Here is a 57,671-nt window from a genome sequence, read left to right on the forward strand (position 1 = left end):
AAGAAGCCCGCAGCGATATTTTTGATTACATCGAAATGTCTTATAACAGTAAGCGACGGCATGGTTCGAGCAATCAGATGTCACCGACAGAATATGAAAACCAGTATTATCAACGGCTCGGAAGTGTCTAGATTATCCGTGGCGATTCACGTTACCAGTAAAAAAGACACTATGATTTGGTCAATTAGGAATTGTCCAATGGCAGCTTGATTTACTACTATGATTAGTAGTCCTGCCGGATTTGTGTGATTCTTCACACAACAAGTTCGCTTTTATGCAGCCTATTTGCTGGGGCTATGTAGTTTATGAGCACGCATCTAATATAAATCAGACATTTTACCAGCAACCTGAAGTGCCTAGACACGTTTCGAAAGATACCGAATGGACTTTCCATATTGGGAGAAAGCGGTCAACATTGAAGCCAAGAGGTTTAACTAGCTCACCATCGGAGTCAATTGAAGTTTAGCCAGTGAGGGCTGCAATGTGCCAAAGGCAGACGTTCTTATATTCTAAAATCACAATACAGCCCCCTTATTACTGTACGCTGTACATCGTGACTCTGCTAAATGGATCTCTTAAGGAAAATGGTTGATTCAACGTATATCAGTAGTGCATTTCTCTTTTTATATGAAGAACTGCATCAGGTATAAGCCAGGAGGCAGGTACCGTCATCATAGCCAAGTATCTAAGCTAATTTTGAGGTTTTATGTTTGACTGGGAAGATTTACGCTATTTTTCAACCTTTGCCAGAACAGGCTCGCTGGCCTCTGCAGCTAAAAAACTGGGCGTGGATCATGCCACGGTGGCAAGGCGGATCGCGTCACTTGAAGCATCGTTTAATCTGAAGCTCGTTGACCGCAGGCCCCGATCTTATATCCTGACAGAAGATGGACGCCAGGTGGCCCGCTACGGCGAGCAAATGAGCGCGTCAGCCTATTCATTAGAGCGCTTTTCCGGGGCTGAACAAAATGTAGTGGAAGGTGATGTCATCATCGCTGCGCCCCATGTTTTCATTGGCAATCTCATTGCGCCGCATATCGGCAGTTTTTACAAACGGTATCCGCGTCTTCGTCTGAGCCTGACGGGAACCAAGGAACGACTTTCTCTCACCCGGCGTGAAGCCGATATTACCATTGGCATGGTACGGCCAGTCGAAGCGGCAGTGGTAGCAAGACTACTTGGCCGGGTAAAGTTTATGCTCTACGGCAGTGCCGAATATCTCGCATCAGGATGCGAGCTGAGCTTTATCGCTTACGATGAATCAGTAGCAGACACCCCGCAGCAGGCCTGGCTGAAAAAACAATGCGCCGGGCGACCTGTAGTTTTCTTCAGTAATGATCTCAGAATACAGGCTATTACGGCAGCAGGTCACGCCGGTATCGCCCTGCTGCCCGATTATCTGGCAAAGGAATACCACCTTGTACCTGTTGAACCCGGCGGTCCCGCTCTTACTCTGGATATCTGGCTGAGCGTTCACGAAGATGTGCGTCATGCAAGGCATATCAGCGCCGTGGTGGATTTCCTCATCAACTGTATTGAGCCTGCTTACGGCTTGTGAATATTTGCATAACTGAACTGAGCCTTTACGGAATATTGCACAACTATCCATCTGTCTATAATCGCGTCACCCTGATGGCGGATGAGAAAGATATCATTCGTTTTCTGTCTCACCCGATATGATTATTTATGTGTAACCCCGTAAAGGAAATCTTTTATGACCAGTAATATGTGTGAAAAAGTAGTTGTCATCACCGGTGCCAGCAGCGGTATCGGCGAAGCCACAGCTCGCCTTTTGAGCGCAGCAGGGGCCAGCGTAGTGCTGGGAGCACGCCGCCTGGACAAACTTACTGTTCTGGCTGATGAAATTAAGGCTACTGGTGGAAAAGCTGAAGTCGTACAGACAGATGTATCAAAACGTCAGGATGTAGAAGCCCTGGTGGCAAAAGCAGTTGATGTATATGGCCGAATAGATGTTTTGATTAATAACGCAGGTATTATGCCCAACTCCCGCCTGGATCAGTTGCAGGTCGATGACTGGGATCGTGCTATTGATATCAATCTGAAAGGCACACTTTACGGTATTGCTGCCGCGCTTCCCTTTATGAAAGAACAGAAAAGTGGTCACATCATTAATGTCGCCTCTACCGCAGGGCATCGTGTTCGTCCGACAACCGCCGTTTACTCAGCGACCAAATTTGCTGTGCGGGTTATTTCTGAAGGCCTGCGCATGGAGATGACCCCATACAACATTCGCAGCACCATTATTTCTCCGGGCCCCGTTGATACCGATTTGCCATCCAGCGTAACTGATACCGCAGTTGCCGAGCAGGTCAGAAAGATACATGAAATGGCTATTCCTGTTGAAACCCTCGCTGAAACAATCGCTTTTGCAATCAACCAGCCGGAAGCAGTCGATATTAATGAGATAGTTGTCCGCCCGACGGCCATGGAATGATCCTTTTGCATTGGCCATGTTTTCCTGCTCAGGGTATTAAGGGCTTAAACATTTAGCCCAGAAAAGGTCCGCTTTTCGCTCATAGCGGACCTTATAACCAACTGTTTGGTCCGCTCAGTGCCAGAAGCAGAAGTAAGAAATAATCAATAAGAGCAGATTTTGCAAATCTAAGGTAATTTAAAAAAATCAGACGCGGGCTGTAATGGTTCATGCACTCTCTGACAGTGCCAGACAGTGCTACATACATCAAGGATTTGAGACTTCACAAACACAGGTTAGAACCCTTTATTGCGGCTCCGATCGTTATTTAGGCAACGACCATAAAGTCCCCCACCTTTACTGGAAGAAAAGGACTTTTTAATGAGATTATTTGGGCGTCGGTACAAATAGTGATGCCAATGGGAGCCTCGCTCCCCCTTCGCCATAGGCAAGTCTTTCGTGGAGCCCAGGCTCTGAATCGCCTCTTTTTGCTGAGTAGCAAGGGTAACGCTGACCTGAACCGGAAAATTGTGATGGCGAGCCTAGAGCGAGGTCGCCGAGGCCTTATCTTTTGCATCCTCTGCTATCTTCGCGAGAGTGGTTGCAGCGTATTTTGCAATGAGGAGGGTCTCCGCTGCAGCGTGCGCTTCCTCCAGTACGAAATTGGAGGCACGCTCCACTGGGCATGTAGGATGATCCCGTGAGATGGGGGCAGCGAGAATAGTTCCCTCGGTTAGAGCAAGCTGAACGTCGAGCACCGTGACATGGTCGAGCGCCCGGGTAAGTCTCCAGCCTCCGCCCCTGCCGCCTTCGGACTCTACGATCCCATGATTACGCAACTTCCCAAGCGTGCGCCGCACAACGACAGGATTTGTGTTGAGCATCTGTGCAATTCGCTCTGACGTTTCCCTACCTCCCAATAGCCCCATGTGAACAAGGACATGCAGCATTCTGGCAAGACGACTATCGGTCTTCATCACGCACTCTTCCGCAACAATATGAGTTACACTATCTTGACTTTTAGCCTTTAGTGTAACATATACTGTTACACTAAAGAAAGAGCGCATATGCTACGCCGTAAATTTCTGATTTTTCACCGGGCGTGATTGCCTTTCTTTCAATTGCCCTGCCAACCAGTCAAGAGGCATCCATGATAGAGACCAGCATTCAGACCCGAACGATTAACATGAGCATCCTCGATGCCGGACAAGGCCCGTTAATTCTGCTTTGCCACGGCTTCCCTGAGACCAAATACTCCTGGCGACACCAGATTGATGCACTTGTTCAAGCCGGATACCGTGCTGTTGCGCCAGATATGAGAGGTTACGGTAATACGGATGCTCCAGAGCATGCGGATCAATACACAGTCTTTCACGCCGTTGGCGACTTGGTGGCACTCCTTGATGCGATAGGAGAGAAACAGGCTGTAGTTGTCGGCCATGATTGGGGTGCGACAATTGCGTGGCAAGCCGCGCTCCTGCGCCCCGATCGGTTCCGTGCTGTCGTCGCGCTCAGCGTGCCAATGATGGGACAGCCACCCGTGCCACCCTCTAAGGTTTTCCCGCAGACCGAAGAGGAGCTTTTCTACGCACTTTACTTCCAAGAACCAAATGTCGCAGAGGCGGAGTTCAGCCGGGACGTGAGCCTGACTCTCCACAAGATCATCTTCGCCGCAAGTGGCGAAGCCGGGCGGCGCGAGCCGGGCGATGGGACACCTAATCCATTCGGCATGGTCATGAAGAGCAACGGCTTGCTGGCAAACCTCCCGACACCGTCCGGGTTGCCGGAATGGCTACCCAACCGTGATTTCGATAAACTGGTCGCGGCGTTCGAATCTTCAGGCTTCACTGGCGGATTGAACTACTATCGCAATCTTGATCGCAACTGGGAACTGCAACAAACTCAAGCCGGTCAGAGCGTTACGGTGCCAGCCCTGTTCATGATCGGCGAGCGCGATACCGGACTTACCATCCCTGGTATGGATCAAATAATTGCTGACATGCCGAACCTGGTTTCCGACTTGCGCGGCTCCTACGTCATTCAGGAGGCAGGCCATTGGCTTCAGCAAGAGCGGCCAACCAAGATATCAGAGTTGACCATTAAGTTTTTGAGGGAGCTTTAAAACTCCTGGTGCGCATTTCCTACAGGCTGACTTCGGACGAACTCAACGGCCGATTGTCTGTTTTGAATTCTGACGTCCGCCTCTCGCTCAAAGCGGACTTCGCGCCGTTTCTTGCGGTCTGCTTCGTGCCAGGAGCGGACATTCGCACCATCAGTTCCCGCACCAGATTAAGCCGACTCAGCAATGCCGACGCTGCAGATACTGACAGACGTTATACCGTTTAAAGCGACGTTTCAGGTGTATCACCATGAGAGCTACAATTACCGCACTGCAATTATCGCGGCCCCCGGAAGACAACTGATGAATCGCCCGGGATGAATTCCATGAATGATGATAAAAACTGGCCGGAGAATATAGCCATGGAAAGCCAGGCAAGGTTGCGTCCCCGGACGCGAGTGTGACTCTGCCCGTCTGTCATATGATTCACAAGCGGCACCGACAGACCAAATCCACAACCCATTAAACCCCGCCTGCGATGTAGAACACTACATTATCAGCGAATGAAAATATGAGATGTCCGGCAGCGTAGCAGCTAAACGCCGTGTACAGAGTTCCGTACTCACGTAAGCGTGCTATAAGGCGCGGCATTATCGCCGCAGCCCCGACGGCAACCAGTGAGATAAACGACAAAAAGTATCCGGTTTCAGCCGCCCCAATAGCCATGCAGCTAAATACCTGCGGAATGATGATAATGCCGGTGAGGGAGCAAATCATGGACAATAGGGCTGCAAAAAGCACAGGCGCTAATTGAGCTGCGCCTACCGATTCGCTTTCTCAGGTGCTCTCATTCATGCTTTCTGTCCTGGGGGGTCAATGGTTGCGGCACAAACGCCAGCTGCATAGCCAGAAGAACCCAGGTAAAAAGATAAAGCAAAAACGACCACTGCCAGCCAAGGGTCGCAAGTAAACCGCCTATAAACAGGAAAATGACACCGCCCAACTCATTCGACATTCCCTGAGAAGCGATCATTTTCAGCCGAGCCTGACCGCTCCCCCAGGCAACTTGCTATCCACTCTACTCCTTAAACTCTTCCGCGCGATACGCCATTCCTACGACTCGGTGAAACCTGCCAATAATAGTGATTTGCATTTACTGATGTAAATAATTATCGTTTGCAATTATTTTTTACATTTGGCGTTACTTTTTTACCTATGGGTTCGGAGTCAGACAAGATGGACAAGCACACAGCCTGCGGAGAGCGTCAAGCTGCCGCGATAAAGCCGATGCGCGGATTCTCCCCGCTTTTAATCACACTCTGTACGCTGCTTCCCGGTGCCGTTAATGCGGCCGATACACTAAAGAGTACGCAGGAAGCGGAAAGCAGCGTGACCGGGGGGAGCTATCAGGATCAGGACCTGATGATTGTTACCGGCGAGAAGACGGCACGTTCGATACTGGATACCGGCTCCAGCGTGGAGGTCTTTGACAGCCGCCGCATCAATGCCCTTCCCGGGGCGGAGACCGTCGGCGACCTGATGCGCATGACTGCCAATACCGTGGATATCGGCATTGGTAACGATTTGCCCACCGTTCGTGGCGTAGACGGCTCCGGCCCGAGCACCGGCGCGGGGGCCTTTTTGAGCGGCACCCGCCCTCGCCTCGGCCTCTCGCTGGATGGCCGCTCCCTGACCTACAACGAACAGGCGTATGGCCCGCAGTCGCTGTGGGATATGGAGCGCGTCGAGATTTTTCGTGGGCCGCAGAGCTATATTCAGGGACGAAACGCCATCGCCGGTGCAGTGGTGATGACCTCAAAAGATCCGAACTATGAGTGGGAGAGCGCCTTTAAGGGCGGGCTGGGCAATCAGCACTCCTCAGAGCTGGCCGCGATGGCGACCGGGCCGCTGATTGAGGACCAGCTCGCGTTCCGCGTCAGTGTTGACCGCCAGCGCCGCCGCAGCGATGTCGATCTGCCCTCCTACGATCCGGTCGGTAATCCGGACGAGGTGCAGACCACCAGCGCTCGCGCCAAGCTGCTGTTTAACCCGGCAGGACTGCGCGACGTTACCAGCAAGTTCACCTTTAACCACTCGGACAGCGGCGCACCGCAGAATGAGAGCGATAACCCGCTGCCGCACCCGACCAATGCGCGTTATGACTGGCGTCGGCCGGTGTTTAAGAGCAACGTCAACAGCGGCATCTGGGATCTTGCCTGGGAAGCCAGAGACGATCTGACCCTGGAGAACCGGCTGATCTACACCGGTTTCCACATCAACCGCTACGTGGCGACCGGCCTGCCGCGAGCAGAGATCAAGGGTCATGAGGTACATGTTGAGCCGGTAGCGCATTTCGGTACCGCAGAGAGCATCCTGCACGGGCTGGCTGGCGTGCGCTACTTCGATGCCTCACAGGATGAGTATGTCCACATCTTTGGCGGCTCCACCTTTACGGATGACACCCGCACCAGCGCGGCCTATGGCGAGCTGACCTGGGCCGCCACGCCGCAGGTGGATATCACCGCGTCGAGCCGCGTCGAGCAGGAGCATCGCCGTCGGGTGGGTGGCAGCAACAGCGTGCGTATCGATCTCGATGAGACCTACAACGTCTTCCTGCCCAAACTGGACGTGGCGTGGAAGCCTGAGGCAAATCAGACCTACGGAGCGCGTATCGCCCGGGGCTACAACGCCGGGGGAGCCGGGATCACCCTCAGCGCGCCGATCACCAGCTATACCTACGATCCGGAGTATGTTTGGAACTACGAGCTCTACACCCGTCACCAGCTCGACGATGCCAATCTGGTGCTGACCGGAAACCTTTTCTATAACGACTACAAAGATATGCAGCTCCCCTACTATCTTGCTAGCAACTCGACGGCGATCCGCAACGCCGATAAGGTCGAGACCTGGGGCGCAGAGGTCGGCGCAACCTGGACCCCGCGATGGGATTTGGAGCTGTTCACTAACGTTGGCCTGCTGAAGACGCGCATCTCCGACTTTGGCGGCAGCGGCGTAGAGGGTAACGATCTGGCGCGTGCCCCGGCCTGGACCTCCAACGTTGGGGCCAGCTGGCAGCTGATGAGTGGTCTCGAGCTGAGCGGCAACGTCGCTTACTCCGGCTCCTACTACTCGGCATACGATAACGATTCGCGCGGACGCATCGGCGCTTACTGGACGGCCAACGCCCAGCTGGCTTACACCTTCCTCTATGGCCGCGCGACGCTGTTCGCTCAAAATCTTTTCGACTCCGATCATAAAGTGATGATTAGCGGTAACGACGTTTACAGTGCTATTCGTCAGCGCTCGCGCCTCGTAGGGGCCTCTATCGAACTGGATTTCTGATCCCCCGGACAACAGGATAATAATGATGTCTCTGACTCACTTCCCCGCCCGCTCGCTGACCTCCTTGCTGGTAGTCGCCACCGTCAGCCTGAGCGCGGCGACCCAGGCCGAGAGCACGGCTATTCGCCCCGACGCCATGAAGCGTGAAGCGCTGGCCCCGACGCTGGTTGAAATGGCCTGGAGCGCAAAACAGCAGGCGATATTTGTCAGCGCCCCGGACTGGAAAGAGGAGGCGCAGTCAAAGGTGCTGCGCCTCGATCCACGGACCCTGACGATTGAGGCCGCCATCCCGCTGGCGGTAAAGGGCTTCGGCGTCGCGCTGGACGATAGCCGCAACCGCCTCTATCTCACCGAAGGCTTTAACGGCGCGGTGGGGGTTGTGGATACCGCCGGCAACCGCAGCATCGGCCAGATCCCGGTTCAGGAGAAGGTGAACCTTGAGGCGGCCTACCGCAAAGCGGGCATCAGCGGCGCGCGACTCGACTATCTGCTGGCGGAGCTGAAACGCTTTAAGATCGTCGACGACTACCTCTACAAGGTGCGTGAGGCGACGTTCGACCCGCAGACCGGGCGTCTGTTCCTACCCGGCCTGGGCTATGGCGTTGACAGCGTCCTGTTCGTAGTGGACACCCGCAGCGGCAGGCTGGAAAAGACCCTGCCGGGCTTTGGCTTCTACGCCACCGGGGTGGCGATCGATAAGAACGGTCGTCGGGTGTTTGTCTCCAATATGCAGGGTCAGCTGATGACGGTGAATGCTGACACCCTGACGCTTGAGAGCACGAAAGAGATTCAGGCGGATCAGCTGTTGAACCTAGTCTACGATCCCGCCAGCAATCGGCTGCTGGGGGTCGACCAGGGCATCGATCGCGATAAGCCGCGCAATAACTATCTGCAGCAGCGCTATACCCGGCGCAGCAGCGGCCACCGCCTGTTCGCGCTTAATGCAGACAGCGGTGAGGTGCTGACCAGCGAGGCGACCGACGAGGTGCCGATCGGCCTGCTGCTGGATGAGCGTACCCGGCGGATCTTCGTCACTAACCGTAACGGCGTGCGCGTTGCGGAGGGCAAAGGCACGCTGACGGTTTTTGATGCTGCTACCCTGAAACACTTGCAAACTGTCGACCTGCCGCCGCACCCCAACAGCCTCGCGCTGGATCCAGCCTCAAACGTCCTGTTTGTCACGGTAAAAAATGACGGCGATGCGACAAAAAGCGGCAACCCCGAGAGCGTGGTGCGCATTCAGCAGTAGCTGGTTTACGATCCCCGGCCGCGCTTCGCCTGTCGGGGCTAGTGCGAAACCGGTTTCAAACGAAAAACACTCATTCAATTACTCATAAAAAAGTACATCAGAATGGCCACTATTAGAGATTATAATAATATCCAGCTCAATATTCGAGCAAAAGAAGCGCAGCGGGTCCTGATTAATACTGCCGCTGAGATTCTCCATAAATCACGTACCGATTTTATCCTGGAGATGGCCTGCCAGGCCGCTGAGGACGTTATTCTTGTCCGCCGTATGTTCAATCTTAACGATGAACAGTACGCCGAATTTATCGACATGCTGGATGCCCCGGTGACAGCTAATCCTGCGATAGACAAACTTCTGGCGAGAAAACCGCACTGGGAAAAGTAACGGCGCCGGTACCACTCAGTCCGACACACATTCTTGCTGAGTTTCATTGTGGTGAAGCTGCACTGGACGAATGGATAAAGCAGCAGGGACTGAAAAACCAGTCCATGGGTGCAGCCAGAACATTTGTGGTTTGACGGGAAAACTCTTCTCAGGTGGCTGGGTTCTACTCTCTCGCAACCGGCAGCGTCACCCATGCTATTGCACCGGGGAGCCTGCGAAGGAATATGCCCGAGCCGGTCGCCGTCATCATTCTGGCACGGCTTGCCGTTGATACGTATTAACATAGCAAAGGCATGGGTGCTGATTTACTTCATGGCACCGTCTTACGTTGCTGCCGGTGGCTGAGAACATTAGTGTGGGGGCAATATGGTTCATGCACTCTCTGACTGCGCCAGGCAGTTCTACATACATCACGGATTTATCCCCTCACAAACAAAGGAGAGAACGCTTTTCCTGAGGTTGCCGAACATTACTTAGGAAACAACCATAAAATCACGTCCTACTTTCCTGCAAGCAAAGGACCAAACATCAAAGACCAGGAGAACATTATGCGGCCCTTCATCACCCAGGACGAAATCGAGATGCTCAAACGCGATCTGGATATGCTGGGAGAGCAAAACCTTGTAGGCATCGAAGTATATGAAGCGCTCCACTTACTGGAAATTCGCCGCCAGACTGCCAAGCTTGAGTTAATTAAACGGGCACTGGAAAATAAAGAGTAATTACGCAAAACCCGGATGAGTGGCCAGGACTTTAGATTGTCAGCGAAGCTAATAAAGAGTCACCAGAACCACTTTTTTGCGCGTATACCTCAAAGTATGTGCAGTTCTGCTCAGCACATTGCCTGGTGCGATTGCTATAATCTGACTGTCCGCTTTGTGCCAAAAGCGGACTTTGATGCAACTGGTTTACGTTAGTCAACAATAAAAAGTTTTGCACCTGTAGTGGTGCTTGACTGATGTTGCTCAGCGTTATCGCCAACCTGATAACTCATCCCTGCCTTCAGGATGAATTTTCGCCCATCATCAAGTATTGTTTCTAATTCACCTTCCAGGCAAAAAAGGATGTGTCCTTTTTGACACCAATGATCCGCAACGTAGCCAGGCGTATATTCAACCATCCGTACACGGATTTTATTGGGCTCGTTACCAAAGAACTGTGTACGCCAATAAGCGGTGCCAGTCTCTCCAGGATGCTCTGTTCTTTCGACTTCATTCCAGTTTGATGTACCAAAAGCAAATGCGTTCATCTTCATTCTATTACCCTCCTTGTGAATAAGAATTTCATCCCCGGATCAAAACAGGATTGCCGCTGCGGGGATAACGTTCACGCCCGGTAAATTAATTTTCGAATAGAATTTTTACAACCGGCGACCCGATTAAAACAATCAGCATCAGGGTTAACGCCGTCCATACCGGCAGGGGCAAATATCGTTTCAGTGTAAAACCAATTAGCATGCTGCCAGCCAGTAGCGAACTGCCATAAAGAAACACAAAACGCGGCGAGGTCAGCTCTGCCGTGCTGGAAAAATGAAATGAAAATATCTGCGCTACAAACATGACGACCAGCGGTAATGCCCAATAAAAATTCAGTTTCATAACCCTTTTCCTTTCCTTGTTTTCAACTGTCAATGTAATCATTACAGTTTGTTACCTGACGTCTAGCCTTTGGTGACGTTAGCATTTCTCAGTATCCTTGAAAACAATACCAATGTCTGATTTTTGCTCTTAGCAGACGTTCATCTGATTCTGCCCGCTTTGTGCCAGGAGCGGACGTTGCATAAAATCCTGCCCTGTTAAAGGGCGTAACAGCCCGGCCACCGCTCTCTGAAAATCAGGGCAACACCGGCCTGTTATGGACAACAGTTTTCATCACCAGGGTTGAGGTAAGACGCTGAACGCCAGGCAGTGCGGAAAGATTAAGATCATAAAGACGCTGAAAGCTTTCCATGTCCCGTGTCAGAACGTGCAACATATAATCCGGGTTACCAAACAGCCGCTGCGCGGTTATCACTTCCGGGACGTCAACCACCGCCTCCTCAAAGCTGCTCACCGCCTTACGATCTGCCTTTTCAAGCGACACAAAAACGATCACTGAAAAGCTCAGTCCGAGTTTGCTGGTATCCACCTGAGCACGGTATCCGCTGATGATGCCCGACTCTTCCAGGCTTTTTACGCGCCGGTGGCAGGGCGAAAGGCTGAGTCCTACCTTTTCGGCCAGCTCAGTCAGGGACAGCCGCCCGTCTGCCTGGAGTTCAGCAATGATTTTTTTATCTGTTCTGTCCACTCTCTTCCGCCTTTTTCGTCAATCACCAGAGCCGTTAATCCTTTTGAATGTATCAGAGGGAATTATTTCCAGTAAACCCAAAATATAAGCAAACATCTTCCAATATATAAGGCATTACCGGCTAATCAGGAAAGTTTTGCCCCTGCGCAGTTGATAAAATCGTAGGCGGTTTTAACTGATTAAAAAGGTGATGAAGTGGATTACAGTTTGCTCGCAGCGTTCTGGATTGTGTCATTTTCCCTGGTCATGACACCCGGAGCGGACTGGGCCTATGCTATCTCCTCAGGCATGCGCAACAGAATGTTGTTTCCTGCGGTCTCCGGCATGCTGCTCGGGTATGTCGTCATAACGTTTATCGTCGCGGCCGGTGTCGGTGCGCTGGTCGCCAGCGCGCCGGTAATACTGACGGTGCTTACCTACGCCGGGGCAGCCTATCTGCTTTGGCTGGGAGTGGGCGTCCTGCGTAATCCCCCGGTTCCCTCTGTCGGAAATTTTAATGAAACGGTAAACGGGTTCCGTACGCTGATGAAAGGGTTTGGCATCAGCGGGATGAACCCGAAAGCACTGCTGCTTTTCCTGGCACTTCTGCCGCAATTTACCAGCCGGGACGCGAACTGGTCTGTTGGTGTGCAAATTTTCTGTATGGGGCTGGTACAGATCATCAACTGCGCGATTGTCTACAGTGCGGTCGGGCTGGGTTCGAAAGCGATTCTGCGCACGCGTCCGGCGGCGGCGCGGCGGGTCAGCCAGTTCTCGGGCGTAGCCATGATGGCCATCGCCTTCCTGCTCATCGGTGAGCAGCTCTACACATCCTTCAGGTAACGACAGCAGGCCATGCCGCGCCCGGCTTCTGCCCCTTAAAGCCCCGGCATCGGTAACAGTAAAAAATCGGGCTGACCGCGATGCGGAACCGGCCCCCTCAAACATATCATTGGCATATAGATGAACACATTTCGTATCAGCGACATTGTTATCCTGGGTTTCATGAATTTTGCCCTGTTCGTCGGCGCCGGCAATATCATTTTCCCGCCATTCATCGGTCTGCAGGCGGGAACGGCGGTCTGGACGGCGGCCGCCGGATTCCTGCTGACGGGCGTCGGTCTTCCGGTTTTGACGGCCATTGCGATGGCAAAGGCAGGCGGTGCCTTATCAGCCGTTACCCGCCCGGTGGGCAGGGTATGTGGTTTAATGCTGGCCGTAATCTGTTACCTGTGTATCGGGCCGTTCTTTGCCACGCCCCGCACCGCTACGGTTTCCTACGAAATCGCCATTCAGTCTTTTACCGGCAGCGCGCGCTGGTTACCGGTCTGGAGCGTGGTTTATTTCGGTATTGTTATCCTGGTTTCACTGCACCCTGGCAGGCTACTGGATACGGTTGGCCGGTTTCTCTCCCCGGTTAAGATCCTGGCTCTGATTGTCCTTGCCGCGGCGGCATTGGCATATCCTGCAGGCCAGCCCCGCGCCCCTGAAGGGGCTTACGCGACCGCCGCGTTTTCACAGGGACTGACCAGCGGCTATCTGACCATGGATACGATGGCATCCCTGGCTTTCGGCCTCGTTATCGTTAACGCAATTCGTTCCCGGGGTGTGACGTCAGCACGCCTCATTACGCGCTACGCCGTCCTGTCTGGCCTGATTGCGGGCATCGGCCTGGCGCTGGTTTACCTGAGTCTTTTCCGGCTTGGCACTGGCAGCACGGGGCTGACCGTAAGCGCCACCAACGGGGCGCAGGTGCTCAGCGCCTACGTACACCATGTCTTTGGCGCAGGCGGAGATGTGTTCCTGGGCGCGCTCATTACGCTGGCCTGCCTGGTCACCGCCATTGGCCTGACCTGCGCCTGCGCTGCCTGGTTCAGTTCCGTGACCCGTATCAGCTATCGTGCTTATGCCTGGTTCTTCGCTGCGTTCTCCATGCTGGTTTCCAATATGGGCCTGACGCAGCTTATCGCTTTCTCGGTGCCGGCGCTGACGGCGGTGTATCCGGTCTTTATCGTACTCGTCCTGACTTACTTCATCCGGACACGTTTTTACTCTCATACCCGTGTCATCGCGCCCGCCGCGCTGGTATCCTTTGTGTTCGGCATTGCTGACGCGCTTTCTTCGGCCGGCATCAGTGTGTGGCCCTTTAGGCTGGTGCAGTATCTTCCCCTTCATAACCAGGGGCTCGCCTGGGTGCTGCCTTCTCTTGTGGTTTTGATCGCGGCGGCGGCCGCCGAGCGCTGGCGTTCACCTTCATCCGTGGCTGAAAAGGGATAGCGGCAATGACAGAGCTTAACGTCGCGCGGCAGAAGGTAACGGGCGCAGTGCTTTTGCCTTGCCTGATGGCGGTGTTCTTTATCGTCTTTAGCGGGCTGGAAAATGCCCTCTGGCGCACCGGAAAAAGCTATCCGGCTGCGCTGGCCCGGACGAGATACGTTGATGACATTCGTCTGCTGACGCTGCAGGCTGCGCGGGAAATATGCCGTCTGCCATTGACGCAGCCTGAGTTAGTTAAAAAACGCAACGGCATCTATCTGCGATGTGGCACACCCTGGTTTGAGGGTGTATACCGGATAACTTACTGACATTGCCCCTCCGGGCGGGCATGTCCGGCGGGGAAAGGAACAGTATGAAACAGGCCATTTCGCCTGTCTGGAACATGAGGAGCGGCAAATGAAAGCAGGTATTCTTGGCGTGGGTGAGCTGACGGAGAAAGTTGTGGCGGGTCTCTACCGAAAAGGCGCTACAGCTGAAGTTGTACTGTCACCCAGGAATGCAGGGCGCGCCGACAGGCTACGGGAAACCTTCGGTTGTCGCGTGGCGGTAAACAATCAGTCAGTCGCTGAGGAAGCTGACATACTGATTGTGGGCGTCCGGCCCGATGCGCTGAAACACCTGGCGTCAGAAATAAGGCTGCGTCCTCATCAGTTGCTGGTTTCGCTTGTAGCCGGTGTCAGCTCGGCACAACTGCAGACGCTGTTCAGCCATCAACGTGTGGTGAGAATGATGCTAACTTATGCCGCCGAAATTAACCGGACCACGGTTGTGCTGACAGCCTGTGAAGACAACATCCGGTCGTATTTTTCTGCTCTCGGTAACGTAACCGTTCTGGAAAACGAAGACTGGTTTGAGCTGGCGACGGTCAGCATGTGCATGAACGGCTGGCTTTACGGCCTCGCTGACGGCCTGCAGGGCTGGTTGGTGGAAAAAGGCATGCCTCAGCATCATGCACGCGCCCTTGTGCTCGGTGCTATGCGCGACTGTGCCGATTATGGAATCCACAACGCCAGCGCGCCCCTTGAGACTATGCTTCAGGCCATCGCCAACGAAGGAACATTTACCGCGCAGGGACTCGATATCCTTCATGAGCAGCATAGTCTGCAGCCATGGGTAACGGCGGCCGATGCGGTCGTTCAATCTCTACGTGCCGAAAAGCAGGCATGCAAGAAGTAACCCCTCCCGGAGGCGAGGCGACTGAAATGTGGAGGCGCGAAATGCTGAGTGTCCACTTCTCGCTCAAAGCAGACCTAGCAGCGCTACAGGCAGTCCGCTCCGTGCCAAAAGCGGACATCTGAACAGAACTAAACTTCAAGTCCCGTATGCATTCTATCAACCCTGTTGAAAATGACCGGCAACATCCGGTAAAAGGAAGCGAAACGGAGCCGATTTAAACCGATGACAGCGTGCTTTGCGGGCATTTTTCATCCTCCGCGCATTGACCCCATTTACGCTTCGTGTACAGTAAAAAGGCTTTTTGCTGGGACAGCTCTGACTGTGATCTGCCCGGCGGGCATTCGTGACCAGCGCTGAAAGCCTGTACAGCCGGTCTTTCTGGTTCCTTAAGGTGCATAAATGCCTGTAAAGGAGTTAAAAAAATTATCATGCGTATTACGCCACCCTGAGTCGTACCCCTCTCTGTCGCACTGAGTAACCTCAGTCGCGCACTCAAAAACATCCCGTCTGCGGATGTGCTTTTTCGTACATAAATTTTGCCCTCACGGGCTGACTGCATTCAAAAACTGAGAAACTACTATGTTGCTGTCCTCGACGCGTAAGGACTGGCTGGGTAACGTCCGTGGTGACGTCCTCGCCGGTATTGTGGTCGCGCTCGCGCTTATTCCGGAAGCGATCGCCTTTTCCATCATCGCTGGCGTAGATCCGCAGGTCGGTCTCTATTCCGCTTTCTGTATCCCCATCGTTATAGCCTTCTTTGGTGGCCGCACGGCGATGATTTCCTCTTCCACCGGTGCGATGGCGCTGCTGATGGTCACGCTGGTGAAAGACCATGGGTTGCAGTATTTACTCGCCGCCTCCGTACTGACCGGCATGTTCCAGCTGATTGCTGGCTACCTGAAGCTCGGCAGCCTGATGCGCTACGTGTCGCGCTCGGTGGTAACCGGCTTCGTGAATGCGCTGGCGATACTGATATTCATGGCGCAGCTGCCGGAACTCACCAACGTCACCTGGCACGTATATGTTCTTACCGCTGCCGGCCTTGGTATCATATATCTCTTCCCGTACCTGAATAAAACCATCCCCTCACCCCTGGTCTGCATCATCGTGCTGACCGCCATTTCCATGTGGCTGCACCTTGACGTGCGCACCGTGGGCGATATGGGCAAATTGCCGGACAGCCTACCGGTATTCCTCATTCCTGACATCCCGCTTAACCTCGACACGCTGCTGATTATTTTGCCGTATTCCGCCGGGCTTGCCGTGGTGGGGCTGCTGGAGTCGATGATGACCGCTACCATCGTGGACGACATGACCGACACGCCGAGCGACAAGAACCGCGAGTGCAAGGCGCAGGGTATTGCCAATATCTGCACCTCGTTCATCGGCGGCATGGCGGGTTGCGCCATGATTGGCCAGTCGGTGATTAACGTGAAGTCCGGCGGACGCGGGCGTCTTTCCACGCTGACCGCCGGCGTGGTGCTGCTCTGTCTCATTATCTTCCTGCGCCAGTGGGTTTCACAGATACCGATGGCGGCGCTGGTTGCGGTGATGATTATGGTCTCCATAGGTACCTTCTCCTGGCGCTCCATCAGCAACCTGCGATCCCATCCTCTGTCAACCAGTGTGGTGATGCTGGCAACCGTGGTGGTGGTGGTGGCCACGCATAACCTGGCATTTGGCGTGCTGACCGGCGTGCTGATTGCCTCGCTGAACTTCGCCACCAAGGTCGCCCGCTTCATGGCAGTTTCCTCTGAGCTGAAGGGCGATACTCGTACTTACACCGTGACCGGCCAGGTCTTCTTTGCCTCGTCTGACCGGTTTACCAGCCACTTCGACTTCCGCGAGGCGCTGGATCGCGTGGTGATCGACGTGACGCACGCCCACTTCTGGGACATTACGTCGGTCAGCGCGCTGGACCGCATCGTGATCAAGTTCCGCCGCGAGGGCACGGAGGTGGAAATCAGGGGTATGAACGACGCAACCCGGACCCTCGTTGACCGCTTTGGCGTGCATGACAAACCCGAAGAAGTTGAGAAGCTGATGGGCGGCCATTAATTCACAGGAGAATTCAACATGAATAACACCGTTATTGCCTGCGTGGACGGCTCGCCGTCAACCCGCCCGGTCTGTGAGTATGCGGCTTGGGCGGCCGGTAAGCTGGACGTGCCGCTTGCCCTGATGCACGTGCTGGAAAAAAATGATCCTCCCGCCGTGTCCGACCTGACCGGCACCATTGGCATCGACAGCCGGGAGCAGCTGACTGAAGAGCTAGTCCGCCTCGAAGGCGAGCGCAGTCGCCTGCTGATGGCACAGGGAAAGGCCGTGCTGACTGATTGTGCGGCGCTGCTGAAGCAGGCCGGACAGCCGGAGGCCCGGCTGATGCAAAAGCACGGCGCGCTGGATGAGATCCTGGCAGAGCTGGGCGGTATCCGCCTGATGGTGCTGGGCCGCAGAGGCTCCCGGAATCCGGTTGGCAGTCACCTGGAAAGCGTCATCCGGTTGCAGAAGCGGCCGGTGCTGGTCGTGCCGGAAACCTTTTCGACGCCGTCACGGGTCATGTTTGCGTATGACGGCAGTGAGGCGAGCCGGGAAAACCTGATGCGCCTGACCGTTAGCCCGCTGCTGAGCGGCCTGACCTGTCATCTGGTCATGGTTAACGGCGAAGCGTCGACGCTGCAGGATGCGCAAGCGATCCTGCAGGATGCTGGGATCGTCACGGCAGCCCAGCTACTGAAGGATAAATCTGTCACCGGCGCGTTATGCCGGTATGCCGATGAGAATGGCATCGACCTGACGGTGATGGGGGCTTATGGCCATTCACAGCTGCGCCGGTTCTTTATCGGCAGCCACACCACAGAGATGCTGTCAGAAAGTCGTCAGGCTCTGCTGATGCTGCGATGAAGCGCACGGGCCTGGCTTTCAGGCCCGTTATCCGAACGTCCGCTCCTCGCTCAAAGCGGACCGTGAACCGGTCTATAAATTTCTGCCATATCGTGAAGTCCAGTATTCTTAGAAGGAAAAGGTTGGCCCGGTGCTTTACCACCGGGCGTGATAGGGACTAACGGCGGTGTAGATGGATTAGCGGACTTACACCAGCACTCATGCCGCCAGTAATGACCTTCATGTCATAGAGTTCAGGGGACATAATCACAACTGGCGTAGTGGTGTTGATGTCACTTTCCTCCAGAAGCCTGGTATCCACTCGCAGAACGGTCTCGCCACGGGTGACCTGCTGGCCGATACCTGCGATCCGGGTAAATCCCTTTCCTTCCTGTTTAACAGTCCCGAGTCCAAAGTGAACCAGCAGCTCTACACCGTCGTCGGTTTTCATGAAGAAAGCGTGGCTACCCGGCAGGATGTTGACGATAATGCCGTCTGCCGGAGCCAGAACATCGATTTCATTATCCCGATCTGGCACAATCGCGACCCCGACACCGACCAGATTTTCTGAAAATACAACATCGTTAACCTTTTCCAGTTCCAGCGTGTTACCGGAGATCGGCGCGTAGAGGGTCGTCAGGTGATAAGGTGTCGTCGTGCTTGTTAACTGCCTCATCGTTTATTCCCCAGCAACTCACGCTCAATTCGTTCACGGGTTTCAACGGCCTGAACGTTCATCTTCTCTGGGAAACCAAACAGCGAGGCGGTAATAATCGACTCGCCCCCAACTTTAAAGGTGCGATTGGCGAAATCCATCTCTCTGAGAGCACGGAAGATGCCATCGAAATCCACCTCTCCCTCTCCCATCCCGGTGTGCTGATGAATTGCGGCGTTGACCCCTGGCGGATTCACAATATAACGGCACGGCAACGTATGATTCCATGTATCAGCCAGCAGTACGTGAGAGAGATCGTGACCGGCAAATTTCAACATTTGCTCCACGTCGCCTTTGCCTTTGTCATAGAAAAATGTGTGTGGTGCACTGTAAAGGTAAGTCACATGGTCACTGCGCAGCGACTTCACCAAATCGGCTGTATCATCGCTCAGCTCGCAGAAATCCCATGGATGCGACTGAATTTCTACACGGATACCTTCACGCTCAATGATCGGCAACAATTCCTCCATGGAGCGATACCACATTTCTTCACAGATCTCCGGTTCATCCGGTGTTCCGGCCAGCTCGGTATTGATAACTTGCACGCCCATTTCAACAGCGATTTCAATCATACGTCGCCAGTTTTTTACTGCCGCACGGCGACGTTCCTCATCCGGACCTGACCAGCGGTATACAGTGATAACGGAAGAGATTTCCACGCCGTACTGTCGTAGTGCGCGGGTGTATTCATGCATCAACTCCCGTGAGGCGCGCGGGTGCTTGTAGAATGGGTTTATTCGCGGATGGGGCGATTGTTCAATATATTTGTATCCCCATTCCGACACCTGCCGCACCATGTCGGTAATTGGCAAATGTTTAATAACATCAACGTCAAAAGCTATTTTCATTGTATGTTCTCCCGATCCTAATCAGTATTTGCGTGCCTGTTTCGTTTTTTCAGCGAGCATGGATGCAATGGCACGAATACTCTCTTTCTTTGCCACCTGAGCTCCGCCAACGCGCCACCAACTCAGGTATTTATGCACCATCGTTTTAGGCAGCACTTTCATGTCGATAAGCGTAGAGACCGGCGACCGGCGCGCCTCCTCCAGCGCATGATGCAGCTCTTCGAGCGTGGTAACGCGCCAGGTCTGGCAGCCATAGCCCTCGGCAATTTTGGCGAAATCTACGGGTATCAGCCCGCCTTCCTGCTGGCCACTGTCGCTGTGGTGATAACGGAACTCGGTAAAGAAGCTGTCCATACCGTGCTCCATTTGCAAGTTGTTGATGCAGCCGTTGGTCATGTTATCGAAAAGCATCACATTGATTTTCTTGCCTTCCTGTAGCGATGTGACCAGCTCGGAGTGCAGCATCATAAAAGAGCCATCGCCGACCATGACGTAGACCTCCCGCTCTGGCTGCGCCATTTTGACGCCGAGTGCGGCATTCACTTCATAGCCCATACAGGAGTAACCATATTCAACGTGGTAGTCATTATTGCCACGACTTTGCCAGACGCGCTGCAGATCGCCCGGTAGACTGCCTGCGGCGGCAACGATCACCGCATCCTTAGGCAGAGAAGCATTAAGGACTCCCAATACCCGACTTTGGGTGAGGCAGGAGGCCGTAATTGCCTGGAACTCTTTATAAACCTGCTCGCGCGGCAAGTGATCGTCGATCTCTGGTATAAACCCCTCGCCGGAGAATTCCACACCATAGACGCGCTCGACCTCCTGTTGATATTTCTGCCGGGCATCCTCAACAATATTGTCCCATGCAGATTGATAGCCCGTTTTCATCAGCCCGGCCTCAAGTAAGTCCAACGAGGCGCTGGCGTCGCCCAATAGTTGCACTCCATCCAGTTTGAAGGCATCAAAACGGCTGACATTGATGTTCAAAAAATCGACGTCAGGATTCTGGAAAATCCACTTCGATGAGGTCGTGAAATCTGTGTAACGGGTGCCTATGCCAATCACCACATCCGCTTCACGCGCCAGATAATTCGCGGCCAGACCGCCAGTCTCCCCGACACCGCCAACGTTCAGCGGATGGCTGGAGGATATTGCTCCCTTGCCCGCCTGAGTTTCCGCCACCGGGATTTGGAAACGTTCAGCGAGACTGAGCAGAATGCCCGCCGCCATCGAATACTTCACACCGCCACCACAGACGATAAGCGGCTTACGCTTGCCCTCCATCAATTTCAGTGCGTCGGCAAGCATTGCTTCGGTCGGCTCGGTGCGTTCTATTCGGTGCACGCGTTTAGTAAAGAAGTAGTCCGGGTAGTCCCAGGCTTCCCCTTGCACATCCTGTGGGAGACAGAGTGTGACTGCGCCAGTCTCCGCAGGATCGGTTAGTACACGCATGGCGTTGATGCAGGCGCTCATCAGTTGCTCGGGCCGGTTGACGCGATCCCAGTATTTACTCACTGCGCGAAACGCATCATTGGTGCTTATGCTCAAGTCGTGTGACTGCTCGATCTGCTGCAATACCGGATCAGGTTGGCGGGTCGCGTAGACATCGCCCGGAAGCAGCAGCAGTGGAATGCGGTTAGCCGTTGCGGTTGCCGCCGCGGTGATCATGTTCGCCGCACCAGGCCCGACAGAAGAGGTGCAGGCGATAATCTGCTGGCGCAGCTTTTGTTTAGCAAAGCCAATAGCAGCATGCGCCATCCCCTGCTCATTACGTCCCTGATAAACCGCAAGCCGGCCACAATCTTCTTCCAGCGCCTGGCCGAGGCCAAGAACGTTGCCGTGACCGAAGATAGCGAAGATGCCTTTAACGAACTTAATCTCATTGCCGTCGACTTCGACATATTGGTTGTCGAGGAAGCGCACCAGCGCCTGCGATACTGTTAATCTGGAGGTTGTCATTGAATCACCTGTCATTGATTCGCTGGCATTGGCTCATTAGAGCGAGTGCGCTGCGAGTTCTGTTAGTCATGTTGTAGACGATTATAAGGAATGATTTTTCATTTCATATTTATATAAAATTAAAATTTCATTAATGGGAAGGGGATCATAAAAAAAGTAAAAAATTTCATTATGTAGTTGCGGTGGTAACATGCATTGTCCACCCCTATAAACTCAAAGGGGATTATTACAATATCATGAATTATTTGAATTTTAATGAATGAGTATCTACCTGGTATCGCTCTACATTCCAGAATATAACTGTGATCTTTGTCATGTTTTTAATGGTAATGTTTGTTTCATTTGTGTTGATAATGAAATTATTAAACCTTAACATGCATAAAAACACACCATCTTTGCTGAGGGCATGAACAATGGACAGTGAACAAAAAGCACTGGACGTCATTTGCATTGGTCGAATCGCTGTTGATTTGTATGGCCAGCAGATTGGCGCACGGCTAGAGGATATGGGGACGTTCGCGAAGTACCTGGGCGGTTCATCAGGTAATGTTGCCTACGGTACGGCGATACAGGGGCTGCGCTCCGGTATGTTGGCTCGCGTCGGCGATGAGCATATGGGGCGTTTCCTGCGTGAAGAGCTCCTCCGTGTCGGCGTAGACACACAACATCTGATCACCGATAAAGATCGTCTTACCGCACTGGTGCTGCTGGGGATTAAAGACCGGGACACTTTCCCGCTTATCTTCTACCGCGATAACTGTGCGGACATGGCGCTGACACCAGACGATATTGATGAGAGCTATATTGCCTCATCGCGCGCACTGGCGATCACTGGCACACACCTTTCACACCCGGATACTCGTGCCGCAGTACTGAAAGCGCTGGCCTTCGCTAAAAAGCATGGTTTACGTCGCGCGCTGGATATCGACTACCGACCGGTACTATGGGGGCTCACCTCCCTCGGCGATGGTGAAACCCGCTTTATTGAGTCCGGTAAGGTCACGCAGGAATTGCAGGAGGTTCTGGACCAGTTCGACCTTATCGTCGGTACCGAAGAAGAGTTCCATATTGCTGGCGGTTCCACCGATACACTGGCGGCGCTGCGCAAAGTACGCGAACGCAGCCATGCTACTCTGGTGTGCAAACGCGGAGCGCTGGGTTGCTCAGTGTTTGAAGGCGATATTCCCACCCATTGGGATGCGGTCAAACTGCACAGCGGTGTGCGTGTAGAAGTACTGAATGTGCTGGGCGCAGGCGATGCGTTTATGTCCGGCTTGCTGCGTGGTTATATGAACGATGAAGGCTGGGAAACCGCCTGCCGTTACGCCAACGCCTGCGGGGCCCTGGTCGTATCCCGCCACGGCTGCGCTCCGGCGATGCCGACGCGCGAAGAACTGGATAATTATTTAACCCGTGAAGAGAGCGTGAAGCGTCCGGACCAGGATGAGACGCTGAACCATCTGCACCGCACCACTACCCGCAAGCAGGACTGGAAAGAGCTGTGTGTCTTTGCGTTCGACCACCGCAAGCAACTTGAGGATATTGCTCACGCGGTAGGCGCAAGTGAAACAGAGATTCCGAAATTGAAAGAGCTGCTACTGGAGGGCGCGCGCCAGGCGGCAAAGGAAGCCGGACTGGCACACAACAGTGGCATTTTAGCTGATACCACTTACGGGCAGGACGCACTCAATACGATCACGGGAGAAGGCTGGTGGATTGGCCGCCCAATTGAGATGCCGGGTTCACGCCCGTTACGCCTGGAGCATGGCAATATAGGCTCGCAACTGGTGGACTGGCCGCTGGAGCATGTAGTGAAATGCCTGGTGTTTTACCATCCGAATGATGAGCAAGCGCTGCGCCGTGAACAGGAAGAATTGATCAACGAAGTCTACCATGCCTGCTGCAAGTCAGGGCATGAACTGCTGCTTGAGGTGATCTTACCTCATACAGTAAAAGACCGGGACGAAGCACACTATGCCACCATCGTGGAGCACTTCTATTCGCTGGGGATCAAGCCGGACTGGTGGAAGCTGCCAGCTCTCTCCCGCACGGCCTGGCATAAGATCAGTGCATTGATAGAACACTTCGATCCGCACTGCCGCGGTATCGTGATCCTGGGGCTGGATGCGCCGGAAGAGGAATTGAAAGCTGGCTTCGCCGAAGCGGCAGATATTCCCTGGGTAAAAGGTTTTGCTGTAGGTCGTACCATCTTCGGCGAACCTTCACGTTTCTGGCTCAGCCGTGAGTACAGCGATGAGCAACTGATAAACGCGGTGAAGAAGCGTTATATGACGCTAATCAGCTACTGGCGAGAGTATCGTCCGGCGAAATGCCTGACCAATGCCGCCTGATGGCGAGCGCATGATCAACGGGGCCGAATTACGGCCCCGTTTTTATTTCTGCACTTCCTTGAGATCAGACCCGATGCCAACCTCTACTACCACTTCAGAGATACCTGCTGCTTCTGGCAGGCTTATCCGTCTCTCCCTTGCTATGTTTTTCGCCTATATGACAGTCGGTTTACCGCTGACCGCCATTCCGCTCTTTGTTCACCAGCAGCTGGGGCTGAGTGATACCTGGGTCGGTGTGGCGGTCGGAATTCAGTTCCTTGCCACGGTGCTGACCCGTAGCTATGCCGGTCGTCTCGCCGACAGCAGGGGGGCGAAGCGTACTACGCTACAAGGGCTGCTGGTTTGCGGCCTTGCGGGAATCGCTTATCTCTTTGCTGCTCTGTTCGCTGCAGATGTCTGGCTGGCGCTTTGCACATTACTGATTGGTCGACTATTGCTCGGCCTCGGGGAGAGCCAGATTCTGACGGGCAACCTGACCTGGGGGATGGGGCTTGCCGGCAGCGCGCAAGCTGGAAAGGTCATCTCGTGGAATGGCATGGCCACCTACGGTGCACTAGCCTGTGGTGCCCCGCTGGGGGCGTTTCTCTATCTGCAGGCGGGGTTTATCGCGCTCGGCATGGGAACAATCGTTTTACCCCTTGTCGCTTTGCTCATCAATAGCAGTGTGCTGCACGTGGCGCCGCATCCTGGCAATCGCGTGCCGCTGCGCGTGGTATTGAATGGCATCTGGCGGCCTGGACTGGCGCTCGCGTTGCAGGGCATCGGTTTTGCAGCTATCAGCGCTTTTATTGCGCTCTACTTTGCTGCCAGAGGGTGGGGAAATGCGGGTTTTGCTCTGACGGCGTTTGGAGGCCTGTTTATTCTGGTACGACTACTATTAGGCCAGGCACTTGATCGCTACGGCGCAGCCACCATCGCAACGTTATCGCTCCTGGTTGAGTGTGCGGGGCTGCTAATCATCTGGCTTGCAGCGACGCCTGTCGCTGCGCTTCTCGGCGCGGCGCTGACCGGAGCGGGCTGTTCTCTGGTCTTTCCTTCCCTCGGTGTGGTGACGGTACGCGCCGTCAGTCCTCAGGTGCGCGGTACAGCACTCGGCGGCTTCTCTGCCTTTCAGGATATTGCCTATGGGATTACCGGGCCGCTGGCGGGATTGCTGGCAGGGGTAACAGGTTATGAAGGGATATACTTTGCCGCTGCATGCTGCGCGTTGGCTGGCGCAGTTGCGATCCGGACGCTGATCCACTCAGCCCCATAGCAGGGGAAAACGACTGGCGGGAGAATGAGATAATGCTGGGCCCGATTTTATCTACAGGCCCAGTCTCTATAAAGAAAGGAACGAATCAGCGACCTCCGTCGCGTTCCTCATTAAATACGATACCTAACTGTTTACGCACTTCATCAAGCGTTTGCATGGTGACCAGCGAGTCTTCAAGCGGACGCAGCGGGGACTCGAGCAGCCCCTGCTCAATGCAGTAAGCAACATGCGCGGCTTCGTGATACAGCTGGTCGTAGGCAAAACGTGGCTCTTCGTAGGTGATTTTCTGCTTATCATTATTAAAAATATGGAAATTGCCCGGTGTATAGAACATCCCTTCCATGAAGATATAGCCTTCTGTTCCGGCAATCACGGCGCTGCCCGGCGTATGGCTGAACAGCGTGGTATGAATAGATGACTGGTTACCGTTGGCATGGCTTAAGATGATCGATGCTTGGCCGTTTACCCCGGCTGGCGCAGGCTGGCCTGAGGCTAACACGTTCTCCGGCCGTCCGAGGATTTTAGTCGCAAAAGCTACCGGGTAGGAGCCTAAGTCCATCAACGGACCGCCGGCCAAATCGGCGCGCATAATACGGTGCTCTGGGCCAAAATGTTCGCCATGATCGGCAATAATAGAGTGAACTTCGCCGATCATTCCCTCTTCCAGAACCTGACGAAGCACGTCGAATTTTGGCAGGAACCACGTCCACATGGCTTCCATCAAAAAGACTTTATTCTGGCGTGCCGCATCACGCAGCTTCTGCACTTCAGATCCATTAAGCGCCAGTGGTTTCTCAACCAGTACATGCTTACCTGCGCGAATTGCCTCCATCGCGCAGGTGAAATGCGCCGGATGTGGCACGGAAATGTAGACCACATCGATATCTTTGTTATAAACAAGCTCCTCCACAGAGCCATAGGCGAAGGGAATATCGTGGCTGCTCGCAAAATCCTGCGCGCCCTTCAGGCTAATGTCGGCGACGGCCAGTATCTGTTGCCGCGTACTCTTCTGTACCGAAGAAACAAAGCGGTTAGCGATCCAGCCGGGACCGATGATCCCCCAGCGCAGCGCAGGTGCTTTTTTTCCGTCCGGTGTTCTTGCTACAGGTAACGGCTTATGAAACTGCATGATTCACTCCTGTTTTTAATTTTTTAAATTGAAAAATTCAAACCGGCCCACCGCTAAAAAAGGGCAGGCCAAAGGTTATTTGTTGCTGGCGAGTGCGTCGGTAGAGCGCTGAAGTTGCTGCATTTTTTTCTCGGCGAGCTGTTCGATATCTTCCAGGGAAACACCTTTAGTCTCTGGAACATAACGATGTAAGAACCAGAAGCAGAAGGCATTAAATCCGACAAACAACCACATCGAGAACGCACCATGGAAATTGTCTTGCAGGTAAGCGTTGTCATTCACAACAGGGAAGAGTTGGGTAATAACGAAGTTGGCAATCCACAGGCAGCTGACCGCCAGACTCATCCCGAAACTACGAATGCGCTCCGGGAATATTTCAGAAATGAGTACCCATGCACCGCTTCCCCAACCGATAGAGAACAACAGCATAAAGAAGAGGATACCGAAAATGGTCATATATCCGGTGTCCTGCGTGTAGAGGCCATAAGAGACAATCAGCAGGCCGATCATGGAACCTACAGTACCGATTTTCATCACCGGCAGACGTCCGTAGCGGTCAAACAGATTCATACCAATAATGCCGCCGACACCGCTGAACAGAGCGATAAAGATGGTCTGGAATAACGCAGCATCTTTACTACTGGAAGCGCCTTGCAGCACTAACGGTGCGTAGTAATTCATAACGTTAACGCCAGTAAACTGCTGAAGCACTGCAATCATGATGCCGACGAGCAATATGTAGCGCAGCACAGGTTTGCCTGCAATGCTGGTGGTGCCAGCAGGAGAAGAAGCGCTTTTTGCTACAGGGGCCTGCTCAAAAAGCTGACGTGCCTCCTCCTGATTAAATTCAGGGTAGATACGAGACAGCACACGAATGGCTTTATGGCCGCGATGGCGTTTGATGCTCCAGTGCGGAGATTCAGGCAGGAAGGCGATCAGCAGCAGCATCAGCAGCGATGGCACCAACTGAAGGCCCATCATCCAGCGCCAGCCATCCTGTACCATCCATGCTTCCACCATGCCTCGGGCGATGAAAAAGTTGACGATAAACACCGCCAGCTGTCCAAGGTTAGTTGAGACGTTATAGATACCAGAAGCCTTACCGCGAATACGTGCCGGGGCTATCTCCGACATATACATCGGCGAAACAGTACCGGCTATGCCTACCGCCAGCCCGCAAACTATGCGAGCAATGCTGAATAACCAGAACAGCGACGATGCTGCTGAGATGACTGAGGTCACAACAAAGAGCAATGCAGCCAGCAACAAAGCATTTTTTCGGCCGATACGATCGGCAATTTTTCCCGCCATCAGCGACCCCAGCACTGCGCCGACGATCACGCTGCTGACCGCCCACCCCATTTCTGACGGGCTTAATGCAAAATATTTCTGCATTGATCCGACCGCGGCAGCAATAACGCCCGTGGAGTAGCCAAACATGACGCCACCCAGGGCGGCAATACAGCAGAGCATGTAGACGTACCATGCATTGAACTTATGATCGTAAGACATAGGTTATTCCTCATATGACGCCTGCGGGATGACCGTGGCGACCGATAAATGGTATTTTTTTTTCAAATCATAAAATAACTGAACTATTTCTACCATTTTGTGGGTATTGGTTTTGTTAACGAGATCATAAAAAACATTCATTTCATATCAGTGAAACGAATTTCATTTTTTTGAGTGGCATAGGCGATAGAATAAAAATCATTACAATACAGTGGTTTGGGTCTGGCTTTCTACGCTGTAGCTGGCAGTCCCTTTCCTAAAGAAATGAAAGAATCTTGCAGAAGATCACACTAAATTAAAGTTTCATAAAATTTAAATTGAAATATTTGATTCGAATTATTACATTGAAACGGAGTTGATGGCCGGGAGCTCCATGTACAGAGAGCATTCAGCCCGGATGACGAATAATGGTTAAGAAGGTAAAGAGAAATGGAAACTGTCGGTAACTTTATAAATGGCAAAACGGTTATCAGTACCAGCCGCGAAACCAAACCCGTCACTAACCCGGCCAGTGGTGAAGTGATCCGCGAGGTCACCCAGAGCACACAGGAAGAGATGCTGCAAGCCATTGATGCAGCGGATAAAGCTTACAAAGCCTGGTCAAAAACAACCCCGCTGCGTCGTGCACGTGTGCTGTTTGAATTCAAAGCGCTGCTGGAAGCTCACCGTGACGAGCTGGCGGAGCTTATCGTGAGCGAACACGGTAAAGTCTTCTCTGATGCACAGGGCGAACTGACTCGCGGGTTGGAAGTCGTGGAATTTGCCTGCGGTATCCCACATCTAATGAAAGGCGAATTCTCATCTACCGTTGGCACCGGCGTCGACAGTTTCTCTGTTATGCAGCCGCTGGGTGTGGTAGCCGGGATAACCCCATTCAACTTCCCGGCGATGGTTCCTATGTGGATGTTCCCTATCGCACTGGCATGCGGTAACACCTTTATCCTGAAGCCGCCAGCACCAGTCCCATCAGCGTCGCTGCGTATTGCCGAACTGTTGAAAGAAGCGGGTCTACCGGATGGTGTCTTCAACGTAGTGCATTGCGGTAACGATGTTGCCAGCATTCTGACCCGTGATCCGCGTATTCAGGCGGTGAGTTTCGTGGGCTCTTCTTCTGTAGCAGAACATGTATATAAAGAAGCGAGCGCTCATGGCAAACGTGTACAGGCGTTCGGTGCAGCAAAAAATCACGCGATTGTAATGCCGGATGCAGATCTCGATGCCACTGTAAACGCCATTATGGGCGGGGCGTTTGGCTCGGCAGGTGAACGCTGCATGGCGCTGCCGATTGTGGTTGCGGTGGGCGAAGGCACGGCGGAGAAACTGATCTCCCGTCTGCAGCCTCTGGTCACGAGCCTACGTGTCGGTCCGGGTCACCTGAAAGGTGCGCAAGAGAATGAGATGGGGCCGGTCGTCACCCGCGCTCACCAGCAGAAGGTTCTCGGATATATTGATAAAGGTGTCGCGGAAGGTGCTGATCTGGTGATCGACGGACGTAACTGTCAGGTGGCTGGCTATCCAGAAGGTTTCTATGTCGGCGGTACGCTGTTTGACAACGTCACCACAGATATGACTATTTACAAAGAGGAAATCTTCGGCCCGGTGTTAGGTATTGTCCGTGCCCCGGACTATGCAACGGCGATCGCCATTGTTAACGGCCATGAGTTCGGCAACGGCAGCGCCATCTTTACCACCAGCGGCCACTACGCGCGAGAGTTTGTTCAGGAGGTGGAAGCAGGTATGGTCGGCGTTAACATCCCGGTACCTGTACCAGTGGCATTCCACTCCTTTGGCGGCTGGAAACGCTCTGTGTTTGGCGCGCTGAACGTGCATGGACCAGACGGCGTGCGCTTCTATACCCGAATGAAAACCGTGACGACCCGCTGGCCTAACGGGCAGCAGACGGTATCTGAATTCAGCATGCCGACTCTGGGTTAACGTAGAGAAGGAGAAGATCATGGCGACCTTACTCAGCCGTTCGACATCATTGCCGGACGGCAGAACCCAGCACATTACGCCGGAAAATGCTGGCTGGAAGTATGTGGGTTTTGATGTTTATCGGCTGCAGGCCGGGCAGGAGATAACGCTGCCTGCGGATGCGCTCGAACGTTGCCTGGTGCTCGTTTCCGGCAAGGCGACGGTCGTTACTCAGGCGGGCACTTTTGAGAGTATCGGCGAGCGTATGAGCCCGTTCGAGCGCACACCCGCGTGGTCGGTCTATCTGCCGCACCATTCCCCTGCACAGGTTACCGCTCTGACTCCGCTGGAGCTGGCGGTATGCTCCGCTCCGGGTTGGGGTGATCTGCCGGTGCGGCTGATTGCGCCAAAAGATGTAGGTGTAGAGCACCGTGGCAAAGGACGTAACAAGCGGCTGGTTCATAACATCCTGCCGGATGACCGTCCAGCAGACAGCCTGCTGGTGGTAGAAGTTTACACCGCTGAAGGCGACACCAGTTCCTACCCGAGCCACAAACATGACACTCCAGTAGAGGGAAAAGAGACCTATCTGGAAGAGACCTACTATCACCGTTTCGATCCGCCGCAGGGCTTCGCTCTTCAGCGTGTCTATACCGACGATCGTAGTCTTGATGAAGCAATGGCTGTTTATGACCGAGATGTGGTGAAGGTACCACGCGGCTACCATCCGGTCGCCACTATCGCCGGGTACAATAATTACTATCTCAATGTTATGGCAGGACCAACGCGGAAATGGCTGTTTACCTGGGAGAAAGATCACGCCTGGGTGAATAGTGAGGATTACCCTCGTTTAGAAGACAATTAGAACCTACTCACTCGGACACTTATCTATCTTTTGCGCAGCGCTATGCTGCGCTTTTTTTTTGCAAAAAATGAAACAAACATACTGCTTTAGATTGTTGGCGTCAGGGAGGAAAACATTTTGTGAGCTGAGATGGATATCGACAAATTTATCACGATTGATAGTGAATGATATGAGTGATAGGGATCACGAATAGACACCATCATTCATTTCACGCTGAGCTCACTTTCTTTCGTTTCATTTTAAATTACATATAAATCATTATGTTAATAAGTAAAAGGTGGTTTTATTCCAAATTGCCACTAAATTGAAATTTAAATTTTAAAAGCATAACCTCACTACATGTTCATCACTGATTTTCACTATCCATCTTGCTAACCATTTCCTAACAGGAGTTTGCTATGAGCCAGTCACTGACCCTTGATCAATTACTGAATCAGGAAAAAGAACATCGCTTTACCGAAATCGACTTTAACGCAGCCTGGGAGATTGGCCAGGCCATTCGTGAGCGCGCCGCAGGGCAGAACGCACCGGTTGCAATTGAGGTCTACGCCTATGGCCAACCGCTTTTCTTCGCTGCGTTACCGGGTTCAACCTCCGACAACATAGAGTGGATGAAGCGCAAGCGTAATACCGTTTTACGCCTGGGACACTCCTCCATGTATGCCGGCCTTAACTATGAGAGAACCGGAGCGCGCATGGAGTTGCATAACTTCATCGACCAGGCCGAATTTTGTGACCACGGCGGCAGTTTCCCGCTTCTGCATACTTCGGGTGCAGTAATGGGAGCGGTGAGCGTGAGTGGTTTGCCGGCTCAGGACGACCACGCCCTGGTGCTGTGGGGTATTGCTCAATATCTCAACGTTAAAAAATAATAAAGGCCATGATTATGAACCGCGACAACGTGAGACTGGCTATTGCGCCTATCGGATGGACCAATGACGATATGCCAGATCTCGGTAAAGAGAATACGTTCCAGCAGATCGTCAGTGAAATGGCACTGGCAGGATTTAGCGGTAGCGAAATTGGCAGCAAGTATCCCCGTGATCCAGCCGTGCTAAAACCCGCACTGGAGCTGCGTGGCCTACAAATCTGTAACGCCTGGTTCAGCACCTTTTTTGCCGATGGTCGTAAAGAAGAGACGCTGCGCGATTTTGACGAGATGCTGGATTTCCTCCACGAGATGGGAGCAAAAGTGATTGGTTGCTCCGAGCAGAGCGGCAGTACTCAGTGCAAACCGGTGCCAGTCTACGCCGAAAAGATGGTGTTTACAGACGAGCAATGGCAGCGCGTTGTCGAGGGTTATAACCTGCTTGCCGCTCGCGCGGCCAAAAAAGGGATGTCGGTCTGCCTGCACCACCATATCGGTACCGGTATTCAGACTCTGGATGAGATAGACAGGTTTATGTCCTCCGTCGATGAAAACGTCTTCCTTCTCTATGATACCGGCCATGTCTACGCTTCAGAGCGCAGCCAGAGTGCCGTCGTCGCTGTGCTGGAGAAATACCTGCCGCGCATTCGCCACGTACATTTAAAGGACTGCCGTGACGAAATGATAGAGCAGGTAGCTCTGAAAAAACTGTCTTTCCTTGAGGGCGTGCGTAGAGGGATGTTCACCGTACCGGGTGACGGAGTCATCGACTTTGCACCTGTGTTTGCTCTGCTGACCAAACATCAGTATAGCGGCTGGTTGGTGGTAGAGGCTGAGCAAGACCCCGCAATAGCAAACCCACTTGAGTACGCGATGTTAGCGCGTCGATATATTCACGAAATGACCGATCTGTAATCTTACAAATAAGAAGGAGTACCCTATGCAAAAGGCATTACATGGCATTTCAACCCACTACTGCAATATTCTAACTGATGCGCGGATCGCTCGTGATACAGGATATGACAGCCTTGAACTGCTGAGTGCCAAATTAGTTCGCTATCTGGACAATGGCGGCACCACGCAGAAGCTGAAGCAGGTTGCTGATGGCTACGGTCTCTCCGTTGGCTGCGTTAACGCCCTGCTGGAAATTGAGCGCCACAAGGGCGATGAGAAAAAAGCTATGCTGGCCGAAGCCACCCGTCTGACCCGAGCGGCGGCAGAGCTTAACTGCCCGACCGTGCAGATTCTTGCGCTTAACGGAATCGACGATCAGCCGGACGATACCGTGATGGATATCATCACTGAAAACGTCGGTGCCATCGCCAGAATCGGCGAAGAGTATGGCGTGCGTTACCAGATTGAGGTTATCGCCTTCACCAAATTCCGCACCCTGCAACAAGGGCTGGAAGTGATCCGTCGTGTAGGCAAGAAGAACGTCGGGATGGTTATCGATTTCTGGCACCTCTATGCTGCGGGCAACACCCCGGAAGAAGTCGCGAAGCTCGATAAAGATCTTATTTACGGTGTGCATTTCTGTGATGGTCGACTGCCGAAGCCAGGCGAAGCATGGGATCAGATGGTGCTACGTAACTATATGCCGGGCGAAGGCGAACTTGATATCCAGGCCTGGGTCGATGCGGTCAAGGCTACCGGCTACGACGGTATGTGGTCAGCCGAACTGTTTAGTCCGAACCGCTGGGAATACGATCTGTACGATATCGCGACAGAATGCCGCGAAAATATGGAAAAATACCTCGGTAAATAAGTCTACTCTGCGCATCCGGCTTCTTCGCCGGATGCGTATTCCTCTAAGTTGTTCATCCTGCCACTTCATAGATTTACGTTTTAAACCGAAAGATTAACTCAGATTCACTGTACATATCGCTGAGGCACGTAAAGAACGTGTGGCAGTGTCATGCACTGCCTGAGAGATGATTAATTAGAAGTATTAAGCGCCATTGATACCGCCAACGTCTGGGCAAGGCACATAGAAGCTACTTGGGAACGGAAGCCATCAACCTGTGCTTCGCGCACGACAAAGCAGACATCGCTGAAGGCAGCGAGTGGGCTGACCTGGCTATCAGTAATGGCTATCTGCTTCGCGCCACGTTTTGCTCCCAGTTCTACCAGTTCAACGGCCTCTTGCGCATAAGGCGAGTAACTGATTGCCACAACCACGTCTCGCGGGCTGACCATACTTAACTGCTCTGAAAACATGCCACCCAGACCGTCAATGAGGAAAGTGCGGCGTTCCAGGTGACGCAAAGCGTATGTGAGGTAACTGGCTACGCTGAACGAACGCCGCAGGCCGATAACGTAGATATTTTCCGCCTGCTGAAGCAGTTTAACAGCGCTTTCGAGCTGTTCCGGACGTGCCTGAGAGGACAGTTGCTGCAAAGCCTGCACGTTGACCATCGTGAACACGTTAAGGATCTCTGACGGTTTTTCAGGCGTAGCGCCAACGTCATCCGCCGCGGTTTGACGGAACAAGCGCGCACGCTCGGTATAGTTAACCGTCTCTTCCATCAAGTGTTGGCGAAATACTTGTTTCATCTCGTTAAAGCCGCTGAAGCCAAACGCACTTGCAAAACGAATCAAAGTAGAGGGTGGCACGTCGGCGTTTTGCGCGATGGAGGCCACAGTATCAAAAGCCACGCTGTTGCTGTTATCGAGGATATAGCGGGCTACCTGCTTTAGCCTCTTGCTGAGCGAGTCATAACGCTCACGGATTTGTTCCTGCAATAATGACAGTTGGGTTGGATGATTCGCCATGATTTGCTCTCTGAAACAAAAATTTCGATTTAACGATGATATCAGACATAAAGAAATTTTCATTCTTCTTATCATTGTGATTAACGGTTTTTCCCAACTTTGTGATGCTACATTAACTTTTTATTTAGTGTCGAGCTTTGAGAGTGTTTTTTGCTGCTTCAATTAAAGTATGCGGGAGCAGATGGTCCTCTTTAGCAACGTCAGTCTGCATGGTGATGGAAGACATTGCCTCGTAAAACCATGCATGTCAGCAGCCTATGGGCTAATGCCTGAATGTTAGAGGGATTAATATGGGATTCTAACTATTTAGTCAGAGGCCAAGGAATTCGGCCTCATTTCTGCTTTAATCACTACATTTTTTTGCACTGGCAAAATTTGAAAACACAATAGAAGCAACAATGATTATGCAACCTGATATCTGGTCGATTGATATATTTTCGGACAATATCAAGTAAGACAAAATATAGGCCGATGGAAGCTCAAGTGTTATCAACATTCCTGCCAGAGTAGATGGGATTTTAGGTATGCCAAAGCTGAAAGTGGTTAAAGGCAGAATGCAGGCAAACACGCCGTTAAGGCAAGCCCAATATATATCTGTATTGAAGAGTGATATATCCACTTTATCCTGATAAATAAACAGAGAGGTCAGAAATGCTCCCAGCGTCATCAATCGCGCTTTCTGCGAAATGCCCGTTCCGGAGGGAATGCAGGACATCGATACTATGAACAGGCTGTAGCATAGCGCAGCCATCATGCCCCAGAACATTCCGGGAAGACTCAAAGACATTCCCATACGAAAAGCACCCGTAGCGACGGCAACACCCGTCAGGATAAGAACGATTATCGCGACGTCATGACGTTTAATTCGGGTTCCCTTTAGAAACGCCGTCAAGGTGGGCGCAATCCATGCAGATTGCATCATCATCATGGTTGCAGTCGGCACGCCCAGATAGAACAGTGCTTTATAAAAACAGTAAGTTACACCAAATACTGGAATACCAGAGGCAAGAATGATGCCCTTTTCATTCAACTTCATTGGTTTAGTTGGAGGGGGGCAGATTTCGGAAGCAAAAAAAAAGACGACAAACGCAATCAGATATTGTGTGGAAATTACATTGCTGACATTACTTCCTTGCTTTTCCGCAAGGGTGAGAATAACGCCTGGGACGCCATAACATAAAGCTCCTACTGTGGTTGAAAATGCGCCTAAAGAAATTACTTTCATGTACTGCTCCTGTGGACTGCAATTGCTCCATAGCCAAATGATATTCAGTACGCAAGTGTAGGTCAGAAATGTAAAAGGTTCTATTCATTACATAATTAATTTTACAGTTTTACTGTTATAAATGCTGCTAAATACATATCTCATGATATTGGCATACTCAGTGGCGAGACTTGTCTGCAGGTTAATCGTGGATATAAAGCTTGGGATGTTCTGCAGAGTCTGTTATGGGGTGGGCTTCTATTAAATTTCCGAAGAATTATCATGGGGCAATTATTATCATTACCTCGCTGACATATACCCTTCCCGGCGCCATAACCACTCAATATGTATTCCGATTGGATTTGTATTCAGTCTAAAACTGATTCTTTCCGACTTTTTGCTTACGGTGGCTGGCTGACGGTCTGGCTCGCAGGAAAAACCACGCAGTTATTTCCCACTCATAATCGATGCCAGTCCAGTCTTTTCAGTTTGTCATCTGTAACCCGGCTCAAGGAGTTATTGAACAGCCTTTGCAGTTCACGCTCCTGTCTTTGTAGTTCATGAGGAATGCGAAAGCGTTCATTGAGCAAAACACTGCATCTGAGGATGTGGAAAAATCTGGGAGAATATAATCAGCACGTTGGCGTATCGGCAGATACAGCTATTACGGAAAAACTAGCCATAATAATCGGATAAGAATGAAATCCTGATTTGCTTATAATATTGGTTCAGGATAGTTTCAGTCGCCAATTATTTACCATTCCTGAGATTTCATTTTACATGAGGACTGGTTAGATCTGAGCTTCAATTTTGCTTTTAAGGGGGGCAGTCAGACTGGTGACTTCTACGCGTCAAGGTTGACAATAAATAAAACGGCGTGCATTCATCGTCCAATGATGGGAGATTCTTCTCCGAGAGGATGCTCCTGCTCGGAGAAGGGAGTTAAAGGATGGTGAAGCTGTTTACAACAGATCAGAAATGAATTGACGCTCCGATATAAGGTCCATCAGACAGCACGTTATCTTTATGGCCTTCCTTACCGTTGATAGCAACGTACTTATAACCTATGCGCAGGTCGACCAGTGAAATCGGGCGGACGCTTACGCCAGCAGATGCCTGCTGGAAGCCGTCATTATGAGCAGACATCGAGTCAGGAGCCCAGTAATACTGACCGTACAACCGAAATGCCGGAGAAAGCGCCAGCAGGGCGTCGCCGCCGAAGGCAGACGCGTAACCGTCATGGCTGTCTTTCGGATTGGTAAAGAGCACTTTTGCACCCGGTGAAATCATGAAATTCTCATTGCCAATACCGAAATTAAGGCCAAGGTTAGCAAAGCTACCGTCGTGATCGCTTTTCATCCATTCACCGCTGACCGCCAGGCCTGGTGAATCGTTGCCCATTCCTACCTGAATATTGGTGAAATGCTCGCCAGCATCAACACCTCCCTGTAAGGCCATGGTCGAAAATGATAATGTGGAAAGGATAGCGCCAAGGCATCCTAAATGTACAATTTTCAAAACTTACTCCCATTATTAAAAATGTGGAAAACACTCCTATTTTCAGCAGCGGATTAAATAGATACCTTGCTGATGCAATAAATGAGTGCGTGAAATGATCATCAATCGTGGGCTGCTATGCACCGATCTGACAATCGGATAAGACGTCCATTCTGACACGAAGAATGCTGTGACATTGAATAGGCCGCCTGGAAATCAAGGTATAGAGAGATGCCAGTTTAGGATTTATCTATTGATAACTCGCAGCATAAGTATCCTCGGCAGAAATGCCAACATAATAGCTATTCATTTCTGGAACGTTCTAATCAGCATTGTTAAAGTAAGCTCATGAGACATATTTAAGGTTTCATTCATAGTAAGAAGATTCTGTATTTAGCCCTACTCCTACTGCTGGTCTGCAGGTGCTTTCAGATGCTGACTGAGAATTAAACGCAGCGAGCTAAAAGGAGAATGTAAGTCTGCTCTATTGTTGTATCCGTTAACATTTTGGATACCCTACCTTTAAAACCTTACCTAAACATTACGTCATGCTAGAAAAAGATATGATAATCTTTTCATAAAATGAAAAGCGAGATGAAATGATGCGCGTATTAATTGTTGAAGATGAACCAGAAATGGTATCAGCTCTCATCAAGGCTTTCGAAAAAGAAGGCATGATTGCCGATGGCGTTTCGTCCATTAGTGCAGCTAGAAGCGTGCTTCAAGCCGATTTACACGGGTTGATCCTGCTCGACAGGCAACTGCCGGACGGCGATGGCGCATCACTTGTCCCCGTCATTCGTAAAATTAACGCCGATCTGCCCATCATTTTCCTGACCGGTAAATCGAATATATCTGACAGAATTGAAGGCCTCGACCTTGGGGCGGATGACTATCTCAATAAACCGTTTTCATTTGAAGAACTAATGGCCAGAATTCGCGCAATTGGTCGCCGACCAGCTAAAGTGAGTATTCCGAAGGTCACAATTGCAAACCTTATCTTCGATTTCAACAACAGAGACGTTGTGGTTGACGGCATACCAATAGTACTTCCGAGGAGGCAGTTGCTTGTACTTGAGGCGCTTTGCACACGTGCTCGACGTACTGTTCTGCGGGAATGGCTGATCGAGAGAGTTTATGGTTTCGATGAAGTAATCCAGTCCAACTCTCTTGATTCGCACGTTTCCCGCCTGCGTCGTTCATTAGAGTCTGCTGAAGCGCAGGTAACCATACATGTTATACGTGGTGTGGGCTATCTCCTTAAGGAAAGCCATGAAACTTCTTAAACCGCTCTCACTCGCTTCTAAAATGGCCATGAGTATTATTTCACTACAGCTTATCACGCTGTATCTCACCATTGGTTATTTTATCCTGGATGCGATGAGAACTAATAATCTGACATTTGGCGGTGTTATCCCCGATTCTCAGGTGCAATTAATTCTGGATGCTGTCGCTTATAACGAGCGGAAGGAATTATTCATTCGTGCAACTCCTCAAGTTGCTACGCTACTTGAGGATGCGGATGCATGGATTGTGGTCAGTGATGATAAGGGGCAGGTTATTCATTCAGGCAACGTGCCTGAGGTATATGAGAGGTTAACCGAAAACATCAATGCTCTCGGAATGTCCGAAGTTAAAGCAACGAAAGAAAACAGCCAGCTTTCAATGAAGTTATTAACCAAAAACATAGGTAAAAGAACCATTCGTGTTTTGGTTGGAGGAATACCGACGTATAAAGCTTTTGATATTTTCTCGCTTTTAGCTTCTGTGCTGAGCTTGAAAATCTTTTTGCCGATGGGTATTGCCGCTGTCATCTTTATTCCATTCATAACGCGTAAAATGCTTTCCGGACTGTCTAACGCTGCGAGCGATGCAAAACACATTAACGAAAGCGATCGCAAGGCGCGCATTAGAGAAGACGGTATCCCCAGTGAAGTTATGCCGCTGGTTAAAGCCGTAAACGGAGCGCTACAGCGACTCAGCGACGGATATGACGAGCGCGATCGTTTTCTATCGAGTGCAGCGCACGAGCTCAGAGCACCGATTGCGATCATAGAGGCCCGACTAAGTATCCTTACTGATACAAAGGCCAGACGCATTCTGGGCAATGATGTCGCGCGTTTGTCAAACCTCGCGGAATCCCTACTAGACCTGCAACGAATCGGTCGGGAGCTTTCAACTTTTATCGTCGTTGATCTTAAACATATGCTCCGGCAGGTCATTTCTGACTATTCTCCAATGATCATCGCTTCTGGTTATGACATTGAGTTTATCTCCTGCAAGTGTACCGTCAGCGTCCGTGGGGACGAGGCTTCTCTCTCTCGCGCCGTTATTAATATTCTTCAGAATGCGGTTATTTATGGCGGCGGGAAGGGGCTCATATCCGTAGAACTCAGTGAAGATGGTTATATCATTATTCAGGATGAAGGGCCTGGTATAGCACTGGCAGAGCGAGAGAGAATTTTCGAACCTTTTCAGCGCGTTATACCACAGTCGCAGGGTACAGGCTTGGGGCTTCATTTAGTGAAAGAAATTGTTCATATGCATAAGGGGAGCGTTTCAGCTGGGGAAGGGAAAAGCGGAGGCGCATTATTTGAAATTTACCTCCCGGTACTGGGCAATCAATAATATGATACTGTTTATGCCTTTTTATAAATAAAATCCGAGGTAATGAAATGGTATCTTAAATAAATATGAAAGAGAAACGGGGAGTCACTTTCTGTATTTCGTTTAGGTTAACCATTGCGAGCCTGAGCTTCTTATGAGGAAGTTTGAGAGTTGTTTATTAACAAATTTTATTGCGGGTTTAAAAATGGCTTCTATTGAAAAAGGGTGTGATTTCACTCAAACCTGGAGGTTAATTTAGTGATGTTGAAAGTATTTCTCTATTAACATCCCCACATGATGTCGGTGAAATATTTCGGGGCAGGTGGAGGGTGGTTTTGCACGGTATTACCAACTTTCTGCATGAATGAGATGCGGATAGGCTCTTTAATGTTTGTTTGGCAAAAACAAAGATAATAGTGGGGTATTTACGTGAGGAAAGTATACATGATTGAAGAATTCAAGCCGGTACAGATCAGAACGCTTCCTTACTGAGCCTAATGGGGCTGGTAAATTATTATTTTATTAAGTCTGGCCTGATAACGTCAGGCTCACAGAGGCTCTCTCATGTTTTCACGATTTTTTATTTATCGCCCGGTCTTCGCTTGGGTTATTGCGATTTTAATCATGCTGTTGGGTGCGCTTTCTATTAAGCTTTTGCCTGTTGAGCAGTACCCTGATGTGGCACCGCCCGCCGTAAATATATCTGCAACGTATACTGGAGCCTCTGCGGAAACGCTTGAAAACAGCGTAACCCAGATACTCGAACAGCAGCTTACTGGCCTTGATAATCTGCTTTATTTTACCTCCAGTAGCAGTTCGCAGGGTAACGTGACCGTGACCGTGACTTTCAGCCAGGGAACCGATCCGGATACCGCACAGGTTCAGGTACAGAACAAAGTTCAGCAGGCGCTTTCCCGTCTACCGACTGAAGTACAGCAGCTCGGTGTCACTGTAACCAAATCGCAGTCAAACTTTCTGCTTGTTTTAGGTATTTACGACAAAACAGATACCAGCTCCAGCGCGGATATAGGCGACTGGCTCGTGAGTAACCTTCAAGAACCGCTCGCCAGGACAGAAGGTGTAGGAGATATTCAGGTCTTTGGTGGGCAGTATGCCATGCGTATTTGGCTGGACCCTTTCAAGTTAAACTCCTTTGCACTTCAACCCTCGGACATTTCATCGGCTATTCAGGCTCAGAACATTCAGGTCTCAGCGGGTAAAATAGGAGGCCTTCCTTCGTCTTCCTCCCAGCAATTGACTGCAACTGTTCGTGCTCAGTCCCGCCTCCAGACGGCGGAAGAATTCAGAAATATTATTGTCAGGAGTAGTAAGGATGGAGCAACCGTCCGACTTGGTGACGTTGCGCGCGTTGAAATCGGGAGTGAATCATATGACATGACAACCCGGCTGAACGGTCATCCCGCCACTGGCATGGGCATCATGCTTGCCCCTGGTGCTAATGCACTGGACACAGCTGAGCAGGTTAAGTCAAAACTTAATGAATACCGCCATTCTATGCCCGCAGGGTATGAGGTGGCCTATGCCCTTGACAGCACTGACTTTATCCGTCTTTCAGTGAAGGATGTAATCATCACGTTGTTCGAGGCTATCGGACTTGTAATTGTTGTGATGTACCTTTTCCTTCAAAACATTCGCGCAACGCTTATACCTGCGCTGGCCGTACCGGTGGTACTGCTAGGCACGTTCGGCGTACTCGCCCTGTCTGGCTATACGATAAATACGCTGACGCTTTTTGCGATGGTGCTGGCGATTGGCTTGCTGGTTGACGATGCTATCGTTGTGGTCGAAAACGTCGAGAGGATCATGCATGAGGAGGGGCTCGGGGCCAGGGAAGCAACAGAAAAATCAATGAAGGAGATCTCCGGCGCGCTCGTGGCTATTGCACTGGTACTTTCTGCAGTATTCCTTCCCATGGCATTTTTTGCCGGTTCGACAGGTGTCATCTATCGTCAGTTTTCCATCACCATCATTGCGGCAATGACACTATCTGTAGTAGTGGCTCTGACATTGACACCAGCCCTTTGCGGGGCATTTTTGAAGCCGGGTAATTTAAAAAACCGGGGTTTTTTTGGTGGTTTCAATAAGTTCTATGACGCACTTGAACACAAATATTCGCTCGTGGTTATCAAAATTTTCCGACGTCCCATATTTATGCTTGTGCTCTACGGTACCGTTGGTTTGATGTTGTTTGTTATGTTCTCTCGTCTCCCTGGTAGTTTTCTTCCCACTGAAGATCAGGGCAGTATCATGCTGCAGGCTACGCTACCTGCTGGCGCAACGTCCGGGCGTACCGAGGAGGTGAATAAGCAGATCACCGACTGGTTCCTAAGCGAGGAAAAAGACAATACTGACGTGGTGTTCACGATTAATGGCTTTAACTTCAGCGGCGCGGCTCAGAACGCCGGTATGGCATTTGTAAAGCTCAGGAATTGGGAAGACCGTAAGGGGAGTAATAACTCAGCTGATGCGATAGCTATGCGAGCGATGATGGCATTGTCTTCCGTCAAAGACGCCCAGATTTACGCGCTGACCCCGCCTCCCGTACCCGGTCTTGGCCAGAATACCGGCTTTACCTATGAGTTGATGGCCAGCGGCAGTGTGACGCGTAGCGAATTGGAACAAATGCGCGATGAACTCTTGGCTGCTGCTCAGAAAGATCCAGCACTGCAAGCGGTCCGCGCAAACGTACTGCCCCAGATGCCCCAACTGCAGATTGACATCGATACAAATAAGGCTGTGGCGCTTGGATTACAGTTATCTGATGTTACTGAAACTCTGACCAGTGCCTGGGGAGGTGCCTACGTTAATGACTTCATTGATCGAGGCCGCGTTAAACGTGTTTATATGCAGGGAGATGAACAGTTTCGGGCAGCACCTACTGACCTGGATAAATGGTTTATCCGTAATGACGATGCTGGAATGACGCCGTTTACCGCCTTTGCCTCGACTCGCTGGACCAGCGGGCCGGAAAGTCTGGATCGCTTCAATGGCTCCTCCTCTTATGAAATACAGGGGCAAAATGCGAGCGGTTTTAGCTCTGGGGATGCGATGGATGCCATAGAAAGGATTGCTGCACAGCTGCCAGCGGGGGCAACTGGAGAATGGAGTGGGCTTTCACTGCAAGAGAAACAGGCTGGTGGTCAATCCGTTGCGCTTTATTCAATATCGCTGTTAGTTGTCTTTTTGTGTCTGGCTGCGCTTTATGAAAGCTGGTCTGTGCCTCTTTCCGTTCTGCTGGCGGTACCGCTGGGGGTGCTGGGAACTGTAATGGCCATCGCAATTCGAGGGCTGGATAACGATATTTATTTTCAGGTTGCGCTGCTGACTACAATCGGGCTTACGTCTAAGAATGCTATTCTAATCGTTGAGTTTGCAGAAGAGGCCTACAAGAAAGGGACCTCGCTGAGTTTGGCAGCCCTCAGTGCAGCACAGACACGCTTGCGTCCGATACTGATGACCTCTCTCGCATTTATCGCTGGTGTGGTTCCACTCGCTGTGGCCACCGGGGCAGGGGCTAACAGCCGTATTGCAATAGGAACGGGTATCATCGGCGGTACGTTTGCCGGTACAGTGTTGGCGCTGTTCTTTGTTCCACTTTTCTTTATTATTGTTCGCCGTTTTACAGCAAAGCCTGATATTAAGAACTGTTAGTTTTAACATTCAGGGTGTACTGAATATAGTATGCCCTGAATATAAAAAATTCCTGCATCAAAGTTAGACTTGGCCGTTAAACTATCATGCCACTATTTTTAGAATGGACGTTTATTTATTGATGCAATATTTTAAGGTTGTTATCAAGTTGCCGCGGTTTACCTGGGTTATGGTTGATGAAATAGGACGCATCTTATAAAGGTGAGCTTCATAGTAATATATTTAAATGGCGTGGGCATGACGGGGTGTTGTATATCCTGGAGTTTTTCGTCTGCCAATGCTTTTCCAGTAGCAGTGTCCACTTTTTCTACACAATAGTACTATACCTCTTTCTATCTCTTGATTTCGTGGCTAACCTTGTTGGGGTGTTAATTTTTAGCGATTTCTTTAATGCTATATTTTCTGCCGAATCTCTGGCGAGATTCTATATTTCATCAAGCGCAAACACTTGCTGATGGCGTTTTCAGACATAAGAACATTGTTCATCATTCTAATGACAATAAAAAAGATGGAAAAAGTTTTTATCGGAAATTACGTAGGTGTAATGCAGGTAATCACTTCACTCAGATCTATCTCAAAAGGTTGCTTTCTGATCTAGTAAGTCGCTTCAATAGAACCTTCAATTAGTAAAAAATAAACCAGGCTTACAATTACATGAGGGTTTTGGCATAAATCTACATATTCATTTTCAATGAATCTGGCCGAAACGAGTTGCGTTCGTGGCGATTTTATAGATGTGAAGAGAGTCGATAATAAAGAGGCAAGGCTGGGTGTGGGGTTTTCATTAGTTATGAATATGAGGTTAATTGTTCCCGGTTTATCCGATATGAAGTGGGTGAGTTTCCATTGTGGGGTTATTGTAAATGCCGTGATTATTTGTGTTTTGTTTTTTCTTTGGTGTTGTGGTAATTAACATTAAAAAGTAGGTGTTTCTTTTCGTGAGGATGTTATTGACGAGTTGATCGATGGTGCGATTGTTCCTGTAACCCTCTAAAGCCTAAAGTATGAATCATGGTTTATTACCGATCAAATATGTGATGTCGAAAATAAATGTGACACTGAGCAAGGCAGGATTGAATCTCTGCAGAGAACGGAAAGGCATATAAAGTTAGTGAATGTTAATTCACTCATATTAAGTGTCCATCCTGCAATTCAGGTTTTCCGGTGGTTAGTGATTAAATTCAGGGCATCAAAAGGTACTCGACGCGCTGATGATGGCCGTCTGGAGGCGAAAACCGGACGGCGAGGTCATCGTACATAGCGATCAAGGTAGTCAGTACGGCAATGACGACTGGCAGCGCTTCTGCCTGGCCAATAACCTGGCACAGAGCATGAGCCGGCGTGGCAACTGCCAGGATAATGCGGTGGCCGAATCGTTCTTCAGTTCCCTGAAAAAAGAACGCATCAGGAAGAGAATATACAAAATCCGGGATCTGGCCCGGGCGGATATCTTCGATTACATTGAAGTGTTCTACAACCGGGCCCGGCGCCACAGTCACCTCGGCGGCGTGAGTCCGGAGGCCTTCGAACAGGCCTCGTCGTGAGGACAGAATTTGTCTACTGTCGTGGGGTCAGTCCATCCCTGGATTTCAGGATGGCTGAGTAACGGCGAATGGAAGTTAGAAAAAGCAAATCAAATAGCCATTTTAGCAAGAAAAGAAAAATCATTAACATTATTCTGCTCTGGATTAAACTTAAACTTCAGGCTTTATGTTGACACACCTCTAGATAAAACTGGTACTGATTGCTCAGATCTATACAAAGATCTGTTAGCATACAAGTACGGCTCTATAAGTACAGCACAAGAATTTATTAACAAAGTTTTTGATGGAGTTATAGTAGATGATAATACTCCGCTCTTACTAAGAAAAAAATAAAAACAATTTGAAATGAATTAAAAAATGAAGATTTAATACATAAATTTCATGACATCGCATATATTTTAAGGATAAATTCAACAGAACATACTTATGGAGATCTAATAAGAACAATCTCTGACGATATTTTAGCCAAACAATTCTAACTATTCAAACTATTCAAACTATTCAAACTATTCAAACTATTAGATGATAATGAGATACAAGTAATGACTTTTCATAAATCTAAAGGACTGGAATTCAAATTAGTATTTCACCTAAATTTAGATGAATGGTCTTTCCCATTTAGAAAATATAACAGCGAAGACAGATACACACCTATATACCAGACGCTTCAACAAGAACTTAACCTTCACAACGTTGGCATGACCAGAGCTGAGAATTGCTGTATCCTTATTAACTCATCTCTCAGAGAAAATGCATCTGGGGATTTTAAAAACACAGATGAATCATATTTCTTCAAATTACCGCAGTTAAACAATCTGTATAGATGAAATTTTTAATCATTTACGTAGGAGGGAGAATCCAAAAAAAAACCCCTTTACTTTTAACAATCAACACATTAATTGTAAAAACATGAATATCAACATGGCGATTATTAATTTTCTCAATTGGTTTTATAAGTAGCAACATTCCATAAGAACGGCTGCTAACTTAGCAGCCTGCACAATTAAAGCTTAAAGAATTTATTATCTTGAGATAATTCAAGAATAATATAACGATTATATTTCTGATAATCTTCTTTTATTAATTTATCAGACAGTATAGATACAATATTTGCGGGGATCATTCCTCCCAGGAAACACCAGAGGATATTGCCCAGACATCACCTTGAGCTGCTGTACGATCTCTATGGCTTGGGTAGAGAGGGGGACAAGGTGAGGTCGTATCATCTTCATTCGGTTGGCAGGAATTTCCCACACCGCTTTCTCAAGATCAAACTCACTCCAGAAAGCACCTCGAAGCTCGCCGGTGCGAACTCCCGTAAGGATCAACAGTCGAGCAGCAAGAACAACTAACGGGCTTCCAGTATAGCTGGAGAGAGCTTTAAAGAAGTCTGGTAACTCCTCAACGGTAAGGAAGGGATAATGCTTCGATTCATGTCCTGACATCGCGCTGGTTAGATCCGCAGCAGGATTGTATTCCGCGCGACCGGTAACGATGGCGTAACGAAAGACTTCGCTGCAGCGCTGGCGAACCTTCTTGGCCTTCTCTGTCGCGCCACGGCTTTCCATACGACGCAGCACATTCAGCAGAACCAGTGGTTTGATTTCATTCACCGGCTGCTGGCCGATATAGGGAAAAATATCTTTATTGAAAGCTTCGATAATGTCGGAGGCATAACCTTCTGACCATCGGCTCACCTTCGTTCCATGCCATTCAAGTGCCACAGCCTGAAACGTATTATTGAGCTGCACATCCCGAACCAGCTTTTCTTCTTTCTTGGCAAACGATGGATCGATACCCTCGGCCAGCTTTTTCTTGGCTTCATCACGTAGCGCCCTAGCTTGTGCGAGAGACACTGCTGGATAAACACCAAAAGCCATACGCTTCTCTTTTCCATTGAAGCGATATTTCATCCGCCAGTATCGAGAACCAGAGGGAACAACCTCAAGATACAAACCAGCGCCATCCGACAGTTTGAAGGCTTTCTCTCTGGGTTTAGCGGTATCGACTTGTCGAGCATTAAGCTTCATTGGGGGCATCTCCGAAAACCGAACACAGAATGCCCCCAATTGTAACTTGATTCTGGTTGAGTCCAGTTGATAACAGGAGATAAGATACGGGCCAGAAACCGCAGTATACGGGCTTTGAGTTGATTTCGGTAGACTTGGGGAGAGTTTGAAATGGTGCCGATAATAGGAGTCGAACCTACGACCTTCGCATTACCGAAACTCGCGTAACCACATGAGTTTGTGAGGTTCGATTGTAGGACGCATTTGTAGTAGGTGCTACAAACAGTTTGTTCGCTACCCCAAAATGCTCTTTGCATTAGCGCCAGACACTTCCCTCTTCACAAACGAAGGGGTAATCTTAAACCTCACTCAACATCGGTCGCTTTTAAGCTATGCGCGATGGTGGCGCTAATAGGGACATTATGCTTCATCACTATCAGGCAAAGTCACTGGACGATATATACCTTGATGACTTTCCCCACATCATCCACCCGGATATGGCAGCGCGTTACCTTGAGGAGACTGCCCAGCCAAATAGAATCATTCGGGAGTGGGATTTACCTGGCAACTATGGTCTTTTTGTCAGTCGATATCGTCAGTTCCATTATCAGCAGCCCTGGATGGCATACCGGGACGTGCTGAATGACATTCGAGCCGGGAAGGTCGTTTTACTGAGAAAGGGCACAATCGGTCATATCATCACGGGGGTGCAAACATCCTCTGGTAACCTCCGCAGTGATCTGCCCCTGCTCCTCCACTCTCGTCTTAGCTACCTCATCTCACATCAACTAAAACGCCCGGTATACTACGTTCGCCCATCAGCGCCCGTTCAACATGCTCAGGCGGCAAAAACCATCAACAGCAAAGCAGCGGGTCGGCTTCTGGCCGCAGGCGGTGTTTACAACGGAAATGTTGAGGGGTTCAGAAAGACCGCAGAGCAGCTCGGCGGGGATGCTCCGTCAGGTTACAATCAGGTAATGGATAACAAAGGGTTACTCATCACCGGTGCGTCAGTTGCAGCGGCACTTGGCATCGGAAGATTAACCCCAGTAAATGAAATAGAAACACTATCCAATCTGTCTAAAACGCCTAAACCATCGCCTTCAACGTTGGTTAGTTTCGAGTCACGACAGCTACAGAAAAAGTTCAAACATGCTGTTGATTTCAACGCTTCCGGCAATCCAAACGCAGAAGGATTAAAATCATTTGAACAGGCGTTAAAAAGTCATATAGACGATCCGTTAACCAATAGAATTACAGGTAAATATCGATGGAATCAGGATGTCTATCACTACTACAATCCAGAAACCAAACTAAATGTTATGACAAAAACAGATGGCAACTTCATTTCCGGATGGAAGCTGTCAGATACTCAATCAACCGACCTAATAGGTAATGGCAATGTCTTTTAATCAAAATGAATCGGCGATTTTGGATCTTATTGACGCATTTACGTGCGGTAACATTGCTGCACCGGATTTTGAACAAGAATACTCCGCCGCATGGCGAACTTACAGGGATTCAACTGATACAAAAAAAGCCGATATAGCCACCCAGAAGTTTTTTGACTCAGTTTTCTCATTAGTCGATTCTTACTGTTCAGATCCTGAGTTAATCGACGAAGATGATTTAAACGAGGATGAATTACTAAGTGAGGTATCACGCCTTAAAGCCACTTGGGAAAACGCCATACTCGCTTGACATAATTCATCATGATAACAGAGACATACTCATTAACCACTACAGAACTCAATGTCTTGAAAGTTATGGCAGAAAAAGACATCTACTGGACTTGGATGAGGCTAGATCGCACCCTTGCTATACGGGGTATTCCCGGGTTTAGCAATGTTGCGAACATAGTAACCAACTTGATGAACGAGGGGATGGTCGATACTGTTTATAACGAAAACTCATCGAGACCACGTTATCGCGTATCAGAGCAAGGTCATCAGTTGTTGGGACAAATCAACGAGGTTACAAGGCATTACAATTTCTCATGATTTTTTGCAACACGCGGCTCCATGGCTAAGGTAAAACGCCACCGTAACGCCTATGTAACGCACCTGTATTTCGATGTTTTTCGCCCTTTTAGAAATAAGAAGAATGTTCAACTGGGGATGGTCAATCGTCTATACATACTGTTCATTCACACAGCAGCCAGAATTTATAAACTTATACCTGCGCTACTTCTCGAGTTTGTCCCACCGCACTGCCGAAACAATGCCCCAGTTGCCACTGGCATTGGGCCTACGCCATTTTGCCGTCTCCATACTACGGAGATACTCAAGCGCTTCGGAAAAGGTGCCAAAACGCTTCTGAGCCGCTTTATCACCTACTCCAAACGAACCATCGCGGGTGCTCGCCAAACCGGGGTGAAAACAGGAACCATCGGCTGCGTATGGAACCAACAGTTCCGGATCGTTATCTTCTGATGAGTCAGACGCTAACAACTGCCACGGCTCAACATTGAGAGCGTTAGCCAGCACCTCAATCGCATCCAGAGACGCATTAGAACCGCCGCGTTCAATGCGGCTCATATAGCTACGTGCGAACCCACACCGATCGGCAAAGGCTTCCTGGCTCATTCCGGTGGCAATGCGCAACTCTTTTACTCGTTGTCCAAACAGTTTTCTCAGGGTCATTTTCATGACCTGAATTTGCGCAGATGTCCACTAAAGAGCCACGCTCCAATAGTGACATTTTGAATCAATGGTCTATGATGCGATAACTGACACCGCTGGGGTGGATTCTGAGGGATAACAATATGTCAAAAACACGGCTTAGTAAGCCCGGTTTTTCAGCCAAGTCTGTGCTGACCATTATGTTAATCGCTGCGTCATCTGCATCTTATGCAGCAGAAAGCATCGATCAACTGGCGACGCGCATCGGTATGGATCACTTCCGGGAAGCGATCAAAAAGGGTGATCGCAGCGCCTTCAAAACGCTGCCGGCAAAAGGCTATAAAAACGGACTTACCGGGCTGCTCATCAAAACTAACACCTACGTTAACCCCGAATACAGCTTTGCTGATTGCGATACGGACACCGTTATTGTCTCGGTGCAAGAACACAAAACGCTCCCCGGTTGCCGCATATCTCTAAAGCTAGCGACTAAAGATGCTGACGGTAGCTATCACGATAATGGCATTCGCGTTGAATACGGTATTGCCATCGGCTCCAAAAAGTTTATCGCCAACAATTCAGCGTGGGCGCAGCATGCCATTACAGGTGATAAGGCGCTGGAAAGCTCGTTGAAGAGAGATGCTAACGATACTGTATGCACTGCATGGTCAACGATGGCAAAAAATATTGCCATCGGGCGAGACGAACACAACCCAATTTCTGTCTACCAACAACAAATTGAAGATCTCAGAGGCAAACCCGGCATCACTGAGAGTAATATTGTTTTTGCCCACGCCCTTGCTGGCATGGTTTACAAAGACATGGCCGCAAAAAAACCGCAAGAAGTTGAAGCATTGGTTTATCAAACCTGCCAATCAGGTATGTGAAAATTAAAGATTAATCAAAGATTGCGGTAATAGTTGCTCTGGAAACGCCGTATTCGCGCGCTAACGCACTGACACTGTTTCCATTATTCTTTTTCTCGATAATCGCTCTACGGTCTTCTGGGGCGATTATCGGCGGTCTTCCCAGCTTCTTACCTTCGGCTTTTGCCCGCAACAAACCCGCCTGGGTCCGCTCAATCAGCAGGTCACGTTCCATCTCTGCAACCGCTGCCAGCATTGACAGCAGAAGCTTACCCGCAGCGGAGGTGAGATCAGTCGTGCCAAGCTGGTGGACAATAACCTTGATGTTTCGGTCAGCCAACTTTCTGACCGTTTGCAGAACGTCAATCGCATCACGTCCCAGACGGTCTAGTTTTGCAACTACCAATGTTTCACCATCGCGGATTTTGCTGAGCATTTCAGAAAACGCTTTGCGTTGCACCGCAGGAACCTTCCCGCTAACAACATCAGTAAACCAAAAGTCGAACGTCCACCCAGCTTGTTCAAGTTCAAGACGCTGGTTCTCAGTATCCTGCTGCGATGTCGAAACACGCCCGTAGCCAAAAATCGCCATAGTCATCTCCTCATCCGGCCCCTGCCGGAAAACGGTGATGAAAATAGGATGGCCTGCCAAAAAAGCCAAGGCTAATTTTCCAACAGTGCGAAAGCACGCGATTGGAAGGTGCCGGAAAATGGTCGTTTGTTGGCGCTTAAAACGGGTGAAGACATGTTAGGCTGAAACCATCACTTCATAAGGACAACCGAAATGATTAAAGACGCGATTTTTTCACCGTGCGGTAAGTATCGCTACTCGTTATCACGTGTCTGGGACGAATCAAAACCGTATACCCTTTTCATAGGGCTAAACCCTTCATACGCCGATGCTGAGAAGGATGATCGCACCTTGAGCCGCTGCATATCGTTTGCCAAAAGCTGGGGCTACGGTGGCGTATACATGGCCAACCTGTTCGCATTCGTTCACACCCAGCGACATGAAATGATGAAAGCGTCTGATCCCATTGGCAAAGATAACGATAGCCACTTGATACGTCTTGTTAGCGGTGCAGGACTGGTTGTCGCCGCATGGGGAAATGAAGGAAGACACCTCAAACGCTCAACGACCGTCCGACAGCTATTGCCAGAGAGCACAATGTGCTTCGTCTTAAACGCTACAGGTGAGCCGAAGCACCCTTTGTATATGAAAAACGACAGTGTTCTCATACCTTTAGGTTAACATCGATAACTGCGTTCAGAATATGAACGCAGCCATATGATATATATGACTTTTCTTTAAAATGATGGTGTGCTAGCTTCTCTCCTGACACCTACCTCATGCGGTAAACCGGTCCGGGTAGGTGGAGATCACCGCTGTTTAGCGGAAGACGTCAGGATGGGAACTCTGCGTAACGTTGATTGTGGTAGGTAGGGCGCGCAAGCGTTTGATGCAGCCAAGCAGAGGGTGAAAGTAGCTATCGGCGGATTCTTGAGTAGCTTCTTTTGCGCATAATGCATCTTTCAAGAAAGGTCGTCACACCACGAGGAAGACTTGATCTTCATCTGGCAAGGGGAACCGAGCAACCTACAGGCTATCTTCTCAGATGGCCTTAGGGTTGATATGTCCGGCTTCCCCCCCGAGGAAGGGTTTACATCTTAAAGAACAAGTTATGTTTTAACATTTTTAACAATTACACTTCTCTGCTGTTTGGTGTCTTATGGCGTTCCCGTCAAAAGTAAACCTGCCGTTTTTACCTCTCCTGCGTAACAACCAAACACGAACCAGAAGCTGCTAACCTTCAACGTGTTCGCGGTGTAAATGCAGCCGGATAAGTTGGGTGCGAAAAAGTGGTTCTCCTAGGTTTGGAAGCGCCCCTCTTAAGCATTGCATCCGAAAATTTCCGTGGCGGTGAGACAGTCCTTATAGAGGCAATCAGCCTCCAAAGTTAAGCGACGCGGTAAAGCTAAAGCTCGCCCAGATTTCTCATTGATTGCTCGAACTCCGCTACGCTTGTTTCAACTGGCTTCGCCAGTCACTCTAAGAGAGCGCCGCGAATTCTGCACTATGATTTCGACTACCTTCTTTAAAACACTCGCCAGAGAGCCTTACAGCGCGTTTGAACCGCATATCGCAGCTTCTGCTTACGGATGACTGTCTGATTAGCAGTAGCTTCATGGCCCAGTCCGGTTTACTTTATTGCTATCAACTAGGAGCCGCCCAAGGGCAACACGGAGATAACGCTTGAGAACCGTCGAAATACTGCAATACACCTTACGCAAAGGCAGCGGTGCCGCTTTTCACGCCATAATGCAGGAAATCAGCGTTCCCCTACACCGCCGCCACGGGATCGATGTTGTTTCGTTTGGCAACTCGCTTCATGACCCGGATTGCTATTACCTGATCCGCGCCTTTGACAGTGTTGAAAGCATGGCTGCGGCTCTTGATGCCTTTTATGCGAGTGATGACTGGCGCAATGGCCCACGTCAAGACATCATTGGCAGCATAGAGACCTGCACGAAAACAGTGATCAGCCTCCCGACGGAAAGTGTGAACGGGCTGCGGGTGCAATCGTAGGTCATATGGCTTCACCAAACGCGTTTTGAGCGTCTCCAAATTCAGCACTATGAAATCCACCACCCTTAATAAAAAACGCGCCAGAACAGTTCTGAGCGCGTTAGAGCAAGAGAGAAATTCAGGCTATTGCGGTTCTTTTCGCGATTTATTGCTCTGCTTAATCCGTAGCGCATCAGCTACCGCATCTACACCATCTTCGCAAACAAATGGAGCAACTTCCGGTAGCCCTAACGTAACGCTCTCAAGCACAGCATAGAGGGCTGCTGGCGGATGATCTTTGCTATACCGGTTCTCTGTCTCGCCAGAACCGCGGATATGTCCAACAAACTGCGCACGCGTCTCGCTGTCGATTCCAGCTTGTTTAAGTCTTGTAGAAAAGGTGTGGCGGAATGAATGGAAAGATTTCTTGCTGCCTTTTTCAAAGCCTAACCGCTCTTTGAGCAACGAGCGATTAAACCAGTCCGAAGCCTTATCGCCATATCCTTTTACAGGGTGGTAAGGAAGCTCGGGAAATAAACGTTCATGGCCTGCTTTCTTCAATGCTTCGCAATAGCGGACTAATCCAAGTTTGATCAATGTCGGATGCAACGGTATTTTCCGTCGCGAATGAATAGTTTTTAGCGACTGATCTGCACGCTCATTGCTAATTTCGAAGAAATAAAAACCGACAGCATCCTGCTTAATATCGTCAAGATAAAGCTGACATAACTCATTTATCCTCGCGCCGGTAAAAAAACCAATTAGCGGTAGCCAGTAATGAAATGCACGATAATGATGGAATTGCCCCTGACTGTTTTTATCGACAGTCCCACGTTTATACCAAGGCATACCAAAAATAGCGTTTAAATCCTCATCAGTGAAATCAGATTTGAAATCCTGATCCATCTTTTCATTTTCAACAGGTGCAAAGAATTTATTCGCAGGAGACTTAATAAAAATGCCTTCTCCATCAGCCCACTGGAAAGCCTCGAAGAGAATTCGCATATATTTACGAACGGCATTATCGCTCATTAGGGGGTCGCCATTCTCTTTTGCCTTGGCAATCAATTCATGAGCATCATTGATTTTGTATCTTATTTTCGCCAGATCGCGCCTTGCAGGTATCGACCTTAGTAAGCTCTCATACTTACGGAGGAAGTCACGGTCAACTTTTTCAAGCGTTGAATCACCCATGACTTCAAGGAGTAAGCCAAAACCTTCCCGGACTCGATTCTCTGCCTTTTCCGTGAATTTCCCCCCGCGCTTGTAGCGAATATATTTTTCACATAACTCGCTCATTTTCACTGAGTAGTATTTACGATTTACATATTCATTATCCGGTATCGATGAGGGCAATAATACAGGGGTAATTGCTTTTGGTTTCTCTGGCATGACTGGAGAAACTGCGGTGCTATGTGACAGCCAAAATAATCGTAAGCGCTCGGCTTGAACACGATGAATCATCAATGAATTAGGCGAGATTTCGACACCGGGAAAGTCAACGAACCAAGCGGCTTTGGATGAAGCCTCTGAAGATTTAAATGCGGTTTCTGCATCCAGCGGCTCGCCAGCGATCATCTGACGTAATATACGTGATGAAACCAAGGGCTGAACATAACCGCTCAGAGAGCCTCTGATCCCGATGTTAATGGCACTATCGATGATAAATCCTGAAGCCTCAGGATCATCCTTATCAACGAGTGAAAGATCTTCTACATAGTAGGCAGGACGCCCATCAGCAAGCCAAAAAAGTGGGATATTCGTATCAAGTAGTCGCTGCGCCACTTGTTGCAGGGAAGCGCTCGTTAAACCGCAAAATTCAGCGAGGCTGATCATTCCTTCGCCAGCCAAAGCAGGCGCACTGCTTACCAACTTTTCTCTATCCAATTTTTGATACTCACCCAGACATCGCTGCCAGACAACCAATAAACCTGCGGCAATCGCTCTCGCTTTTCTGATGTCGTTTGTTTCTGTTGAAGCGTGAATCTCACGCTGTCCCGTGTAGAGACGGTATCGGGCGGGAACTGCAATACGGACAACATAAATACCGCTGCTACGGCGATACAGATTATCACGTTGAGCCATCGGCTGTATGACCTCTATGTAGTAGAGGCTACACGATTTCACTCTGAATGAATTTAATATTAATTAAATCAATAAGATAGAAGTGACTGGTGCCGATAATAGGAGTCGAACCTACGACCTTCGCATTACGAATGCGCTGCTCTACCAACTGAGCTATATCGGCCCTGAGAGGGGCGGATTCACGATAGTGAACCACGGGGCAAAAGAGTAGATCCAACAGAGTGATGCGTCAATGCCCTTGCGAATCAAATGGCTACTTTTGCATCACCCTGCGGTTATTCAGGCACGAATAGTATCATCGCCAAAGCCAATCCACTTATAGGTGGTCAGCGCTTCAAGCCCCATCGGGCCGCGGGCGTGCAGCTTCTGGGTGCTGACCGCCACTTCTGCGCCAAGGCCAAACTGACCGCCGTCGGTAAAGCGCGTGGAGGCATTAACGTACACAGCGGATGAGTCCACTTCATTAATAAAGCGGTTTGCATTGCTGAGGGTACGCGTGAGGATGGCGTCAGAGTGCTGGGTACCGTGCTCGCGGATGTGCGCGATAGCATCGTCCAGATCGGCCACCATTTTCACATTGAGATCAAGCGACAGAAACTCATCGTCATACTCCTCCGCTTTAACTGGCACAACCGAAGCCGGGCCGGACTGGAGTACTCTGAGCGACGGCGCATCCGCATGCAGCGTCACGCCGCTTTGCGCCATCTGCGCGCTCAGTGCAGGCAGGAAACTTTCTGCGATGCTCTGATGCACCAACAAGGTTTCAACCGTGTTACAGGTGCTTGGGCGCTGCGTCTTGGCGTTAACGATAATCTTCAGCGCCGGGGTTATCTCAGCGGAATCATCGACGAAGATATGGCATACGCCGATACCGCCGGTTATAACCGGAATGGTGGACTGTTCGCGACACAGCTTATGCAAACCTGCCCCGCCACGCGGAATGAGCATGTCGATGTATTTATCCATGCGCAGCATTTCATTGACCAGCGCGCGATCCGGGCTCTCAATGGCCTGCACCGCACCGGCTGGCAGACCGCACTCTTCCAGCGCCTGCTGAATCACGTTAACCGTCGCGGCGTTGGTCCGCCAGGTCTCCTTCCCGCCGCGAAGAATCGCTGCGTTGCCCGTTTTCAGGCACAACGAAGCGACATCTACGGTCACGTTCGGGCGCGCTTCATAAATCACACCGATTACGCCGAGCGGCACACGGCGACGTTCAATGCGCAGGCCGCTGTCCAGCAGGCCACCATCGATAACCTGCCCTACCGGGTCGGCCAGACTACAGACCTGTCGCACGTCGTCGGCAATCGCTTTCAAACGGGCGGGGGTCAACGCCAGACGATCAAGCATTGCATCGCTCAGGCCATTACGACGAGCCTCCAGCACGTCCTGCTCGTTTGCGAGCAGGATCTCTTCGGTCCTCGCCTCAAGATAGTCAGCCATCTTTTCCAGCGCGCGGTTTTTTTCGCGGCTGGAAAGCAGCGCCAGTTTGTACGACGCGGCTTTGGCAGCCATGCCCATTTGTTCCAGCATACTTCTGCTCCTTAACGGATGATCATGTCATCACGATGCACAGCGACCGGCCCGTACTCATAGCCGAGGATGGAATCAATTTGCTGTGAGTGATGACCGGCAATACGGCGCAATGCGTCACTGTTATAACGGGTGACGCCGTGAGCGATATCACGGCCTTCGAGGTTACGGATACGAATCACTTCACCACGGGAGAAGTTACCTGTCACGCTTTTAATCCCTTTAGGAAGCAATGAACTCCCCCGCTCCAGGATGGCCGCGGTAGCTCCCTCATCCACGCTTATCTCGCCCGCAGGGGGCGCGCCAAAGATCCAGCGTTTACGGTTCTCAAGAGGAGAGGCCTGAGGATGAAAACGGGTCCCGACCGGTGTACCTTCCATCACATCGCCAATCACGCCCGGTTTGCTGCCTGCTGCAATCACCGTTTCGATGCCCGCGCGGCAGGCAACATCGGCAGCCTGTAGCTTAGTGCCCATACCCCCGGTGCCAAGGCCCGAAACGCTGTCCCCTGCGATTGCACGCAGCGCATCGTCGATGCCATAGACGTCTTTGATGAGTTCAGCTTCCGGGTGGTTACGCGGATCGGCGGTAAAGAGACCTTGCTGATCGGTCAGTAATAAGAGCTTATCGGCTCCGGCCAGAATAGCCGCCAGCGCGGAAAGATTGTCGTTATCGCCAACTTTGATTTCAGCCGTAGCAACAGCATCGTTTTCATTTATTACAGGAACAATATTGTTATCGAGCAGTGCCCGCAGGGTGTCACGGGCGTTGAGGAAACGTTCCCGGTCTTCCATGTCTGCGCGGGTTAGCAGCATTTGCCCAATATGGATGCCGTAAATAGAGAAAAGCTGTTCCCAGAGTTGAATCAGGCGGCTTTGGCCCACGGCAGCCAGCAGCTGTTTGGAGGCAATAGTGGCGGGCAGTTCCGGGTAACCCAGGTGCTCACGCCCGGCGGCAATGGCGCCAGAGGTAACGATAACAATGCGGTGCCCTGCGGCGTGTTGTTGCGCGCACTGGCGCACCAGTTCAACGATGTGGGCGCGGTTCAGGCGGCGTGAGCCCCCGGTTAACACACTGGTGCCTAGTTTCACCACCAGCGTCTGGCTGTCACTCATGTTTCTCTGCCGTTCAACGTGTAAGAAAAAAAGGAAACAGCCTTTGTAACAGGATCGGCAGCAACTTCCAACTGTGACTTTTCACAACATAA

General features: G+C 50.6%; 49 protein-coding genes, 1 tRNA gene and 5 pseudogenes. 35 read left to right on the top strand and 20 right to left on the bottom strand.

Annotation, left to right across the window (positions count from 1 at the left end):
* The 4 genes and pseudogenes from KXR87_RS15445 to KXR87_RS15460 all read left to right on the top strand — a co-directional run.
* Nucleotides 1–131, top strand: a 131-nt coding sequence (locus KXR87_RS15445) for an IS3 family transposase (protein ID WP_437432379.1), incomplete at its 5' end; no start/stop codon positions are given.
* Nucleotides 132–706: 575 nt separating this feature from the next.
* Complete coding sequence (locus KXR87_RS15450; protein WP_437433114.1) at nucleotides 707–1,558, top strand: LysR family transcriptional regulator; 852 nt, start codon at nucleotides 707–709, stop codon at nucleotides 1,556–1,558.
* A 156-nt stretch (nucleotides 1,559–1,714) separates the two neighbouring features.
* On the top strand, nucleotides 1,715–2,455 hold the full coding sequence (locus KXR87_RS15455) for an SDR family oxidoreductase (RefSeq protein WP_437433115.1): 741 nt from the start codon (nucleotides 1,715–1,717) through the stop codon (nucleotides 2,453–2,455).
* A 193-nt stretch (nucleotides 2,456–2,648) separates the two neighbouring features.
* Nucleotides 2,649–2,816 (top strand): annotated as a pseudogene (locus KXR87_RS15460) (hypothetical protein); the annotation flags it as partial.
* A gap of 160 nt (nucleotides 2,817–2,976) precedes the next feature.
* Here KXR87_RS15460 and KXR87_RS15465 read toward each other — a convergent pair.
* Complete coding sequence (locus KXR87_RS15465) at nucleotides 2,977–3,501, bottom strand: RrF2 family transcriptional regulator (RefSeq protein WP_437433116.1); 525 nt, start codon at nucleotides 3,499–3,501, stop codon at nucleotides 2,977–2,979.
* Nucleotides 3,502–3,584: 83 nt separating this feature from the next.
* Between KXR87_RS15465 and KXR87_RS15470 the strand changes: the two genes are divergently transcribed.
* Complete coding sequence (locus KXR87_RS15470) at nucleotides 3,585–4,556, top strand: alpha/beta fold hydrolase (protein WP_437433117.1); 972 nt, start codon at nucleotides 3,585–3,587, stop codon at nucleotides 4,554–4,556.
* Between the two features lie 784 nt (nucleotides 4,557–5,340).
* On the opposite strand, the gene KXR87_RS15475 is transcribed toward KXR87_RS15470, so the two are convergent.
* Nucleotides 5,341–5,526, bottom strand: a complete 186-nt coding sequence (locus KXR87_RS15475; protein WP_437433118.1) for a hypothetical protein — start codon at nucleotides 5,524–5,526, stop codon at nucleotides 5,341–5,343.
* A gap of 203 nt (nucleotides 5,527–5,729) precedes the next feature.
* On the opposite strand from KXR87_RS15475, the gene KXR87_RS15480 reads away from it, so the two are divergent.
* The 5 genes and pseudogenes from KXR87_RS15480 (at nucleotide 5,730) to KXR87_RS15500 (ending at nucleotide 10,190) form a co-directional block, all read left to right on the top strand.
* A complete protein-coding gene (locus tag KXR87_RS15480; RefSeq protein WP_437433119.1) occupies nucleotides 5,730–7,835 on the top strand; it encodes a TonB-dependent receptor in 2,106 nt (701 codons plus the stop codon).
* A gap of 25 nt (nucleotides 7,836–7,860) precedes the next feature.
* Nucleotides 7,861–9,084, top strand: a complete 1,224-nt coding sequence (locus KXR87_RS15485; RefSeq protein ID WP_437433185.1) for a YncE family protein — start codon at nucleotides 7,861–7,863, stop codon at nucleotides 9,082–9,084.
* Nucleotides 9,085–9,186: 102 nt separating this feature from the next.
* Nucleotides 9,187–9,468 carry a DUF1778 domain-containing protein gene (locus tag KXR87_RS15490; protein WP_437433120.1) on the top strand — a complete coding sequence of 94 codons (282 nt, stop codon included), beginning with the start codon at nucleotides 9,187–9,189 and terminating at the stop codon, nucleotides 9,466–9,468.
* Nucleotides 9,456–9,945 (top strand): annotated as a pseudogene (locus tag KXR87_RS15495) (GNAT family N-acetyltransferase). Before KXR87_RS15490 ends, KXR87_RS15495 begins: the two are co-directional and overlap by 13 nt.
* Nucleotides 9,946–10,016: 71 nt before the next feature.
* Nucleotides 10,017–10,190, top strand: coding sequence for a hypothetical protein (locus KXR87_RS15500; RefSeq protein WP_437433121.1), 174 nt, complete (start codon nucleotides 10,017–10,019; stop codon nucleotides 10,188–10,190).
* Between the two features lie 191 nt (nucleotides 10,191–10,381).
* Here KXR87_RS15500 and KXR87_RS15505 read toward each other — a convergent pair whose 3' ends face one another.
* The 3 genes from KXR87_RS15505 to KXR87_RS15515 form a co-directional block, all read right to left on the bottom strand.
* The gene (locus tag KXR87_RS15505) at nucleotides 10,382–10,723 is read right to left on the bottom strand and encodes a DHCW motif cupin fold protein (protein ID WP_437433122.1); all 342 of its coding nucleotides are present in this window, start codon (nucleotides 10,721–10,723) and stop codon (nucleotides 10,382–10,384) included.
* A gap of 85 nt (nucleotides 10,724–10,808) precedes the next feature.
* Complete coding sequence (locus KXR87_RS15510) at nucleotides 10,809–11,108, bottom strand: hypothetical protein (protein WP_437433123.1); 300 nt, start codon at nucleotides 11,106–11,108, stop codon at nucleotides 10,809–10,811.
* Nucleotides 11,109–11,301: 193 nt separating this feature from the next.
* On the bottom strand, nucleotides 11,302–11,754 hold the full coding sequence (locus tag KXR87_RS15515; protein ID WP_437433124.1) for an Lrp/AsnC family transcriptional regulator: 453 nt from the start codon (nucleotides 11,752–11,754) through the stop codon (nucleotides 11,302–11,304).
* A gap of 195 nt (nucleotides 11,755–11,949) precedes the next feature.
* On the opposite strand from KXR87_RS15515, the gene KXR87_RS15520 reads away from it, so the two are divergent.
* The 6 genes from KXR87_RS15520 to KXR87_RS15545 all read left to right on the top strand — a co-directional run bounded on the left by KXR87_RS15520 (nucleotide 11,950) and on the right by KXR87_RS15545 (nucleotide 18,090).
* The gene (locus KXR87_RS15520; protein WP_437433125.1) at nucleotides 11,950–12,576 is read left to right on the top strand and encodes a LysE family translocator; all 627 of its coding nucleotides are present in this window, start codon (nucleotides 11,950–11,952) and stop codon (nucleotides 12,574–12,576) included.
* 120 nt (nucleotides 12,577–12,696) lie between these two features.
* Nucleotides 12,697–14,010: a branched-chain amino acid transport system II carrier protein gene (brnQ, locus tag KXR87_RS15525; RefSeq protein ID WP_437433126.1), complete on the top strand. Its 1,314-nt coding sequence runs from the start codon at nucleotides 12,697–12,699 to the stop codon at nucleotides 14,008–14,010.
* 5 nt (nucleotides 14,011–14,015) lie between these two features.
* Complete coding sequence (locus KXR87_RS15530) at nucleotides 14,016–14,318, top strand: hypothetical protein (protein ID WP_437433127.1); 303 nt, start codon at nucleotides 14,016–14,018, stop codon at nucleotides 14,316–14,318.
* 88 nt (nucleotides 14,319–14,406) lie between these two features.
* Nucleotides 14,407–15,186: an NAD(P)-binding domain-containing protein gene (locus KXR87_RS15535; RefSeq protein ID WP_437433128.1), complete on the top strand. Its 780-nt coding sequence runs from the start codon at nucleotides 14,407–14,409 to the stop codon at nucleotides 15,184–15,186.
* 579 nt (nucleotides 15,187–15,765) lie between these two features.
* Nucleotides 15,766–17,244, top strand: coding sequence for a SulP family inorganic anion transporter (locus KXR87_RS15540; RefSeq protein WP_437433129.1), 1,479 nt, complete (start codon nucleotides 15,766–15,768; stop codon nucleotides 17,242–17,244).
* Nucleotides 17,245–17,262: 18 nt separating this feature from the next.
* Nucleotides 17,263–18,090 (top strand): universal stress protein, encoded by an 828-nt coding sequence (locus KXR87_RS15545; protein ID WP_437433130.1) that lies wholly within the window; start codon nucleotides 17,263–17,265, stop codon nucleotides 18,088–18,090.
* 157 nt (nucleotides 18,091–18,247) lie between these two features.
* Here KXR87_RS15545 and KXR87_RS15550 read toward each other — a convergent pair whose 3' ends face one another.
* From KXR87_RS15550 to iolD, 3 genes are read right to left on the bottom strand one after another with little or no spacing between them, the layout of a single operon-like run.
* Nucleotides 18,248–18,745 (bottom strand): PTS sugar transporter subunit IIA, encoded by a 498-nt coding sequence (locus KXR87_RS15550; protein ID WP_437433131.1) that lies wholly within the window; start codon nucleotides 18,743–18,745, stop codon nucleotides 18,248–18,250.
* The gene (iolH, locus tag KXR87_RS15555; RefSeq protein ID WP_437433132.1) at nucleotides 18,742–19,632 is read right to left on the bottom strand and encodes a sugar phosphate isomerase/epimerase IolH; all 891 of its coding nucleotides are present in this window, start codon (nucleotides 19,630–19,632) and stop codon (nucleotides 18,742–18,744) included. Before iolH ends, KXR87_RS15550 begins: the two co-directional genes overlap by 4 nt.
* A gap of 21 nt (nucleotides 19,633–19,653) precedes the next feature.
* Nucleotides 19,654–21,594: a 3D-(3,5/4)-trihydroxycyclohexane-1,2-dione acylhydrolase (decyclizing) gene (gene iolD, locus KXR87_RS15560; protein WP_437433133.1), complete on the bottom strand. Its 1,941-nt coding sequence runs from the start codon at nucleotides 21,592–21,594 to the stop codon at nucleotides 19,654–19,656.
* Between the two features lie 413 nt (nucleotides 21,595–22,007).
* Between iolD and KXR87_RS15565 the strand changes: the two genes are divergently transcribed.
* Nucleotides 22,008–23,945, top strand: coding sequence for a bifunctional 5-dehydro-2-deoxygluconokinase/5-dehydro-2-deoxyphosphogluconate aldolase (locus KXR87_RS15565; RefSeq protein WP_437433134.1), 1,938 nt, complete (start codon nucleotides 22,008–22,010; stop codon nucleotides 23,943–23,945).
* 73 nt (nucleotides 23,946–24,018) lie between these two features.
* Nucleotides 24,019–25,200, top strand: coding sequence for an arabinose transporter (locus KXR87_RS15570; protein ID WP_437433135.1), 1,182 nt, complete (start codon nucleotides 24,019–24,021; stop codon nucleotides 25,198–25,200).
* An 85-nt stretch (nucleotides 25,201–25,285) separates the two neighbouring features.
* Here KXR87_RS15570 and KXR87_RS15575 read toward each other — a convergent pair whose 3' ends face one another.
* Both KXR87_RS15575 and KXR87_RS15580 read right to left on the bottom strand, forming a co-directional pair.
* The gene (locus tag KXR87_RS15575) at nucleotides 25,286–26,329 is read right to left on the bottom strand and encodes a Gfo/Idh/MocA family protein (protein WP_437433136.1); all 1,044 of its coding nucleotides are present in this window, start codon (nucleotides 26,327–26,329) and stop codon (nucleotides 25,286–25,288) included.
* A 75-nt stretch (nucleotides 26,330–26,404) separates the two neighbouring features.
* The gene (locus KXR87_RS15580; protein ID WP_437433137.1) at nucleotides 26,405–27,841 is read right to left on the bottom strand and encodes a sugar porter family MFS transporter; all 1,437 of its coding nucleotides are present in this window, start codon (nucleotides 27,839–27,841) and stop codon (nucleotides 26,405–26,407) included.
* Nucleotides 27,842–28,270: 429 nt separating this feature from the next.
* Between KXR87_RS15580 and KXR87_RS15585 the strand changes: the two genes are divergently transcribed.
* The 5 genes from KXR87_RS15585 to KXR87_RS15605 all read left to right on the top strand — a co-directional run bounded on the left by KXR87_RS15585 (nucleotide 28,271) and on the right by KXR87_RS15605 (nucleotide 33,253).
* The gene (locus KXR87_RS15585) at nucleotides 28,271–29,776 is read left to right on the top strand and encodes a CoA-acylating methylmalonate-semialdehyde dehydrogenase (protein WP_437433138.1); all 1,506 of its coding nucleotides are present in this window, start codon (nucleotides 28,271–28,273) and stop codon (nucleotides 29,774–29,776) included.
* A gap of 19 nt (nucleotides 29,777–29,795) precedes the next feature.
* Nucleotides 29,796–30,620, top strand: a complete 825-nt coding sequence (gene iolB, locus KXR87_RS15590; RefSeq protein WP_437433139.1) for a 5-deoxy-glucuronate isomerase — start codon at nucleotides 29,796–29,798, stop codon at nucleotides 30,618–30,620.
* Between the two features lie 398 nt (nucleotides 30,621–31,018).
* Nucleotides 31,019–31,492: a heme-degrading domain-containing protein gene (locus tag KXR87_RS15595; protein WP_437433140.1), complete on the top strand. Its 474-nt coding sequence runs from the start codon at nucleotides 31,019–31,021 to the stop codon at nucleotides 31,490–31,492.
* A 14-nt stretch (nucleotides 31,493–31,506) separates the two neighbouring features.
* Nucleotides 31,507–32,403: a myo-inosose-2 dehydratase gene (iolE, locus tag KXR87_RS15600; protein WP_437433141.1), complete on the top strand. Its 897-nt coding sequence runs from the start codon at nucleotides 31,507–31,509 to the stop codon at nucleotides 32,401–32,403.
* Nucleotides 32,404–32,428: 25 nt separating this feature from the next.
* Complete coding sequence (locus KXR87_RS15605) at nucleotides 32,429–33,253, top strand: sugar phosphate isomerase/epimerase family protein (RefSeq protein WP_437433142.1); 825 nt, start codon at nucleotides 32,429–32,431, stop codon at nucleotides 33,251–33,253.
* A 170-nt stretch (nucleotides 33,254–33,423) separates the two neighbouring features.
* On the opposite strand, the gene KXR87_RS15610 is transcribed toward KXR87_RS15605, so the two are convergent.
* From KXR87_RS15610 to KXR87_RS15620, 3 genes are all read right to left on the bottom strand, one after another.
* Nucleotides 33,424–34,260 (bottom strand): MurR/RpiR family transcriptional regulator, encoded by an 837-nt coding sequence (locus tag KXR87_RS15610; RefSeq protein WP_097486261.1) that lies wholly within the window; start codon nucleotides 34,258–34,260, stop codon nucleotides 33,424–33,426.
* Between the two features lie 343 nt (nucleotides 34,261–34,603).
* On the bottom strand, nucleotides 34,604–35,485 hold the full coding sequence (locus KXR87_RS15615; protein WP_437433143.1) for a DMT family transporter: 882 nt from the start codon (nucleotides 35,483–35,485) through the stop codon (nucleotides 34,604–34,606).
* 951 nt (nucleotides 35,486–36,436) lie between these two features.
* A complete protein-coding gene (locus tag KXR87_RS15620) occupies nucleotides 36,437–36,982 on the bottom strand; it encodes a YfaZ family outer membrane protein (RefSeq protein WP_437433144.1) in 546 nt (181 codons plus the stop codon).
* A gap of 578 nt (nucleotides 36,983–37,560) precedes the next feature.
* Here KXR87_RS15620 and KXR87_RS15625 point away from each other — a divergent pair.
* The 6 genes and pseudogenes from KXR87_RS15625 (at nucleotide 37,561) to KXR87_RS15650 (ending at nucleotide 45,611) form a co-directional block, all read left to right on the top strand.
* Complete coding sequence (locus KXR87_RS15625) at nucleotides 37,561–38,247, top strand: response regulator transcription factor (RefSeq protein WP_437433145.1); 687 nt, start codon at nucleotides 37,561–37,563, stop codon at nucleotides 38,245–38,247.
* Entirely contained in the window at nucleotides 38,234–39,589 is a 1,356-nt protein-coding gene (locus KXR87_RS15630) for a sensor histidine kinase (RefSeq protein ID WP_437433146.1), read from the top strand. The genes KXR87_RS15625 and KXR87_RS15630 overlap by 14 nt, the downstream gene beginning before the upstream one ends.
* 543 nt (nucleotides 39,590–40,132) lie before the next feature.
* Entirely contained in the window at nucleotides 40,133–43,240 is a 3,108-nt protein-coding gene (locus tag KXR87_RS15635; protein WP_437433147.1) for an efflux RND transporter permease subunit, read from the top strand.
* A gap of 1,199 nt (nucleotides 43,241–44,439) precedes the next feature.
* A pseudogene (locus tag KXR87_RS15640) lies at nucleotides 44,440–44,784 on the top strand (IS3 family transposase); the annotation flags it as partial.
* A gap of 9 nt (nucleotides 44,785–44,793) precedes the next feature.
* Nucleotides 44,794–45,117, top strand: coding sequence for a hypothetical protein (locus KXR87_RS15645; protein WP_437433148.1), 324 nt, complete (start codon nucleotides 44,794–44,796; stop codon nucleotides 45,115–45,117).
* Nucleotides 45,118–45,326: 209 nt separating this feature from the next.
* On the top strand, nucleotides 45,327–45,611 hold the full coding sequence (locus KXR87_RS15650; protein WP_437433149.1) for a 3'-5' exonuclease: 285 nt from the start codon (nucleotides 45,327–45,329) through the stop codon (nucleotides 45,609–45,611).
* Nucleotides 45,612–45,893: 282 nt separating this feature from the next.
* On the opposite strand, the pseudogene KXR87_RS15655 reads toward KXR87_RS15650, so the two are convergent.
* Nucleotides 45,894–46,814: pseudogene (locus KXR87_RS15655) on the bottom strand (tyrosine-type recombinase/integrase); the annotation flags it as partial.
* 401 nt (nucleotides 46,815–47,215) lie between these two features.
* Here KXR87_RS15655 and KXR87_RS15660 point away from each other — a divergent pair.
* The 3 genes from KXR87_RS15660 (at nucleotide 47,216) to KXR87_RS15670 (ending at nucleotide 48,793) form a co-directional block, all read left to right on the top strand.
* Nucleotides 47,216–48,205, top strand: coding sequence for a colicin D domain-containing protein (locus KXR87_RS15660; RefSeq protein ID WP_437433150.1), 990 nt, complete (start codon nucleotides 47,216–47,218; stop codon nucleotides 48,203–48,205).
* Nucleotides 48,195–48,494 carry a colicin immunity domain-containing protein gene (locus KXR87_RS15665; RefSeq protein ID WP_071934120.1) on the top strand — a complete coding sequence of 100 codons (300 nt, stop codon included), beginning with the start codon at nucleotides 48,195–48,197 and terminating at the stop codon, nucleotides 48,492–48,494. Before KXR87_RS15660 ends, KXR87_RS15665 begins: the two co-directional genes overlap by 11 nt.
* A 65-nt stretch (nucleotides 48,495–48,559) precedes the next feature.
* Nucleotides 48,560–48,793 carry a MarR family transcriptional regulator gene (locus KXR87_RS15670; protein WP_071934121.1) on the top strand — a complete coding sequence of 78 codons (234 nt, stop codon included), beginning with the start codon at nucleotides 48,560–48,562 and terminating at the stop codon, nucleotides 48,791–48,793.
* Between the two features lie 183 nt (nucleotides 48,794–48,976).
* On the opposite strand, the gene KXR87_RS15675 is transcribed toward KXR87_RS15670, so the two are convergent.
* Entirely contained in the window at nucleotides 48,977–49,435 is a 459-nt protein-coding gene (locus tag KXR87_RS15675; protein WP_437433151.1) for a helix-turn-helix domain-containing protein, read from the bottom strand.
* Between the two features lie 122 nt (nucleotides 49,436–49,557).
* Between KXR87_RS15675 and KXR87_RS15680 the strand changes: the two are divergent.
* Nucleotides 49,558–50,046, top strand: a pseudogene (locus tag KXR87_RS15680) (hypothetical protein); the annotation flags it as partial.
* 265 nt (nucleotides 50,047–50,311) lie between these two features.
* Here KXR87_RS15680 and KXR87_RS15685 read toward each other — a convergent pair.
* Nucleotides 50,312–50,872 (bottom strand): recombinase family protein, encoded by a 561-nt coding sequence (locus KXR87_RS15685; RefSeq protein WP_125400768.1) that lies wholly within the window; start codon nucleotides 50,870–50,872, stop codon nucleotides 50,312–50,314.
* 192 nt (nucleotides 50,873–51,064) lie between these two features.
* Between KXR87_RS15685 and KXR87_RS15690 the strand changes: the two genes are divergently transcribed.
* Both KXR87_RS15690 and KXR87_RS15695 read left to right on the top strand, forming a co-directional pair.
* The gene (locus tag KXR87_RS15690; protein WP_000588536.1) at nucleotides 51,065–51,532 is read left to right on the top strand and encodes a DUF1643 domain-containing protein; all 468 of its coding nucleotides are present in this window, start codon (nucleotides 51,065–51,067) and stop codon (nucleotides 51,530–51,532) included.
* Between the two features lie 1,002 nt (nucleotides 51,533–52,534).
* Nucleotides 52,535–52,867 carry an NIPSNAP family protein gene (locus tag KXR87_RS15695; RefSeq protein WP_437433152.1) on the top strand — a complete coding sequence of 111 codons (333 nt, stop codon included), beginning with the start codon at nucleotides 52,535–52,537 and terminating at the stop codon, nucleotides 52,865–52,867.
* Nucleotides 52,868–52,990: 123 nt separating this feature from the next.
* Here the strand turns inward: KXR87_RS15695 and KXR87_RS15700 are convergent, their stop codons facing one another.
* From KXR87_RS15700 to proB, 4 genes are all read right to left on the bottom strand, one after another.
* Nucleotides 52,991–54,931 (bottom strand): tyrosine-type recombinase/integrase, encoded by a 1,941-nt coding sequence (locus KXR87_RS15700; RefSeq protein ID WP_437401788.1) that lies wholly within the window; start codon nucleotides 54,929–54,931, stop codon nucleotides 52,991–52,993.
* An 87-nt stretch (nucleotides 54,932–55,018) separates the two neighbouring features.
* Nucleotides 55,019–55,094 (bottom strand) — tRNA-Thr (locus tag KXR87_RS15705).
* A gap of 116 nt (nucleotides 55,095–55,210) precedes the next feature.
* Nucleotides 55,211–56,464 carry a glutamate-5-semialdehyde dehydrogenase gene (gene proA / locus KXR87_RS15710; protein WP_437433153.1) on the bottom strand — a complete coding sequence of 418 codons (1,254 nt, stop codon included), beginning with the start codon at nucleotides 56,462–56,464 and terminating at the stop codon, nucleotides 55,211–55,213.
* An 11-nt stretch (nucleotides 56,465–56,475) separates the two neighbouring features.
* Complete coding sequence (gene proB, locus KXR87_RS15715) at nucleotides 56,476–57,579, bottom strand: glutamate 5-kinase (protein WP_437433154.1); 1,104 nt, start codon at nucleotides 57,577–57,579, stop codon at nucleotides 56,476–56,478.
* Between the last annotated feature and the right edge of the window lie 92 nt (nucleotides 57,580–57,671).

The organism is Yokenella regensburgei, from assembly GCF_051486985.1.
In the GTDB taxonomy this organism is placed as follows: domain Bacteria; phylum Pseudomonadota; class Gammaproteobacteria; order Enterobacterales; family Enterobacteriaceae; genus CBFFRJ01.

What these genes read in the sequence shown, in the direction of transcription:
- KXR87_RS15450 (WP_437433114.1), top strand. Translation starts at nt 707, where the DNA reads ATGTTTGACTGGGAAGATTTACGCTATTTTTCAACCTTTGCCAGAACA.
- KXR87_RS15455 (WP_437433115.1), top strand. Translation starts at nt 1,715, where the DNA reads ATGACCAGTAATATGTGTGAAAAAGTAGTTGTCATCACCGGTGCCAGC.
- KXR87_RS15465 (WP_437433116.1), bottom strand. Translation starts at nt 3,501, where the DNA reads ATGCGCTCTTTCTTTAGTGTAACAGTATATGTTACACTAAAGGCTAAA.
- KXR87_RS15470 (WP_437433117.1), top strand. Translation starts at nt 3,585, where the DNA reads ATGATAGAGACCAGCATTCAGACCCGAACGATTAACATGAGCATCCTC.
- KXR87_RS15475 (WP_437433118.1), bottom strand. Translation starts at nt 5,526, where the DNA reads ATGATCGCTTCTCAGGGAATGTCGAATGAGTTGGGCGGTGTCATTTTC.
- KXR87_RS15480 (WP_437433119.1), top strand. Translation starts at nt 5,730, where the DNA reads ATGGACAAGCACACAGCCTGCGGAGAGCGTCAAGCTGCCGCGATAAAG.
- KXR87_RS15485 (WP_437433185.1), top strand. Translation starts at nt 7,861, where the DNA reads ATGTCTCTGACTCACTTCCCCGCCCGCTCGCTGACCTCCTTGCTGGTA.
- KXR87_RS15490 (WP_437433120.1), top strand. Translation starts at nt 9,187, where the DNA reads ATGGCCACTATTAGAGATTATAATAATATCCAGCTCAATATTCGAGCA.
- KXR87_RS15500 (WP_437433121.1), top strand. Translation starts at nt 10,017, where the DNA reads ATGCGGCCCTTCATCACCCAGGACGAAATCGAGATGCTCAAACGCGAT.
- KXR87_RS15505 (WP_437433122.1), bottom strand. Translation starts at nt 10,723, where the DNA reads ATGAAGATGAACGCATTTGCTTTTGGTACATCAAACTGGAATGAAGTC.
- KXR87_RS15510 (WP_437433123.1), bottom strand. Translation starts at nt 11,108, where the DNA reads ATGATTACATTGACAGTTGAAAACAAGGAAAGGAAAAGGGTTATGAAA.
- brnQ (WP_437433126.1), top strand. Translation starts at nt 12,697, where the DNA reads ATGAACACATTTCGTATCAGCGACATTGTTATCCTGGGTTTCATGAAT.
- KXR87_RS15530 (WP_437433127.1), top strand. Translation starts at nt 14,016, where the DNA reads ATGACAGAGCTTAACGTCGCGCGGCAGAAGGTAACGGGCGCAGTGCTT.
- KXR87_RS15535 (WP_437433128.1), top strand. Translation starts at nt 14,407, where the DNA reads ATGAAAGCAGGTATTCTTGGCGTGGGTGAGCTGACGGAGAAAGTTGTG.
- KXR87_RS15540 (WP_437433129.1), top strand. Translation starts at nt 15,766, where the DNA reads ATGTTGCTGTCCTCGACGCGTAAGGACTGGCTGGGTAACGTCCGTGGT.
- KXR87_RS15545 (WP_437433130.1), top strand. Translation starts at nt 17,263, where the DNA reads ATGAATAACACCGTTATTGCCTGCGTGGACGGCTCGCCGTCAACCCGC.
- KXR87_RS15550 (WP_437433131.1), bottom strand. Translation starts at nt 18,745, where the DNA reads ATGAGGCAGTTAACAAGCACGACGACACCTTATCACCTGACGACCCTC.
- iolH (WP_437433132.1), bottom strand. Translation starts at nt 19,632, where the DNA reads ATGAAAATAGCTTTTGACGTTGATGTTATTAAACATTTGCCAATTACC.
- iolD (WP_437433133.1), bottom strand. Translation starts at nt 21,594, where the DNA reads ATGACAACCTCCAGATTAACAGTATCGCAGGCGCTGGTGCGCTTCCTC.
- KXR87_RS15565 (WP_437433134.1), top strand. Translation starts at nt 22,008, where the DNA reads ATGGACAGTGAACAAAAAGCACTGGACGTCATTTGCATTGGTCGAATC.
- KXR87_RS15570 (WP_437433135.1), top strand. Translation starts at nt 24,019, where the DNA reads ATGCCAACCTCTACTACCACTTCAGAGATACCTGCTGCTTCTGGCAGG.
- KXR87_RS15575 (WP_437433136.1), bottom strand. Translation starts at nt 26,329, where the DNA reads ATGCAGTTTCATAAGCCGTTACCTGTAGCAAGAACACCGGACGGAAAA.
- KXR87_RS15580 (WP_437433137.1), bottom strand. Translation starts at nt 27,841, where the DNA reads ATGTCTTACGATCATAAGTTCAATGCATGGTACGTCTACATGCTCTGC.
- KXR87_RS15585 (WP_437433138.1), top strand. Translation starts at nt 28,271, where the DNA reads ATGGAAACTGTCGGTAACTTTATAAATGGCAAAACGGTTATCAGTACC.
- iolB (WP_437433139.1), top strand. Translation starts at nt 29,796, where the DNA reads ATGGCGACCTTACTCAGCCGTTCGACATCATTGCCGGACGGCAGAACC.
- KXR87_RS15595 (WP_437433140.1), top strand. Translation starts at nt 31,019, where the DNA reads ATGAGCCAGTCACTGACCCTTGATCAATTACTGAATCAGGAAAAAGAA.
- iolE (WP_437433141.1), top strand. Translation starts at nt 31,507, where the DNA reads ATGAACCGCGACAACGTGAGACTGGCTATTGCGCCTATCGGATGGACC.
- KXR87_RS15605 (WP_437433142.1), top strand. Translation starts at nt 32,429, where the DNA reads ATGCAAAAGGCATTACATGGCATTTCAACCCACTACTGCAATATTCTA.
- KXR87_RS15610 (WP_097486261.1), bottom strand. Translation starts at nt 34,260, where the DNA reads ATGGCGAATCATCCAACCCAACTGTCATTATTGCAGGAACAAATCCGT.
- KXR87_RS15615 (WP_437433143.1), bottom strand. Translation starts at nt 35,485, where the DNA reads ATGAAAGTAATTTCTTTAGGCGCATTTTCAACCACAGTAGGAGCTTTA.
- KXR87_RS15625 (WP_437433145.1), top strand. Translation starts at nt 37,561, where the DNA reads ATGATGCGCGTATTAATTGTTGAAGATGAACCAGAAATGGTATCAGCT.
- KXR87_RS15630 (WP_437433146.1), top strand. Translation starts at nt 38,234, where the DNA reads ATGAAACTTCTTAAACCGCTCTCACTCGCTTCTAAAATGGCCATGAGT.
- KXR87_RS15635 (WP_437433147.1), top strand. Translation starts at nt 40,133, where the DNA reads ATGTTTTCACGATTTTTTATTTATCGCCCGGTCTTCGCTTGGGTTATT.
- KXR87_RS15650 (WP_437433149.1), top strand. Translation starts at nt 45,327, where the DNA reads ATGACTTTTCATAAATCTAAAGGACTGGAATTCAAATTAGTATTTCAC.
- KXR87_RS15660 (WP_437433150.1), top strand. Translation starts at nt 47,216, where the DNA reads ATGCTTCATCACTATCAGGCAAAGTCACTGGACGATATATACCTTGAT.
- KXR87_RS15665 (WP_071934120.1), top strand. Translation starts at nt 48,195, where the DNA reads ATGTCTTTTAATCAAAATGAATCGGCGATTTTGGATCTTATTGACGCA.
- KXR87_RS15670 (WP_071934121.1), top strand. Translation starts at nt 48,560, where the DNA reads ATGGCAGAAAAAGACATCTACTGGACTTGGATGAGGCTAGATCGCACC.
- KXR87_RS15675 (WP_437433151.1), bottom strand. Translation starts at nt 49,435, where the DNA reads ATGACCCTGAGAAAACTGTTTGGACAACGAGTAAAAGAGTTGCGCATT.
- KXR87_RS15685 (WP_125400768.1), bottom strand. Translation starts at nt 50,872, where the DNA reads ATGGCGATTTTTGGCTACGGGCGTGTTTCGACATCGCAGCAGGATACT.
- KXR87_RS15690 (WP_000588536.1), top strand. Translation starts at nt 51,065, where the DNA reads ATGATTAAAGACGCGATTTTTTCACCGTGCGGTAAGTATCGCTACTCG.
- KXR87_RS15700 (WP_437401788.1), bottom strand. Translation starts at nt 54,931, where the DNA reads ATGGCTCAACGTGATAATCTGTATCGCCGTAGCAGCGGTATTTATGTT.
- proA (WP_437433153.1), bottom strand. Translation starts at nt 56,464, where the DNA reads ATGCTGGAACAAATGGGCATGGCTGCCAAAGCCGCGTCGTACAAACTG.
- proB (WP_437433154.1), bottom strand. Translation starts at nt 57,579, where the DNA reads ATGAGTGACAGCCAGACGCTGGTGGTGAAACTAGGCACCAGTGTGTTA.